This window comes from Stieleria tagensis, assembly GCF_024129865.1.
GTDB lineage: Bacteria > Planctomycetota > Planctomycetia > Pirellulales > Pirellulaceae > Stieleria > Stieleria tagensis.
Genome location: NZ_JAMYFE010000008.1, coordinates 57,672 through 113,987 on the forward strand (window position 1 = coordinate 57,672; position 56,316 = coordinate 113,987).

Annotated in this window: 48 protein-coding genes and 1 tRNA gene (1 of these 49 cut by a window edge); 17 read left to right on the forward strand and 32 right to left on the reverse strand. The window is 57.2% G+C overall.

Annotated features, from left to right (window positions below):
* The 11 genes from rpsQ to rpsJ all read right to left on the reverse strand — a co-directional run.
* Nucleotides 1–152: the start of a 30S ribosomal protein S17 gene (gene rpsQ, locus NHH03_RS00740; protein ID WP_253153719.1), read on the reverse strand. Its footprint begins 175 nt before the window's first position; 152 of the gene's 327 nt are visible here — the first part of the coding sequence; its start codon is at nucleotides 150–152; the stop codon falls past the left edge of the window.
* Nucleotides 153–156: 4 nt separating this feature from the next.
* On the reverse strand, nucleotides 157–375 hold the full coding sequence (gene rpmC, locus NHH03_RS00745; protein WP_253153721.1) for a 50S ribosomal protein L29: 219 nt from the start codon (nucleotides 373–375) through the stop codon (nucleotides 157–159).
* A 39-nt stretch (nucleotides 376–414) separates the two neighbouring features.
* Nucleotides 415–822 carry a 50S ribosomal protein L16 gene (rplP, locus tag NHH03_RS00750; protein ID WP_253153722.1) on the reverse strand — a complete coding sequence of 136 codons (408 nt, stop codon included), beginning with the start codon at nucleotides 820–822 and terminating at the stop codon, nucleotides 415–417.
* Nucleotides 770–1,480, reverse strand: coding sequence for a 30S ribosomal protein S3 (rpsC, locus tag NHH03_RS00755; RefSeq protein ID WP_253153723.1), 711 nt, complete (start codon nucleotides 1,478–1,480; stop codon nucleotides 770–772). The genes rplP and rpsC overlap by 53 nt, the downstream gene beginning before the upstream one ends.
* Before the next feature lie 36 nt (nucleotides 1,481–1,516).
* A complete protein-coding gene (gene rplV / locus NHH03_RS00760; RefSeq protein WP_315861414.1) occupies nucleotides 1,517–1,876 on the reverse strand; it encodes a 50S ribosomal protein L22 in 360 nt (119 codons plus the stop codon).
* Nucleotides 1,877–1,885: 9 nt separating this feature from the next.
* Nucleotides 1,886–2,152, reverse strand: coding sequence for a 30S ribosomal protein S19 (gene rpsS, locus NHH03_RS00765; RefSeq protein ID WP_253153726.1), 267 nt, complete (start codon nucleotides 2,150–2,152; stop codon nucleotides 1,886–1,888).
* A gap of 51 nt (nucleotides 2,153–2,203) precedes the next feature.
* Entirely contained in the window at nucleotides 2,204–3,064 is an 861-nt protein-coding gene (gene rplB / locus NHH03_RS00770; RefSeq protein ID WP_253153728.1) for a 50S ribosomal protein L2, read from the reverse strand.
* A 93-nt stretch (nucleotides 3,065–3,157) separates the two neighbouring features.
* A complete protein-coding gene (gene rplW / locus NHH03_RS00775; RefSeq protein ID WP_253153730.1) occupies nucleotides 3,158–3,481 on the reverse strand; it encodes a 50S ribosomal protein L23 in 324 nt (107 codons plus the stop codon).
* Nucleotides 3,482–3,557: 76 nt separating this feature from the next.
* Complete coding sequence (gene rplD, locus NHH03_RS00780) at nucleotides 3,558–4,202, reverse strand: 50S ribosomal protein L4 (RefSeq protein WP_253153731.1); 645 nt, start codon at nucleotides 4,200–4,202, stop codon at nucleotides 3,558–3,560.
* Nucleotides 4,203–4,207: 5 nt separating this feature from the next.
* Nucleotides 4,208–4,861, reverse strand: a complete 654-nt coding sequence (gene rplC, locus NHH03_RS00785; RefSeq protein WP_253153732.1) for a 50S ribosomal protein L3 — start codon at nucleotides 4,859–4,861, stop codon at nucleotides 4,208–4,210.
* Nucleotides 4,862–5,110: 249 nt separating this feature from the next.
* Complete coding sequence (gene rpsJ / locus NHH03_RS00790; protein ID WP_147871869.1) at nucleotides 5,111–5,437, reverse strand: 30S ribosomal protein S10; 327 nt, start codon at nucleotides 5,435–5,437, stop codon at nucleotides 5,111–5,113.
* A 401-nt stretch (nucleotides 5,438–5,838) separates the two neighbouring features.
* Between rpsJ and NHH03_RS00795 the strand changes: the two genes are divergently transcribed.
* Nucleotides 5,839–6,027 (forward strand): hypothetical protein, encoded by a 189-nt coding sequence (locus NHH03_RS00795; protein ID WP_253153734.1) that lies wholly within the window; start codon nucleotides 5,839–5,841, stop codon nucleotides 6,025–6,027.
* 1,120 nt (nucleotides 6,028–7,147) lie between these two features.
* On the opposite strand, the gene NHH03_RS00800 is transcribed toward NHH03_RS00795, so the two are convergent.
* A tRNA-Gly gene (locus NHH03_RS00800) sits at nucleotides 7,148–7,220 on the reverse strand.
* Nucleotides 7,221–7,499: 279 nt separating this feature from the next.
* On the opposite strand from NHH03_RS00800, the gene tig reads away from it, so the two are divergent.
* The 3 genes from tig to NHH03_RS00815 all read left to right on the forward strand — a co-directional run bounded on the left by tig (nucleotide 7,500) and on the right by NHH03_RS00815 (nucleotide 11,254).
* Nucleotides 7,500–8,987, forward strand: a complete 1,488-nt coding sequence (tig, locus tag NHH03_RS00805; RefSeq protein WP_253153736.1) for a trigger factor — start codon at nucleotides 7,500–7,502, stop codon at nucleotides 8,985–8,987.
* A 183-nt stretch (nucleotides 8,988–9,170) separates the two neighbouring features.
* Nucleotides 9,171–10,988, forward strand: a complete 1,818-nt coding sequence (locus NHH03_RS00810) for a SpoIIE family protein phosphatase (protein WP_253153738.1) — start codon at nucleotides 9,171–9,173, stop codon at nucleotides 10,986–10,988.
* Nucleotides 10,985–11,254 carry an acylphosphatase gene (locus NHH03_RS00815; protein WP_253153739.1) on the forward strand — a complete coding sequence of 90 codons (270 nt, stop codon included), beginning with the start codon at nucleotides 10,985–10,987 and terminating at the stop codon, nucleotides 11,252–11,254. Before NHH03_RS00810 ends, NHH03_RS00815 begins: the two co-directional genes overlap by 4 nt.
* 324 nt (nucleotides 11,255–11,578) lie before the next feature.
* Here the strand turns inward: NHH03_RS00815 and NHH03_RS00820 are convergent, their stop codons facing one another.
* The 3 genes from NHH03_RS00820 to NHH03_RS00830 form a co-directional block, all read right to left on the reverse strand.
* Nucleotides 11,579–12,154 carry a superoxide dismutase family protein gene (locus tag NHH03_RS00820; protein WP_253153740.1) on the reverse strand — a complete coding sequence of 192 codons (576 nt, stop codon included), beginning with the start codon at nucleotides 12,152–12,154 and terminating at the stop codon, nucleotides 11,579–11,581.
* Between the two features lie 211 nt (nucleotides 12,155–12,365).
* Nucleotides 12,366–13,310, reverse strand: a complete 945-nt coding sequence (locus NHH03_RS00825; protein WP_253153742.1) for a DUF1559 domain-containing protein — start codon at nucleotides 13,308–13,310, stop codon at nucleotides 12,366–12,368.
* A gap of 209 nt (nucleotides 13,311–13,519) precedes the next feature.
* Nucleotides 13,520–14,011: a hypothetical protein gene (locus tag NHH03_RS00830; RefSeq protein WP_253153744.1), complete on the reverse strand. Its 492-nt coding sequence runs from the start codon at nucleotides 14,009–14,011 to the stop codon at nucleotides 13,520–13,522.
* 360 nt (nucleotides 14,012–14,371) lie between these two features.
* Here NHH03_RS00830 and NHH03_RS00835 point away from each other — a divergent pair, with 360 nt between their 5' ends.
* The 3 genes from NHH03_RS00835 to NHH03_RS00845 all read left to right on the forward strand — a co-directional run bounded on the left by NHH03_RS00835 (nucleotide 14,372) and on the right by NHH03_RS00845 (nucleotide 17,625).
* Complete coding sequence (locus tag NHH03_RS00835) at nucleotides 14,372–15,271, forward strand: EamA family transporter (protein WP_253153746.1); 900 nt, start codon at nucleotides 14,372–14,374, stop codon at nucleotides 15,269–15,271.
* 112 nt (nucleotides 15,272–15,383) lie between these two features.
* A complete protein-coding gene (locus NHH03_RS00840) occupies nucleotides 15,384–16,427 on the forward strand; it encodes a galactitol-1-phosphate 5-dehydrogenase (protein WP_253153748.1) in 1,044 nt (347 codons plus the stop codon).
* Between the two features lie 49 nt (nucleotides 16,428–16,476).
* A complete protein-coding gene (locus NHH03_RS00845; RefSeq protein WP_253153750.1) occupies nucleotides 16,477–17,625 on the forward strand; it encodes an aldose epimerase family protein in 1,149 nt (382 codons plus the stop codon).
* 304 nt (nucleotides 17,626–17,929) lie between these two features.
* Here the strand turns inward: NHH03_RS00845 and NHH03_RS00850 are convergent, their stop codons facing one another.
* The 5 genes from NHH03_RS00850 to NHH03_RS00870 form a co-directional block, all read right to left on the reverse strand.
* Nucleotides 17,930–18,217, reverse strand: a complete 288-nt coding sequence (locus NHH03_RS00850) for a membrane or secreted protein (protein ID WP_253153752.1) — start codon at nucleotides 18,215–18,217, stop codon at nucleotides 17,930–17,932.
* 100 nt (nucleotides 18,218–18,317) lie between these two features.
* A complete protein-coding gene (locus NHH03_RS00855) occupies nucleotides 18,318–19,949 on the reverse strand; it encodes a serine/threonine protein kinase (protein WP_253153753.1) in 1,632 nt (543 codons plus the stop codon).
* Between the two features lie 200 nt (nucleotides 19,950–20,149).
* On the reverse strand, nucleotides 20,150–22,078 hold the full coding sequence (locus NHH03_RS00860) for a c-type cytochrome (RefSeq protein WP_253153755.1): 1,929 nt from the start codon (nucleotides 22,076–22,078) through the stop codon (nucleotides 20,150–20,152).
* Between the two features lie 165 nt (nucleotides 22,079–22,243).
* On the reverse strand, nucleotides 22,244–24,925 hold the full coding sequence (locus NHH03_RS00865; RefSeq protein WP_253153757.1) for a PVC-type heme-binding CxxCH protein: 2,682 nt from the start codon (nucleotides 24,923–24,925) through the stop codon (nucleotides 22,244–22,246).
* Between the two features lie 355 nt (nucleotides 24,926–25,280).
* Nucleotides 25,281–25,457 carry a hypothetical protein gene (locus NHH03_RS00870; RefSeq protein WP_253153760.1) on the reverse strand — a complete coding sequence of 59 codons (177 nt, stop codon included), beginning with the start codon at nucleotides 25,455–25,457 and terminating at the stop codon, nucleotides 25,281–25,283.
* Between the two features lie 343 nt (nucleotides 25,458–25,800).
* Here NHH03_RS00870 and NHH03_RS00875 point away from each other — a divergent pair, with 343 nt between their 5' ends.
* Nucleotides 25,801–27,030 carry a DUF1559 domain-containing protein gene (locus tag NHH03_RS00875; RefSeq protein WP_253153793.1) on the forward strand — a complete coding sequence of 410 codons (1,230 nt, stop codon included), beginning with the start codon at nucleotides 25,801–25,803 and terminating at the stop codon, nucleotides 27,028–27,030.
* A 1,466-nt stretch (nucleotides 27,031–28,496) separates the two neighbouring features.
* Nucleotides 28,497–28,934: an SMI1/KNR4 family protein gene (locus tag NHH03_RS00880; protein ID WP_253153762.1), complete on the forward strand. Its 438-nt coding sequence runs from the start codon at nucleotides 28,497–28,499 to the stop codon at nucleotides 28,932–28,934.
* A gap of 287 nt (nucleotides 28,935–29,221) precedes the next feature.
* Here NHH03_RS00880 and NHH03_RS00885 read toward each other — a convergent pair whose 3' ends face one another.
* Genes NHH03_RS00885 through NHH03_RS00895 form a run of 3 tightly spaced genes read right to left on the reverse strand, consistent with a single transcriptional unit; the run spans nucleotide 29,222 to nucleotide 34,100 of the window.
* Complete coding sequence (locus NHH03_RS00885; RefSeq protein WP_253153764.1) at nucleotides 29,222–31,561, reverse strand: transglutaminase-like domain-containing protein; 2,340 nt, start codon at nucleotides 31,559–31,561, stop codon at nucleotides 29,222–29,224.
* Entirely contained in the window at nucleotides 31,558–33,018 is a 1,461-nt protein-coding gene (locus tag NHH03_RS28075) for a DUF58 domain-containing protein (RefSeq protein ID WP_253153766.1), read from the reverse strand. The genes NHH03_RS00885 and NHH03_RS28075 overlap by 4 nt, the downstream gene beginning before the upstream one ends.
* Nucleotides 33,019–33,026: 8 nt before the next feature.
* Nucleotides 33,027–34,100 carry an AAA family ATPase gene (locus NHH03_RS00895; RefSeq protein ID WP_253153768.1) on the reverse strand — a complete coding sequence of 358 codons (1,074 nt, stop codon included), beginning with the start codon at nucleotides 34,098–34,100 and terminating at the stop codon, nucleotides 33,027–33,029.
* Between NHH03_RS00895 and NHH03_RS00900 the strand changes: the two genes are divergently transcribed.
* The gene (locus tag NHH03_RS00900) at nucleotides 34,099–34,236 is read left to right on the forward strand and encodes a hypothetical protein (protein ID WP_253153770.1); all 138 of its coding nucleotides are present in this window, start codon (nucleotides 34,099–34,101) and stop codon (nucleotides 34,234–34,236) included. The two genes, NHH03_RS00895 and NHH03_RS00900, sit on opposite strands and share 2 nt — an antisense overlap.
* Here the strand turns inward: NHH03_RS00900 and NHH03_RS00905 are convergent.
* Genes NHH03_RS00905 through hisE form a run of 3 tightly spaced genes read right to left on the reverse strand, consistent with a single transcriptional unit; the run spans nucleotide 34,233 to nucleotide 35,819 of the window.
* Nucleotides 34,233–34,571 (reverse strand): rhodanese-like domain-containing protein, encoded by a 339-nt coding sequence (locus NHH03_RS00905; protein WP_253153771.1) that lies wholly within the window; start codon nucleotides 34,569–34,571, stop codon nucleotides 34,233–34,235. The genes NHH03_RS00900 and NHH03_RS00905 overlap by 4 nt on opposite strands.
* Before the next feature lie 7 nt (nucleotides 34,572–34,578).
* Nucleotides 34,579–35,442 (reverse strand): ATP phosphoribosyltransferase, encoded by an 864-nt coding sequence (gene hisG, locus NHH03_RS00910; protein WP_253153772.1) that lies wholly within the window; start codon nucleotides 35,440–35,442, stop codon nucleotides 34,579–34,581.
* A 26-nt stretch (nucleotides 35,443–35,468) separates the two neighbouring features.
* Nucleotides 35,469–35,819 carry a phosphoribosyl-ATP diphosphatase gene (hisE, locus tag NHH03_RS00915; RefSeq protein WP_253153773.1) on the reverse strand — a complete coding sequence of 117 codons (351 nt, stop codon included), beginning with the start codon at nucleotides 35,817–35,819 and terminating at the stop codon, nucleotides 35,469–35,471.
* Between the two features lie 268 nt (nucleotides 35,820–36,087).
* On the opposite strand from hisE, the gene hisH reads away from it, so the two are divergent.
* The 4 genes from hisH to NHH03_RS00935 all read left to right on the forward strand — a co-directional run bounded on the left by hisH (nucleotide 36,088) and on the right by NHH03_RS00935 (nucleotide 43,076).
* Nucleotides 36,088–36,711: an imidazole glycerol phosphate synthase subunit HisH gene (gene hisH, locus NHH03_RS00920; RefSeq protein WP_253153774.1), complete on the forward strand. Its 624-nt coding sequence runs from the start codon at nucleotides 36,088–36,090 to the stop codon at nucleotides 36,709–36,711.
* A 49-nt stretch (nucleotides 36,712–36,760) separates the two neighbouring features.
* The gene (locus NHH03_RS00925) at nucleotides 36,761–37,228 is read left to right on the forward strand and encodes a hypothetical protein (RefSeq protein ID WP_253153775.1); all 468 of its coding nucleotides are present in this window, start codon (nucleotides 36,761–36,763) and stop codon (nucleotides 37,226–37,228) included.
* 337 nt (nucleotides 37,229–37,565) lie between these two features.
* Nucleotides 37,566–41,303: a protein kinase domain-containing protein gene (locus NHH03_RS00930; protein ID WP_253153776.1), complete on the forward strand. Its 3,738-nt coding sequence runs from the start codon at nucleotides 37,566–37,568 to the stop codon at nucleotides 41,301–41,303.
* A 510-nt stretch (nucleotides 41,304–41,813) separates the two neighbouring features.
* Entirely contained in the window at nucleotides 41,814–43,076 is a 1,263-nt protein-coding gene (locus NHH03_RS00935) for a DEAD/DEAH box helicase (RefSeq protein WP_253153777.1), read from the forward strand.
* Here NHH03_RS00935 and araD read toward each other — a convergent pair.
* Both araD and NHH03_RS00945 read right to left on the reverse strand, forming a co-directional pair.
* Nucleotides 43,073–44,806, reverse strand: a complete 1,734-nt coding sequence (gene araD, locus NHH03_RS00940; RefSeq protein WP_253153778.1) for an L-arabinonate dehydratase — start codon at nucleotides 44,804–44,806, stop codon at nucleotides 43,073–43,075. The two genes, NHH03_RS00935 and araD, sit on opposite strands and share 4 nt — an antisense overlap.
* A 215-nt stretch (nucleotides 44,807–45,021) precedes the next feature.
* Nucleotides 45,022–48,090: a [protein-PII] uridylyltransferase family protein gene (locus NHH03_RS00945; protein WP_253153779.1), complete on the reverse strand. Its 3,069-nt coding sequence runs from the start codon at nucleotides 48,088–48,090 to the stop codon at nucleotides 45,022–45,024.
* A gap of 425 nt (nucleotides 48,091–48,515) precedes the next feature.
* Between NHH03_RS00945 and NHH03_RS00950 the strand changes: the two genes are divergently transcribed.
* Nucleotides 48,516–50,153 (forward strand): RNA polymerase sigma factor RpoD/SigA, encoded by a 1,638-nt coding sequence (locus NHH03_RS00950; RefSeq protein ID WP_390895476.1) that lies wholly within the window; start codon nucleotides 48,516–48,518, stop codon nucleotides 50,151–50,153.
* Between the two features lie 221 nt (nucleotides 50,154–50,374).
* On the opposite strand, the gene NHH03_RS00955 is transcribed toward NHH03_RS00950, so the two are convergent.
* The 3 genes from NHH03_RS00955 to NHH03_RS00965 all read right to left on the reverse strand — a co-directional run bounded on the left by NHH03_RS00955 (nucleotide 50,375) and on the right by NHH03_RS00965 (nucleotide 52,643).
* On the reverse strand, nucleotides 50,375–50,725 hold the full coding sequence (locus tag NHH03_RS00955) for a hypothetical protein (RefSeq protein ID WP_253153781.1): 351 nt from the start codon (nucleotides 50,723–50,725) through the stop codon (nucleotides 50,375–50,377).
* Nucleotides 50,725–52,350, reverse strand: a complete 1,626-nt coding sequence (locus NHH03_RS00960; protein ID WP_253153795.1) for a permease — start codon at nucleotides 52,348–52,350, stop codon at nucleotides 50,725–50,727. The genes NHH03_RS00955 and NHH03_RS00960 overlap by 1 nt, the downstream gene beginning before the upstream one ends.
* A gap of 80 nt (nucleotides 52,351–52,430) precedes the next feature.
* On the reverse strand, nucleotides 52,431–52,643 hold the full coding sequence (locus NHH03_RS00965) for a hypothetical protein (RefSeq protein ID WP_253153783.1): 213 nt from the start codon (nucleotides 52,641–52,643) through the stop codon (nucleotides 52,431–52,433).
* 68 nt (nucleotides 52,644–52,711) lie between these two features.
* On the opposite strand from NHH03_RS00965, the gene NHH03_RS00970 reads away from it, so the two are divergent.
* Together NHH03_RS00970 and NHH03_RS00975 are read left to right on the forward strand one after the other, a co-directional pair.
* Nucleotides 52,712–53,392, forward strand: a complete 681-nt coding sequence (locus NHH03_RS00970; protein WP_253153785.1) for an RNA polymerase sigma factor — start codon at nucleotides 52,712–52,714, stop codon at nucleotides 53,390–53,392.
* A 185-nt stretch (nucleotides 53,393–53,577) separates the two neighbouring features.
* The gene (locus NHH03_RS00975) at nucleotides 53,578–54,633 is read left to right on the forward strand and encodes a hypothetical protein (protein ID WP_253153786.1); all 1,056 of its coding nucleotides are present in this window, start codon (nucleotides 53,578–53,580) and stop codon (nucleotides 54,631–54,633) included.
* Nucleotides 54,634–54,646: 13 nt separating this feature from the next.
* On the opposite strand, the gene NHH03_RS00980 is transcribed toward NHH03_RS00975, so the two are convergent.
* Nucleotides 54,647–56,131 carry a hypothetical protein gene (locus tag NHH03_RS00980; RefSeq protein ID WP_253153787.1) on the reverse strand — a complete coding sequence of 495 codons (1,485 nt, stop codon included), beginning with the start codon at nucleotides 56,129–56,131 and terminating at the stop codon, nucleotides 54,647–54,649.
* Nucleotides 56,132–56,316 lie beyond the last annotated feature (185 nt).

The window sequence follows — 56,316 nt, forward strand, 5'->3', positions numbered from 1 at the left end:
GACTCGTTGGTTTCATCGTGGACGTGGCAAACGGTGCGACGGCTGATGTATTTTTTGTACTTGGGATGCTTCACCGAACGATTGATCTCGACGCGGCGCGTCTTGTCCATTTTATCGCTGGTGACGATGCCCGAAACAACGCGTTTTGGCATGTTGCTACGCTTCGGCTGGGGTATTATTGGCTGCTTTGATTCGCTCGCTTTGGATCGTTTTGACCCGAGCGATCAAACGTCGGTTTTTGCGAATATCGCTGGGCGTATTCAAACGCTCTGACTGAGATTGGAATCGCAGTCGGAACAACGCTGTAGCCGCCTCGTTGGCGGTTGCAACGAGCTGTTCGTCGCTCATCTCTCTCAGTTCACTAGTGCTGGTCATGACCAGGCCTATTAATCAATATCAATGTGTTGGGTTAAATTAGAACGTTCGTCGTTCGACGAAGCGTACTTTCACCGGCAGCTTGCTCGCCAAACGGGCGAAACAAACCTTGGCTTGTTGTTCAGTCACACCGCCAAGCTCGTACATAATCGTGCCAGGTTTGACGACCGCGGCCCAGAAATCCGGTTCACCCTTACCTTTACCCATCCGAGTTTCCAGCGGGGTGCTGGTCACAGACTTGTCGGGAAAAATTCGAATGTACAGTTTTCCTTCACCACGAACGTACTGCTGTGCTGCAATCCGTCCAGCTTCGATAGTTGTCGCTTTGATCCAACCGGGTTCCAATGATTGAATCCCGTAGTCACCAAAGACGACCGTGTTGCCACGAGTCGCACTACCTTTTATGCGCCCTCTTTGGCTTTTTCGATGCTTGACCCGTTTGGGCATCAACGCCATCGCTGTCGTCTCCGTAAGTACCTTGGTTAATCCAAACCTGAATACCGATGTGCCCCTGTGGCGTCATCGCTTCAGTCGTTCCGTAATCAATCTTCGCCTGCAATGTGCTCAATGGAATTGAGCCCATGCTTTGTTTTTCGCGGCGTGCCATTTCGGCTCCGCCCAATCGACCGGCCAACTGGATCTTGATCCCTTTGGCTCCTGCGTCCATCGTTTGCTCCAGCGATCGTTTCATCGTGCGACGAAAACTCGATCGTTTTTGCAACTGTTGTGCAATGTCTTCGGCAACCAACTGAGCCATCAGCTCAGGGCGACCGACCTCTTCCACTTTCAAGTTGATCCGACGGCCGATCAGGTTCTGCAACTCTGCCTGCAGAATCTCAATCTCTTGGCCTTTCTTGCCGATGATCAAACCCGGCCGAGCGACGAACATCATGACCCGCACTTCATCACGGGTGCGTTCGATCTCGATGCGGTCGATGCCGGCGTTCTTGTATTGTGTTTTCTTGGGGTGGTTGGTGATGAACTTCCGCAATTTGCGGTCTTCCAACAACAAGTCTGCGAAATCTTGCTTCGATGCGTACCAACGGCTTGCCCAGCCGCGGGTGACTCCGGTACGAAACGCGATCGGGTTGACTTTTTGTCCCATCGTTACGACTCTTTCTGTGTGGTTTCCGAGGGGGCCTTAGATTTCGTCGATCGGCGTCACTTTGACGCTGATGTGACTGCTTCGTTTTTTGATAATGTGAGCACTTCCACGGGCACGCGGACGCATCCGTCGGAACATCGAACCGCCGTCGACACGCACGTCGGTCAACACGAGCTCCTCGATCCGGTGCGGATGACCGCTGGTCTGATCTGGGTCCAGTGCGTTGGCGACGGCACTGCGAATCACTTTCTCAAGCATTCGGGCACCACGCTGCGGCTGGAACTTCAACGTATCCAAAGCTTCGTCGGCATATTGACCACGCACCAAATCGGCCACCAGACGCACCTTTTGGGCACTGATGCGAGCGTTGCGATGGCTTGCTGTAAATGTTGACATCATGTGACCTTATTTCTTCTTGCCGCCGTGACCTTTGAAAGTCCGAGTCGGTGCAAATTCGCCCAACTTGTGACCCACCATGTCTTCGCTCACTAGGACCGGGACATGCTTGCGGCCGTCATGGACCATAAACGTCAGATTGATGAACTCAGGAACAATCGTGCATGCACGTGCCCAAGTCTTGATCGGCGTTTTCTTACCCTCTTCGGCCTGCTTCTGCACCTTGAAGTACAGCTTGGGGTCGACGAAGGGACCTTTTTTGCTACTGCGGCTCATCGTTCTTCAGCTACCTGCTTGGGTTGCTTCCTGGTGTCCGTTATCTGTCGCTTACTTATGCAGCTTCAATTGACCGTACCGCTTACTCTTGCGGCGACGAACGATCGAGCTGTTACTTGGTTTACGTTTCTGGCGAGTTGCACCACCCTTGGCACTCTTGCCCTGCGGGCTGACCGGGTGACGACCGCCCTTGGTCCGACCTTCACCACCACCGTGCGGGTGATCGACCGGGTTCATCGCGGTTCCACGCACGTGTGGTCGGCGGCCGAGCCAACGAGCTCGACCGGCTTTACCCAACACGACGTTCATGTGTTCGCTGTTTCCGACGCGACCGATCGTGGCCCGGCATCGACTAGGAATCCGTCGCACTTCGCCGCTAGGCAATTGCAACTGAGCCCAATCGGCTTCACGAGCCATCAACGTCGCCCCGGTTCCTGCCGATCGGCAAAGCACCGCACCGCCACCGATTCGCATCTCCACACAGCACACCGTGGTGCCCAAGGGAATGTCTTTCAGTGGCAAACAGTTACCGAGCGTCGGAGGTGCCTCGGCACCATTCAAAATCGTCGCGCCAGCCTTCAACCCGGACGGGGCGATGACATAACGTTTTTCGCCGTCGGCATACTTCAGCAATGCGATCCGAGCCGAACGGTTCGGGTCGTATTGAACCGAGTCAACGGTCGCGGCAACACCGTCTTTCACCCGGCGAAAGTCGATCACGCGATACATCTGCTTGTGGCCACCGCCACGGTGACGCGCGGTGATCTTGCCCTGGTTGTTCCGACCACCGGTCTTTCGTTTCGGTTTCAGCAGAGCCTTCTCGACCGAGTAGCCGGGCGTCAGTTCAGCAAAATCGCTGACCGATGCGTTACGGCGACCAGGGCTGGTCGGCTTGTAGATGCGAATTCCCATCGCTGCGTTCTATCTGGCTGGTAGGAAATAAAGGATTCTGTTTTACCGCCGTCTCGACGGATTCTTCTAGCAAGTCACTGCAATTGCAGCGGCCTAGAAGAAGTCAATTTTGTGATCGGGGTGCAAGTGCACGATGGCTCGACGCCAATCAGACGTCCGCCCCAAACCGTTCTTGGTCCGCCGAGTCTTGCCTTTACGCGTTTGCGTGTTGACCTTGTCGACTTTGACTTCGAACAGCTTTTCAACGGCGGCCCTGATTTCAGGCTTTGTCGCTTGCTGATGAACCTCAAACGCATACTCGTTGTGTCGAGTCGCGCGGTGAACACCTTTTTCGGTTACGAGCGGTCGCAACAGGATCTGGTGCGGCTCGAGTTTGATTTTCGTTTCCGGCTTGGCCGGCGGTTGAATTCTTGCCATTGCTCAAATTCTTCTGTTTTGATGTGTAAAAGCGGTCGGGCTGCAGCGCCAGGCTGACGATCAGCACGGGCCGATATTAGACAGCCTGCCCATCGGCAAACGAGCCATCTTTGATCTTGTCCAACGCCGCCTTAGTAACCAGCATTCGCTTCGGCTTGAGCACCGTCAGTGCATTCAACTGACGCACCGGCTGAATCACAACACCGGGAATGTTCCGCCCGCTCTTATAAACCGGCACATCCATCTCCGCGGTCGCAACCAACGTCGTCGTCGCCTCCAAGCCCAACGCCTTCAATACAGAAGCCATCCGACTTGTCTTGGGCGAATCAAACGCCAACTGATCGATCACCAGCAACTCGCCATCATCAATCTTGCTGCGAATCGCCATCCGAGTGGCTCGACGCAATGCCTTTTTGGGCAGACGATAGCTATAGTCACGCGGCTTAATCGTGCGAGCCACGCCACCACCACGACGAACATTGGTTCGCTTGCTACCGGCACGTGCGTGACCGGTACCTTTCTGGCGGTACATCTTCTTGTTCGTTCCGCTAACCTGACCACGCGTACGGGTGTTGTGCGAACCTTGGCGAGCATTCGCCTCGTACATCACCACCGCGTCGTGAAGCAGCTGCTTACTAATCCGATCCGCGACAGCCTCGGAATCGATTTCGTATTTACCGACTTCTTCGCCGGACTCGTTATAGACAGAGAGCGTTGCCATCTGGACTAACCCACCTTGTTCGTTTTGCGGATCACAACCAGGCCACCATTGGGCCCAGGAACTGCACCGCGAATCAGCATCAAATTGTCTTCGGGAACCACACGAACCAAAGCCAGGTTCCGGGTCGTCACCTTAACATTGCCGTATTGGCCCGCCATGCGAATCCCCTTGAACAGGCGACTCGGCGAAGCACTGCAACCAGTACCCCCGGCGTGACGGTGAACTTTCTTGACACCGTGAGATGCACGCTGCCCAGAGAAGTTATGCCGCTTCATTACACCGGAGAAACCACGACCTTTGCTCGTGCCGGTCACATCGACACTGCCAACACCTTCAAAGGCGTCCACGGTCACAGTTGCACCGACAGAAAGATCGCTTTCGCCACGAAATTCGCGAATAAAACGCTGCGGCTCGCAACCGGCCTTCTCAACCAGCTCAACGCCGGCTTCGGCACGCTTCTTACTTCGCTTACTCTCGAGCTTGGCAACATGACCACGCTCGGCGCGACTCGCAAGCCGACGCGGCTTGTCTTCAAAACCCAACTGGACAGCCGAATAGCCGTCACGATCGACCGAACGAATCTGGAGCACATTACAGGGACCAGCCTGAATCACGGTCACGGGAACGACAGTGCCGTCCTCTTCGTAGACCTGAGTCATGCCGATTTTTCGACCAAGTATTGATGGTGACATAGCTCTAGCATCACGACTCTCGCCGCAACGTCTCATCGCTCGTATCTGGGTTTTGAACTTAACGCCCCGAACCGCAAACCAGGCACACCGGCTTGGGTTATCGGAAGCGATATCCGTTCATACGGAATACCGAACCTAAAAACTTTGAAACTTCAGCTGGCACCGACAAAACCGGGCCAACATAGACGGACCGTCGCAAACGACGACAATCCGCACCTATCGAGCCGAAGCCTTGATTTTGATATCAACCCCGGCGGGCAGACTCAGCTTGTTCAATGCCTCGATCGTCTTGGCAGTCGCTTGAACGATATCGATCAACCGCTTGTGAGTGCGAATCTCGTACTGCTGACGAGCCTTCTTGTTCACAAAAGGACTGGACAATACAGTGTAACGCTCAACGCGAGTCGGCAACGGGATCGGCCCGTGCACTTCGCTGTGCGTACGCTTGACGGTATCCACAATCTCCTGGGCGCTCTGATCAAGCACGGAGTGATCGTATGCTTCCATACGAATCCGAATAACTTCGTTGGCTCCGGCTGACACAGTATCTATCCAAGCAAAGAGAGGGATGGCGGCAAAGAACACAATTGCCACGCGGCCAACTGCCGCAAGACAACTTCCCGAGTGACGCTTGCCACGTGGGAGGGCGAGAATGTAGGGTTGCTCCCGTCGAGCGTCAACGGCTCTTCGCAAAAACGTCAGAAAAGATTCTCGAAAATCCCGAACCCTACGACCGCGAACTCGCCGAACGGGCTTCGCACCGCAAAAAAGCCGTAAAACGACGTGGTTGCACGATCGCCAGCAAAGGCAGACGATCACAGCAGATCAAAGAAAAGCCACTCACACCCAAGCGACGTGGGCGCAGAACTTGCTGTCAAGCGACCACAAAGCCACCTCCCCTCAAGACCCAACAGCCTGAATTCCCAGGCGGAGCAACCAAACTCGTGAACCAGCTCGGCGGACTCTGGCGTGACACTTGGTGGGTCTGGGCTATTTTCCTAGCACTGTCGCTCGCCCTCGGCATCGTCATCGGCTGGTTTTTCTACCTGCTGATCCTGTGCCTGCCCGTACCGTTCGCCTATTTTGCCTTCAATCGCTACGACGCCCAAGGCAACGAAAAGGCAGACCTTTAGGATTGCCGTAGCTGGACCGGCCACGGTTCAGATGTCCCCCGCAGCCCTGACCCGCCTGAACCCTGGCGGGATCAGCTACGAAGAGCACCAGGCCGTAGCTGGACCGGCCACGGTTCAGACTTCTCCCCGGGGCCCAAACCCGCCTGAACCCTGGCGGGATCAGCTACGAAGAGCACCAAGCCGTAGCTGGACCGGCCACGGTTCAGATGCCCCCCGGAGCCCAGACCCGACTGAACCCTGGCGGGATCAGCTACGAAGAGCACCAAGCCGTAGCTGGACCGGCCACGGTTCAGACTCCTCCCCGGGGCCCTGACCCGACTAAACCCTGGCGAGATCAGCTACGAAGAGCACCAGGCCGTAGCTGGACCGGCCACGGTTCAGATGCCCCCGGGCCCAAACCCGTCTGACCCCTGGCGGGATCAGCTACGAAGAGCACCAAGCCGTAGCTGGACCGGCCACGGTTCAGATTCCTCCCCCGGGCCCCTGACCCGACTGAACCCTGGCGGGATCAGCTACGAAGAGCACCAAGCCGTAGCTGGACCGGCCACGGTTCAGATTTCTCCCCCGAGCCCTAGACCCGACTGAACCCTGGCGGGATCAGCTACGAAGAGCACCAAGCCGTAGCCGGACCGGCCACGGTTCAGATGTCCCCCGGAACCCTGACCCGTCTGAACCCTGGCGGGATCAGCTACGAAGAGCACCAGGCCGTAGCTGGACCGGCCACGGTTCAGACTTCTCCCGGGGCCCAGACCCGACTGAACCCTGGCGGGATCAGCTACGAAGAGCACCAAGCCGTAGCTGGACCGGCCACGGTTCAGATGTCTCCCGGGGCCCAAACCCGTCTGAACCCTGGCGGGATCAGCTACGAAGAGCACCAGGCCGTAGCTGGACCGGCCACGGTTCAGATGCCCCCGGGCCCAAACCCGTCTGACCCCTGGCGGGATCAGCTACGAAGAGCACCAAGCCGTAGCTGGACCGGCCACGGTTCAGATTCCTCCCCCGGAGCCCTGACCCGACTGAACCCTGGCGGGATCAGCTACGAAGAGAGAGAGAGCCGCTACGACCGCAGGCCAACAAAAAAGCCCGCCTGGCGGTCTGCCAAGTGGGCTTTTAAAGAAAGAGCGGCTGATGGGATTCGAACCCACGACAATCACGTTGGCAACGTGATGCTCTGCCAACTGAGCTACAGCCGCGTTGCACTTTCGAGATGGGGATTATGCGTAGAAGTCTGGAATCGGCAAGCCCTGAGCCAAACTTGAGGCCGATTGTTTTCCAAAATTGCCGAATTTCCGCAGCGAAAAAAATCTTGCCGCGCAAAATCTCCGCCCAGACTTGCCGATTTTCCCTCGTCGGCGATAGATTACGGGCTTCGCAATTGTGAAGCATGATCCTGCAAACGAAAATTTCTCGCTGCAGGCAAGCCAATATTTGTATGTCAGTCCACTCCGTCCCCGTGCAAGGTGCGTCACAGGATGTCCACGTCCATCGATTCCCCAGAAACCGCAGAAGAAACAACGCCGCTCCAATTGGACGTCCAGGTCAGCTCACCCCAGGCCTGTGTCCGTGACGTCGTTGTTACCGTCCCCGAATCCGAAGTCCAACGCTATCTAAAAGATGCTTATGACGAACTGGTACCCGAGGCCCAAGTCCCGGGTTTCCGCAGTGGTCGTGCCCCGCGCCGACTGGTGGAAAAGCAGTTCAAAGATCGCGTTGTCGAACAGGTCAAAGGCAAGCTGTTAATGGACAGCCTGGCTCAAGTCACCGACAACCAAGAGTTCTCGGCGATCAGCGAACCGGACTTCGATTACAACTCGATCCCTGAACCCGGTGACGGTCCGTTTTCGTTCCAATTTTCGATCGAAGTTCGCCCCGAATTCGAAACACCGCAGTGGAAAGGCCTGGCATTGACCAAGCCGGTCGAAAAGGTTGATGACGAAGCGGTCACCCAGGCGCTTGATCGCGTTTTGAAAGACCGCGCAACATTCGAAGCCACCGACGAACCGTCTGAGATCGGCGACCGTTTGTTGGTCACGATCACTTTCAAAGAAGGCGACGCAGTGCTGTCGACCTTGGAAGAAGAGAGCATCACGTTGGCAGACGCCCTGTCGCTGGCCGACGGTGTTTGCGAACAGTTCGGCAAAGACGTTGCCGGCAAAAAGGAAGGCGACACGGTCAGCACGCCTGTCAAATTGGGCCAAACCGACGACGAGTCCGATGCCGATCGCAAGATCGTTGCCGAAGTCAAAATCGAAGAGGTGCAGAAGCTCGAAAGCATCGAAATCGACAGCGAACTGCTGGAAGAACTCGGTGACTTTGAATCGGAAACGGAACTCCGCGAATTCATCAAAGAATCGCTGACGCGCCAAGCCGAATACCGCACTCAACAAGCGGTCCGCAAAACCGTCACCGACCTATTGGCCGAGTCGGTCAATTTCGAATTGCCGGCCGACCTGGTTCGTCGCCAAACCAATCGCGAACTGCAACGTCGCGTGTTGGAAATGCGCCGCAACGGATTCGATGAAACCACGATCCGTGGAATCGTCAACGCCTTGCAACAAAACGCCAAAGCCTCGACCGAATCCGCGCTGCGAGAGCACTTTGTGCTGGAGCAAATCGCCGAAGAAGAATCGCTTGATGCCGAACCACAAGAGTTCGAACAGGAGGTCATGCTGATCGCCCAACAGTCCGGCGAAAGCGAGCGAAAGGTGCGTGCCCGATTGGAAAAAACCGGGCAAATGGATGCCCTGCGAAACCAAATCGTCGAGCGGAAAGTCGTTGAACTGGTTGTCGAAAACGCCAAGGTGACCGAGGAAGAAGTTGCTTCCGATGCCCAGGACGAAGCAAACAAATCGTTCCCGGTTTCTCACAGCGTGTTGGCCAAGAAAGACCATTCGGCGATTCCGGAAGCCAAGTACGAAGACAACTCGGTGACTGAAAAGACCGAGCAGGCCAAAGACTAGTATTCCGACGCAGCTTGGTTTTCGGGTAGTGGACGAGGCGACGAGTCCCAATGAGTCTGTGGAAAGCACAGGACTCGTTGCCTCGTCCACTACGCCGAACCGAAAAAGAAGTCGAGACGGAATATGACGCTGTAGTAAACTCAAGCGATTGACTGGAACTACCGATGGGAGCCGAATGATTCGATGGCATTTTTGTCAACCAGTCCCAACAGCAGTGCACTTGCCGGCCATGCCGATGCGGCCGCCGGCGCACTCAACAGTGGTCCACAACGCTTTGAATTAACCGAACAGGAAACGTCTATCGGACGGCACCCGGATTGTCACGTCGTTGTCGACGCCGGGGCCGTCAGCCGTTTCCATGCCAAAGTCGTTCGCGAGAAGAACGACCAGTTTCGCGTCGTCGATCTAGGCAGTCGTAACGGTACGTTTCTAAACGGCGGCAAACTGTCCGGCGACCAGGTCTTGCGGGAAGGCGATCGGATTCGCATCAGCGATATCGAATTGGTCTTTCATGCCGACGCGGTGCCAGAGTTCGCCGCTCGCGGTGCCGAGGTCTCGTTCAGTGGCACCAATTTCGGCATTGTCATGGTGGACGATGAACCGGATTCATCGTCTCGCGTGGTTGCCCCCCAGGTCGAGTTCGAAAAGTCCGGTGACGGACTGAAAATGCGGGCCACCCCGGAAGCCAAACTCGAAGCCCTGCTGAAGATCAATCGCAACCTCAGCAACACGCTGTCGTTGGACGAAGTGCTGCCGAAAATTTTGGACAGCCTGTTCGCGATCTTCCCGTCGGCCGACCGTGGGTTCATCGTGATGGAAGCCGCCGACGGCCAATTGCGGACACGCTGGGTCAAAACCCGACAGTCGCGCGACGAAACCGAAACAGTGCGGATCAGCCGTACCATTATTCGCCGTGTGATCTCGACCGGCGAAGCGATTCTATCGTTCGACGCGATGGAGGACGCGCGTTTCAATAGCAGCGAATCGATCGCCGATTTCTCGATCAAAAGCATGATTTGCGCCCCGCTGGGAGACGGCGATGGCAAGATGTTTGGTGCCATCCAAATCGATTCGACGCAGGGACGCGGACAATTCGCCGAGGAAGACATCGACCTGTTGTCCGGCGTCGCCGCCCAGGCAGGGATCCTCATCAGCAACGCGCAGATGCACGAACAAGCACTGCAACAGCGCGAAGTCCAACAAGACCTGAAACTGGCCATCGAAGTTCAAAAAGCGTTCCTGCCCCAGGCGCCCTTGGACTGGCCGGGCTATCAAGTCGATAGCTTCTATAAAGCTGCCAACCACATCGGCGGCGACTATTTTGACTACATCCGATTGCCCGATGGGCGGGTCGGAATCGTGGTCGCTGATGTCGTCGGACACGGGGTTGCCGCAGCCATGTTCATGGCCAAACTGTCGGCCGAGACACGGTTCTGCCTGGCCGGCCAACCCGATGTCGCGCTGGCGATCGAAAAACTAAACGATCGCATGAGCGTGCTGGAGGTGGAGCGTTTCATCACGTTCTTGCTGGTGGTGATTGATCCGGCCAGCGACTCGGTGACGATTGTCAACGCCGGCCACATGCCACCGATCGTGCGCAGTGCCAGCACAGGCGAAATCAGCGAACCCGGGGCCGAAGAATCCGGTCTGCCGATCGCGATCGACACGGGCATGGATTACGAAGCCGTCACGTGCAAGATCGACGCCGGCGACATCCTGGTGCTGTACACCGACGGCATCAACGAGGCGATGGATGCCAAGGACAATGAGTTTGGAATCGAAGCGATTCGCAAAATCGTGGCGGAATACAAAGACAGCGGCGAGATCAAAGACCAGATCGTCAAAGCGGTGCTAGAACACGTCGGTGATGCACCGCCGTTTGACGACATGTGCTTGGTGGTCGTGCATCGCACCCAACCCGCCGGCGTCCAACAGTCCCCGGAAACGATTGCGGTGGCGGAGACGGTCGATCAAAATCCGATGGAAACCTCGCCGTCATGAATGCCCGTCTGATCGCCCGCTTCCGCGGTCGGGTTCAAGGCGTCGGCTTTCGCGCCACCGTCTTGCACCACGCCCGTGGATTGAACGTCAACGGATTCGTCCGAAACGAAATCGACGGCGACGTGCTATTGGATGCCGACGGCCCCAAATCGGATCTGAAAGAATTGCTCGATCGCATCCAATCTCGCCCCGCCGGAACGATCGAAGACAGCATCATCACCTGGACAGATTCCCTCGATCGCAGCAGCGGCTTCGGCATCCGCTAAGACTCGCCAGAGAGGCAACCGGCGGCCGAATGGGTGCCGACTCTAGTTGGGGTCTTTTTACGCCAACGGCGGGAAACAACTTAGCCTAGTGTCAGGTCTTGCGAGTACCGGCAGCGTGTTTGTTGACGTTGGTTTTTATCACAACCCGACGCGTGAGCGAGGGATTTTGGGTGTTGACGGGATCCCTCGCTGACGCGTCGGGTTGCCAAAAACCAATGCTCCCCATGCGAAAGCGCTGGCTTCAAAAACCACGCTCTGCCCCCCCCGCGATTCGGCGACCGGCGACCTGAGACGGTCACCGGCCTGGACACGATTGCTGCTGACTCACTTGGCTTCGGTGTTGGCAACCCCGATCACGCCAACGCCCACACGCGGACCGGCGGCACCGGAAGGCTGGCTTTTCAAGTCATCTTTGCCACCGTGTACGACGATCGATCGCCCCAGAACCAGGTGCAACTTGAGATCCTCGGCCTTGATATCGACCGTCGCCACACCATCGTCATTGGCGGTGATGTTTCCCAGGTCACCGGCATGGCTCTGCTTCCCCGGTGCGCCGTGATCATGGCCAGCCGGTGCATAGTGACCGCCTGCCGACGTCCCGTCTGCCTTGGTCAGGTCACCAAATTCGTGGATGTGAAATCCATGCTCCCCGGGCGTCAGTCCAATCACTTTGCCGTGAACACGAACAAAGCCCTCCATCTGATCGAGCATCAGCACGCCTTTGACGTCGCTGTCGCTGGTCGAGGCCAACACGGCCACCGCATGCTTGGGCAGTTTAGCGTCGTGCATCGCCTGGTGATCGTCGGCATGTTGCTCTTGGGCTTGCAACACGTTTGGTGTGGCAACCAGAACAGCGGCGGACAAGACGGCGGTGATCGCAGCGTGAGAATACAATTTCATCTCGGTTTTCCTCTGTGAAGCTTGAATTGAAGGGGGATTCACTTGATCCCCCCTCTAAATCCCTGCAACCAGCGGACCGAGACCGATTCTGGCCGTTGTCGTGATGGAGAGACGCACCGGTAGCGCCCGTCGTGGCGGCTGATCCACCAGCCTGATCGACGACCGCCCGACTGCCATTCCAACTGATCAATGGCGAGTCAGCCGTCGCCGGTTAAAAGTCGTCGGCTTGCACGACCTCTTTTTTGGCGCGTGTTGTCAACGCGTGGTAGATTTTCAGGTCGACAAATTTTGTGATGAATTTGACCGAACCATCCGAGAGTACGAATTGGGCCCCGTCGGCATGGTAGCTGCCGAAATCTTCGAAGTGCCCGACAGGATCATTGGGCACATGGTCGGCCGCCCCGATCACCCGCGCGGCCGGCTGATTGGCATCGTGAATCACACCGTGCCAAATCGATCCGCCCAATCGACTGCTACGCTCACCGACCATCAGGGTCTGGCTGAGACCATCCAGGATGTCGCGGAAGCGGTGACGGCTGTTGCCATAAAACAGTCCGTCGCCCCGATACAAGTCCTCGTGAATGTCTGTCGTGCCGTAGACCCCGACGTAGTTGCTCTTGGCGATCTGGAACAGGGAATGGTCGACCAAATCAACGTGCGCGCTTCCCCCGTGGTCATGGTCGTCGTCGTCATCATCATCGTCGTGATGACCATGATCGTGATCATCCCCGTGGTCGTCTCCTTCGCCGATCGCAAACAACGGCTCTAAAATATCAGAGGGGCAAATGAACGCCTCGATCGATGTCTGCCGCACGTCTTCATGCGCGTCCTCTTCGATCGCCAGTGAAAAATTGATGTCCTGATAGGCTGCCGAGGCCTCGATCTGAGGCAAAATGGCGGCCGCCCAGCCCCATCCCGGTTCGTGATGGTCATCGTCGTCAGCGATCCAGCCACTGGGCAGTTGTTTGAACGCACTGTGATAATTGTGTAGCGCGACACCGATTTGGTGCATGTTGTTTTGGCACGAGGCACGCCGCGCGGCTTCGCGGGCTGCCTGCACGGCCGGCAGTAACAGACCGACCAGGATGCCAATGATCGCAATCACGACCAGTAATTCGACCAGCGTGAACGCGGTCCGGTTCTTGTAGGATTTCATTTCAGTTGATTGGTGGAGCAGGGGGGGGAGATTCCCCAGATCACACCCGCAAACCGATCCAATGTGCCGAATTCTTGTGGCGGCAGGAAAGGTGTTACGACACAGCCACCGTGTAACAACATGGGTTGGCGGCAGTCGCCCGGGGCGATCAGAGAAACTGGTGGAACGAAACGCCGAGTTCACAGCCGAACGCGGCGGGTGGGATTCGTTCAAACCAGTGGCGGGCCACGCAGGAAATGAACCGAGTCGGTAAAGCCGTGACCGGCGACTTGGCAGTCGGCGGGCACACTTTGTATGGGTGCCGCGGTTTGCAAGACGACTGCAGCGATCAGCGGCAACGCTGCATTGCGGTAGTTAAAAAGCAGTTGGCAGATCGCACAATCACCCGAGTCGTGCGCTGGCGGTGCGGGATGCCCAGTCGCTGAATGCCCAGTCGCTGAATGCTTAACCGTTGGGTGTTGATGCGTCGGTGTTTCGCCGGCCACCACCAGATCGCCGCAGTGATGACTGTGGTGGCAGTGGGAATGCGAAACACTGTCGCCAGCGTCCAGAACCTGGTGACTCACGTCCTGGTGGCAGACCAGCCCTGTTCCACAGCATCGATCACTGCTGTGTTGATGCAAGTGAACCCAGCCCGCGACATTGCCACCCAGCAATGCGATGACGGCGAAAATCGATGCGATTTTTTGCCGAGGGTTCATGACGGGGGGTACCAAAGAGGGTGAATGACCAATTCAACGCGGTTGGTTATGCAAAATCGCTACGCGAGACGTCAAGTGATGGTGCGTGAACTTCAGCAAACATTCGTCGAAAACCGCAAAGTTTATCGCCAAACGCTTTCTTAAATCCCTCGCATTGCCAGAAACTGACACAGCGATGATAACGCAGGGGTGCCTTGGAGCGGGCTTTTTTCCAGGAAAAAGCTGGCAAGTCGTCCATGTCAGCTGATTCCTCCGGTGAGCCGCAGTGGATCTTGGCAACGCCCCCATGCGCAGGATCTTTACCGAGATCCACGACCGGAAACCCCAGATCCGCCCGCCCACTCCGCCGCGTCTGCTTTTGTGATCCAGCATTCTTATCACCTGATTTTCCCGCTGCTGGCCAGCCTGCTGTTCGCCTGTGGATTGTTGTTCTTGAAACGAGCGACAACGGCGGGGACGAATCCCTGGACGGTTTCACTGATCGCCAATTGGTGGGCAGCGATTTTGTTTTCCGGTTTTTGGTTGACTGCCGACGGGCCGCTGCCGATCGGGGCGCTGTGGCAACCGGCGCTGGTGGGATTGTTCTATATCAGTGGCCAAATCGGAACCTTTTCGGCAATCAGCCACGGCGACGTCTCGGTCGCGGCGCCGCTGTTCGGAATCAAGGTGCTACTGGTTGCCATCCTGGCGACATTGCTGGGCGGCCAAGTTCTGCCGCTCGCGATCTGGCTGGCGGCCGCACTGGCGACGCTGGGGATCGTGCTGGTCCAGTGGACCGGAACCGGCAAACGACGACGGGTGTGGTACACGATCTTAAGCGTGTTGGGCGCCAGCGTCTCGTTTTCGGTGTTTGACGTTCTGGTTCAAAAATTCTGTACGTCTGAAACCGCGGTTTGGTCATCCGGTCGTTTTTTGCCGCTGATGTTCTGGTGTGTCGCGGTGTATTCGCTGGTCTTTCTGGGCGGATTCCAGCGTGACAAGTTCGCCGACCCCGCCGTCCGCCGCTCGCTATTGATCGGCGGGCTATTGATCGCCCTGCAAGCGGTATGCATTGTGTTCGCGCTGTCGGTTTTCGGCGACGCACCGCGGATCAATGTGGTCTATTCAATGCGCGGCATTTGGGGCGTCCTGTTGGCCTGGGGCGCGGCGCTGATTTGGGGCGGCAGCGAAGCCGACCAAACCCGCAAAACCATGGGGCTACGTCTGGGCGGCGCGATGTTGATCACGGCATCGGTGGTGATCGCGATCCTGTTTGGATAACGCTCGTATTCCGCCCGTGCTGAAACTCATTGCGTCCGACAGATTATGTTTTACGCTTATCCCCAAATGTGTTGACCGTCCCCCCCACTTTTTTCCCCTGAGACCGACCAGCATGAAAGCGATGCTCCTGACCGAATACAAGAAACTGGAAGTCACCGAAGTTGACAATCCGACCATCGGTCCCAAAGACCTGCTGGTGAAGGTCCAGGCATGTGGGATTTGTGGCAGTGACATCCACGGCTATGACGGCAGCAGTGGCCGCCGCATTCCGCCGTTGGTGATGGGACACGAAGCAGCCGGCGTTGTCACCGAAGTCGGCAGCGACGTCGAAGGGTTTGCCGTCGGCGACCACGTGACGTTTGATTCGACCGTTTCCTGCGGCGAGTGTTTTCATTGCCGTCGCGGCGAAATCAATCTGTGTGACAACCGCACGGTGTTGGGAGTTTCCTGTGGCGACTACCGTCGGCACGGTGCGTTTGCGGAATTGGTGTCGGTTCCGCAACACATCTGTTACCAACTGCCCAAAGACATGCCGTTTCAACATGCGGCATTGATTGAAGCGGTTTCGGTGGCCGTGCACGCCGCCAACCGCACCCCCGTGGTATTGGGTGACACCGCCGTTGTCGTCGGCAGCGGCATGATCGGGTTGCTGGCCATCCAAGCCATTCGCTTGGCCGGCTGTGCGAAAGTCATCGCGATCGATTTGGACCAAGACCGTTTGGACGCGGCGATCGCACTCGGCGCCGATGTGGCACTGAAGGCGGACGCAGTCGATGTGGTTGCCGAAGTCAAAAAGTTGACCGCTGGACGTGGCGCCGATGTGGCATTGGAAGTCGTCGGTGCGAGCGCCACGATCGAAACGGCCATCAACTGCGTCCGCAAAGGCGGCTCGGTCACACTGGTCGGCAACTTGGCCCCACGCGTTGAAATGCCGTTGCAAGCGATCGTGACCCGCGAACTAAACGTGCTGGGTACCTGCGCCTCCTGCGGCGAATACCCGGCCTGTATTGAGTTGATGCGAACCGGTGCGATCCAAGTCGAACCGTTGATCACTGCCACCGCAAGTTTGGAAGAAGGCCCCGAGTGGTTCTCGCGGTTATACGCCGGCGAGAAAGGTGCCATGAAAGTGATCTTGCAACCCAACCTGTCCGCCTAGTGTCCCCCCCGCGTTTGCTACGCCATTTTTTCACCGAGAGACCCCTGCCATGATTCGAACGATTGTGCCCGCTGGTTTGACGACCGCGTTGTTTCCCCTGCTGATCGCAGCGTTGCTGACCACCGCGTCCGCTCCACTGACGAACAACTGCTCTGCCGTGGAAGTCACTCCGGCCGACGACATCCAGTTCTACACCTTGAAGAACAAACAGGGGATGACGGTTCGGATCACCAATTATGGTGCCATCATCACCTCCATCATGGTTCCTGACCGCGACGGCAAGTTGGCAGACGTGGCACTCGGATACAACGACATTGCCAGCTACACCAACGCCGTCGACAAACCCTACTTTGGCGCCGTCGTGGGTCGTTACGGCAACCGCATCGCCAAAGGAAAATTCACGATCGACGGTGAAACCTACACGCTGGCAACCAACAACGGCCCCAACAGCTTGCACGGCGGGATCATCGGGTTCGATAAAGTCATCTGGGACGCCAGCGTGGACGACGATGCCAACGCCGTGACGCTCACGTATCTGGCAAAAGACGGCGAGGAAGGCTATCCGGGTAACCTCAAGTGCTCGGTTACCTACCGGCTGACCGATGACAATGCCATCGAAATCCAATACACCGCGACCACCGACAAAGCGACTCCGATCAACCTGACCCAACACACCTATTTCAATCTCAAAGGTGAAGGCCAGGGTACGATTCTGGATCACGAATTGATGCTCAACGCGGATCGCTACACGCCGGTCGACGAAACATTGATCCCCACCGGCAAGACGCCTGCCGTGCAAGGCACCCCCTTTGACTTCACCACCGCCAAACCGATCGGGCGCGACATCGAAGCCGACAATGAACAACTGCGGTTCGGCGGCGGTTTCGACCACAACTGGGTTCTCGACAAAGCCGGACGCACCGGTGACATGACGGTCGCCGCGACCGTGTATGAGCCGACCAGCGGACGGGTGATGGAAGTTTCCACGACCGAACCGGGCATTCAGTTCTACTGCGGCAACTTTCTGGATGGACGGTTGATCGGCAAGTCCGGCAAGCCGTATCTGCACCGAGGCGGGTTCTGCTTGGAAACGCAGCACTATCCCGACAGCCCCAATCAGCCCACTTTCCCGTCGACGATTCTAAAACCCGGCGACCAATACAATACGAAAACGACGTTCAAGTTTTCGACGCGCTGATTCCCACGCGGACTTGTCGCACTGCGCTGTGGGCCTGATTGCGGGAACACAGACCGGCCGGCCTCAAAGAGACCGGCTACAGGACAAGAGGCTGACGTTTTGAAGCCAGCGCTCGGGGGAGAGGGGAGCCAGATTTTGAAGTTGCGCTTTTATGGTAACCCGAAGCGTGAGCGAGGGATTTAGGGTGTTTGCGGGATCCCTCGCTGACGCGTCGGGTTACCAAAAACCAATGCCTGACGCGAATGCGCTGGCTTCACATCGCTGTCATTGCGTGCTGTATAGCTGGCTACGAGGTGAAATGTTTCTAGGGTCCCAACCAGGGCGCGACTTGCGTTTTGGTTTGGTTTCGCACCGGCAATGACAGTGGGTTTTGGTAGTCCGGCGGGCGCATGGAATGGTCATTCGGACCGAGGTCGGCCTGGGGGAACGGGTCGTGGACGACCGCATTGGCCTGTTGGTAATTCATTGGTCCCGGTGGCGAAATGCAGCCGCCACCATTGCACAGACAGTTGCATCCGCCGGCGGCCAGCACCAATGGCACCCACAAACAAGCCTGTTTTACAGCGTGCGTGGGATTGAATCGAGCGTTCATGGTTACACCGGGGTACGACGAAAAACGTCTGCTGCAACTCACAACGTACGTTTGGCGATTCCCACACTAGCCAAAATCGGCCCTGCGGCGGTAGATCGATTTAGGCCGTCCGCGCCGACCGCCGATAGTGCTGGCTGATCGCCAGAATCGACAACAGATAGGTCGTGCCGAACAACAGCGGCGCGATTGCTGGGAACCAGGCGGTCAACGGCGCAATCAAGAAAAATGCGATTCCTGCCAATGCAGAACCGCCCCAGATGTGACCGGACATCGCGACAAATGCAAACCCACTGAGCGCCGATGCCAACGGAAACAGTGCCGATTGGTTGATCCCACCGATCACCAACAGCACGTTGATCACGGCCAGCGAACACAGATAGCCCAGCCAGATGGACCAGACCGGACGTTCGGCGATGCTGCGCGGTGAGAGCGAGCCGTCGCGGGCATGGTGGATGGTGCCGATGATCAATACAAACATCGTCAATCGTGGAATCCAATAGGCGATCGACGCCGGAAACCCCATCTGCAACAACACAAAAATAGAACAGTGCGTGACAAAGATAATCAGGCCAAGAAATAACAGTGTGCCATGCCAGCGCTGGAAATGATCCTGGTGTTGATCGCGACCGATTTCGCGCGCCACGCGTTCGATCAATCCGCTGCCGGCCGCTTGGACTGTCTCACCGGCTATAAATCGATCCAGATCATCTGCCAGCGAATCGGCACTCTCATATCGACAATCAGGCTCGTAACGAATGGCTTTCAAACAGACGTTTTCGAGTTCCCGCGAAATATCGGGACGATAGCTGCGCGGTGGACAGGGTTCGTCCTGCAACACACTGCGCAATACTTCCGCTGGGCTGTCGCCGCTATGGGGCGGAACACCAGTCAGCAATGCATACAGAATCGCGCCCATCGCATACACGTCACTGGTGGTGCCGGTGTCGGTGCGTCCGGCGGCTTGCTCGGGGCTCATGTAGTTGGGTGTCCCCAACACCTGGCCCGTACGAGTCAACATCTTGCCTTCACGATGCCATTTCGCCAATCCGAAATCAGCGACCAGCGGTCGACCGGCCGCGTTGATCAGTATGTTTTCCGGTTTCAGATCACGGTGAACGATCCCCGCACGATGCGCATAGGCGACCGCCTGAGCCACGTCGCGGACCAGTGCGGCGATCTGAGCATCTGTCAACGACAGGTCGTCGACATGTTTTTGCAGCGTCGGTCCCTCGACCAAGGTCATTGAAAAATATTCATGACCGTTCCAGGATCCGATTTCGTGAATCGAAATGATCCCCGGATGATCCAACTGAGCCGCCGACTCAGCCTCCCGGCGAAAACGCTTTCGCTCCTCTTCGCTCGCCAACACACCATTGCTGATCAGCTTGATCGCAACTGGACGCTGTAAACCAGATTGGCGTGCGCGATAGACGACGCCCATTCCACCTCGCGCGATTTCACTTTCAATTTTGTACGAACCGATCTCTTGCCCGCACAGTGAACCCAACGTCGGTGCCGGTTCTTCGCCCATCCAGTGATGGTTTCGAAAGAAACTTCGCAGTTCACTGTCGAACTGCGGATAAGCATGGAGATAAATCGCCGGATCCGGCGTCTGGCCGGATTCAGACTGCTGCAAGTAATCCGCCAAGATCTGATCGAGTTCCGGATCAGAGCAACTGGACGAATCATTCGTTTGATTTTCCGGGGTGGACATACCGCAACTATACCCCATCAAGTTCGTCTGTTTGAAAGCTGCGTTTTCGCGGGGGGCATTGTCTTTTGGTAACCCGACGCGTTAGCGAGGGATCTCGTTTACACCCTAAATCCCTCGCTGACGCTTCGGGTTACCATAGAAACGCACTTCAACACTCACGCGTCGCGTTTGAGATCAGAACGCAACTTCCTACGGCGTCAGCCGGCGTTTCAGCCGGTCTACTGTTTCGCTGCGTTATCCGAGCCGGCGTTTTCTGAAACGGCGCGTAGATACGACATCAATTCCAACACTTCGTCTTTGGTGTATTGGTCCATCAATGCTTTGGGCATCATCGACGTCGCGCTCCGTTTCATGACTTCGATGTCGTCCTGCGCAATCACCACCGGCTCCTTGGCTTCGGGGTTGGTCAATAACGTCACGGTGTCATCGTTTTCATCGATGACGATTCCGGAATGCGTTTTCCCCTCGACGGTTAAGATCGTTTGCATCGCGAACTTGCTATCGATCGTATGTGACGGCTCCAAAATTTCACGCAAGATCACCGAATGATCTGACTTCCATTTGGAATAGGTTTGGGTCAGATCCGGCCCGACGGAACCGCCGACGCCATTGATTTTATGGCAGCCCACACAGGAAGCTTCGTTAAAAATCTTTTCGCCGATCTCAGGCGACCGACCACGCAGGTCCGTTGCAAACGCATCCTTGAAATCGTCCATCGTCCAGGCTTGGACAAAGCTGCGATTGCTACCGACCGGGTTGGCCGGCTCGACCGGGTTCTGGTTCCAGGCATCCAAATCTTCGACGACCACCATCACCCCGTACATCCGATACCAGTGCTGGGGGAACGTACAAACATACGGGTACTCGCCGGGCTGGGTCGGGGCCGTCAATGTGATCCGTGTCGTCTGGTCGGGCTGCACCATTTCGCTTGCAGCGATCACGTTGGGAGAATCCGGAACGTAGGGCAACCCGCCGGTGCCTTCGGGTCCGGCTGCCAATCCACCCATCGCCACACCCTTGAGCGCGCCCGGCTGGGTGATCACCAAATTGTGGGGCATCAGGTCATGGTTTTCCAACAAGATCTGCAACGGGCGACCGGCTTCGACGGCAAAGTACGCGACGTCGTATCGCATTTCTTCCTCGACCGTTCCGATCTTGACCACTCGCACCGTGATCTCTCGCAACCGACCACGCAGGTCTTTTGCCTTCTTGGCTGGGACCTCCTTCAACAATCGATCGACCAATTGCATGGCGTCGACAAAGGAATCGCTGGTTCGATCGGCGGCGTCGGTTGCTTCGGCAAAATCGACCAGTGATTCCGCCGCGGCCAAACAGGCTGCGGGTTGGTAAACATTTTGCGGCAGACGCAACAGGCCACGGCAGGCGGCAATTCTCAATTCGGGTTCATTGATAAAGCCGATCAGTGTGGCAAAGGTCTCGGCACGGTCAGCGGGGATCCGTGACAGCGCGTCGATTGCCGCGAGTTTGAGCGCGGAATCAGTCGTGCGATCCAAATTCTCGGTGACATAGGCGCGCTGCGCCGACTTCAATGCTTTGTCTTGCAATTTTTGGATGGCGCCCAGCATCGCGATCCGCCCGTCGACATCCTGTTCGGCGATCGATCGCGCTTGGTCGACATCTCCGGCGGTCAGCAACGCCGCAAATCCGATCGAACGCAACCAATCATCCGGCTGCTGAGCGGTTTCGATCAGCTCGGATTTGATTTGAACCAGTTCGTCGACCGGACGTTTCAACAGCAACCGGGTCAACAGGTCGATCAATCGCTGCGAGTCGGCGTCGGTCGGTTTGGCCGCTGAAACCGTGCCCAAAATCTCGATCGCTATCGATGTCTGTTTCAGTTTGGCCAGCGCCGCAAATGCCTCCTCACGAACTCCGGCAGCCATCGCGGGACGCGCCGCAATCGCTTCGTAAACAGGGATGTATTTGGGGTCATCGGTCGAGCGTGGAACCAATAGCAAGCGTTCGTCGTCCAGCCGTTTCAATTGATAGGCAACGATCCGCGGCGATTTGTCCAGAAACACTTTCGGCGGCGCCGGGTCTTTTGCACAGCAGGTTGTCACCGTACCGGAGAAGTTGCCGGAGAGAATCAGGAGCGTGGGAACGACAACGGTTGCAAGGAAACGCATAAAGTTATTGATTGGCTAGAGTCTCAAACGTGAGACCCGGGTGATAAAAGAAATGGTTTGCCAATTGACCGGTCTCCCCGGATCGCGGCGCCCACGAGGACGCAGCGATCCGGGTACTCAGTCACTTGGGATGGATCCACAATACACAGCAGCGGGCGGATCCGCCTACTGTTCCAATTGACGCATGGTTTCGTCGAGCGTGTATTGCAGGTAGTCGTCCATGTCATGCTCCAACACACCGAGCGCCATTTCAATGGCTTCGTCACCGCTCATGAAACTGACCGCGCGAACGGCCTCGAGACGGACCGTCGGATTGTCATCATGAATCGCCGTTTGGATTCGCTCGGCGTGGTCAGGAATCGCGTGCATCATTTGTGACACCAAACGAACCGATGCGGCGCGTGCCCGGTGGTTCTTTGACGCCAGCATTTGGTCCAACAACTCGGTGGGAACTTGGTTGTGGGTTTGATACATCCACAACGCTTCCATCCGTTGATGTTCGACGTTCGGATCGGAGGTGTCCAATCCCGCCAGCCAACGGTCCAATTCCGCGATCACCTGGCTGCTATCACGCTGTGCCAACTCACGTCGACTGCGATAGCGCGTGCGGTCTTCGGGTGACTTTAGCAATTCCAACAGTTCGCCGATTTCGGCGCCATCGATTTTGGCCGGCTCCAGCAATGGACGGTCTTTGTGAGTGACGCGCCAAATCCGACCATGGGAATGGTCACGACTGGGGTCACGCAAATTGTGTTGCAAGTGACCGATCAATGCGTTGTGCCAATCGACGATGTACAGTGATCCGTCGGGAGCGAACTGCAGATCGACGGGACGGAAATTGCCGTCACGACAGGACAACAACATCTCCTGTTCTTCCCCTACAAACCCGCTGCCCGTTTCAGACTCGCTGACTTTGTGATTCAGAATGGCTCGCTCGCCGATCACATTGGTGACCAGGAAATTGCCTTGCATCTGATCGGGGAAGTGTCGACTGGAAACAATCGCACAACCGGCCAAGGGGCGAATTCGCTTGGGGTAGAACGTCGGGAACTTGTACTTCGGATCACCACCGCTCATCTCCGCAACACGTCGATGCTGGCTGCCGCCTGGGTGCTTGTTGGGAAATTCAATGTGCCCGGTGATCGGCGCGGCCCAGTAAGCGTTGCCCGGCGAAGCATCACCGATGAAGTCCTGGCCCCATTTGTCGTAACAGTAACCCCATGGGTTAGCAAACGCGAACGAGCAATGCACATTCAATCGCTCGGTGCGAGGGTTGTATTTCCAGACACCGCCCTCGGCCAATCGGCGGACACCATAGGGCGATTCGACGGCTGAAAATTTGAATGTGCCCTCTTGGAAATACAAGTTGCCACCGGGGCCCCATTCAAACGCCGCAATGCCGTGGTGCGAGTCCGCCGAATCGAATCCGATCAGGTGCCGGTTGACGATGTCGGCTTTGTCGTCACCGTCAGTGTCCTTCATGAACCAGATGTCGGGCTGTCGCGAGACATAGGCGCCGCCGTGACCGAGTTCGAATCCGGTCGGTTGGTGCAGATTTTCCGCAAACACTTTGCAGACATCAGCGGCATAATCACCATCGTTGTCTTCGAAAATCAACAGTTTGTCGTTCATCGGCGACTTGGGTTTCCAGTGCGGATACGACTTCATCGTCGCGACCCACAATCGTCCCTTGCTGTCGAAATTAAGCGCCACCGGATTCGACAGCTCGGGGAATTGTTCCTCCGACGCGATCAATTGGATCTGATAACCCTCTGCCAAATCAAACAATTTGATCTGTTCGGCAGCTGGCAAATAATTCAGCGTCCCCAGCTTGCCGGCTTTGGCGTTTTTGTCGCCTGGTGTTCCAACATTGGTCTTGGGTGTAATGAACGGCAGTGTGTTCGAATCATCAACCACCTTGGGAACCGGCCGACCGGCGGCAACCGCCCAAACGCGTGCATCACGGTTGGCAGTCATCTCATCCAAGATCGCTCGCTCGCGTTCCATCACATCGGTGTTGTTGTACGTGCCGTCGCTGCCTGCTTTGCCGCGATCACCGTAGATCGAAAATCCGTTGACAGCTCGATAGCGGTGAAACCAGTGAAAGTTCTTGCGATCGATTTCGGCTTTCAGATCTGGATTCACCGGCTTGGTCAATTTGTCACCAAACAAACTCGTGTCGAGTACCGGTGCCAGTTTGGCGTAGCCATCGTGATTGAGGTGAAACCCATTCAACGTCAATCGTTCATCCGTCGAATCGAACAACGCTTGAGTCGGCTGGAACAGATCCACAAAGACCACGTCGTTTTCCTTCGCGACCGAGGAGATCGCTTCGGTGTACAACGCCAAGTTCTCGTTTTGTTTTTTGCCGTCAGACAAATTCGGATCGTCCGAACCTTCGAATGCGATCGGCGAAACCAGCACCACTTGCGGGTTGCCTTTGCCATAGTCGTTGGCGAGTGTTTCTTTGACCAATTTGCTCAGCTGGGCTTTGAACTGGTCCACTCCCTGGGCGCCGGCAAACGATTCGTTGTAGCCAAAGAAATACATCACGACCGATGCCTGGCTGTGTGTCAGATGGCTATCGGGGCTGCCAAAATTCTTGCTGCGAATGCGCGTGTAGGGCTCGTCACCGGGGAAACACAGATTTCGCACCACCAATTCGAGCTCGGGAAATCGAGTTTGCAGCAGCGTTTCCCACTCGTTTTGGACCTGCATTCGCTCACCGAGCGCATTGCCGACCAAACAGATGTGATCTCCCTTTTGCAGTTTCAAATCAGCGGCGGGGGAGGACGAACAGTACGAAACGAATAAGCCAGCGAAGATGGCAAACGCGGTGTACCGCATAACTGAAGAACGTGGTTTCATCATTTGCGGATGGGAGTGTCAAAAGCGAGGGAGGCAGAAAGCGTCACGCCCCCCCCTGCAGAGAGAGAAATTGACAGAGAGGGCGAGCGCGCGTCGAACAATTTGATTGGGGCTTATTATGCACCGCAATCAGACCGGACGGTAGCGCCGAATCGACATTCGCCGTCGTCGGAACGAGATTCCGAACAGGTTTAAGAGACAATCCGCCTCCTTTTGTCACTGCCGCGCCCTGACAGCTGGACGCCCCCCGCGGGCGACGCAATTGCGCCACGCATCCAATTGCCAATCGCCCCCTGCGGTCGACCACGACACGACAGTGCTACTCTCAGCGCTGTTACTGGCTCTCCCCTCCGCTGGCGGCCAACTCCTCGGCCTCCGCCAACATGCGGTTGTACTCGTCAATATCCTGCTGGTTAGCGCCGTCGCGGACGTTTGTCACCTCACCCGAGGACCCACAACCGACGAGCGCCACACTCAAAAACAAACACAAAACACTGAAAATACGAAGCATCTTTCACGACCGTTGGGGTTAGGGAACTCAGAGCAGACCGGTTGGCCAGCCGGTTTTCTGGGGGTGGCACAAAGCCGCCACCGGGTAGCCAAGACAACGTAGATTACAAGTTTCTGGGTCTTCGTGCTAATCGGTATTTCGAAAATCCGTCCCCTAAACGTGGTTTTATGACTAATACTCGACCAAGACAAAAGGTTACCGTATAGACTACGCGCGCTTCGAATGATTACATCCGTTCACCGTGATTGATTCGTACAGATTTTTAACAGTCGCCAATTTGGTCCGACTCACTTTTTAGATTCCGTTTAGACAGATTCAAAACAGGAGATTCCTTTTGAGCACGATTACGTTATCGCGACGTCGCACCGGTTTTACGCTGGTCGAACTGCTCGTTGTCATCGCCATTATTGGCATTCTAGTGGGCCTGTTGCTGCCCGCCGTTCAGGCGGCTCGAGAAGCGGCGCGGCGAATGAGCTGCAGTAATAATTTCAAACAGATCGGATTGGCGCTGCACAACTATCACAGCGCCTACAAGATGATGCCGATCCATGGCGCCGGCACTCACCCGCCACAGCCTCGCGACATCTGGAACAACCGCGACGAAAGCTCCAATCGACGATTGAGCATGCTGGTCGGGCTGACCCCGTTCATGGAACAGCAGGGCCTATGGGACATGATTTCCAATCCCAATGATGCTGACGGCGATGGTACCATCGATTACCAGTCGATGGGGCCGACACCGGACGAGATCAACTACGACCCATGGGTCTCGCAGATCCCGATGTTGCGCTGCCCCAGTGACCCGGGTGTCGGATTGCCCGCACTCGGCCGGACCAACTATGCCGCTTGCACGGGCGATTCGATGTGGAAGGTGCGCGACGGACCTCTGTTTGTGCGTGTCGCAGCCAACACGCTGCCCTATCCCGAACGCCAAACCGAAGCCATTCGAGCGAATGCGGCGTCACGTGGATTCTTTGTTGCGCACAAACAAATGCGATTCCGCGACATCCTGGACGGGTTGTCCAACACCATCGCCGCTGGCGAATTGGCGACCGATCTGGGTGACAAAGATGTTCGCACCAGCGGAACCTCTGGCAGTTTCAGCACCAACAACAACGAAGGCGTGTTGCGAGACAATCCGTCGTGGTGCAAGGACCAGAGCCCGAGCATTATCGATCCTGAACGCCCCAGGTTCTGGGCACCGGCGGCAACCATCTTGAATGCCACCGAAGGACGCGGATTCCGCTGGGCTGATTACCTGCCAAACTTCGGCATGGTGCTCACGGTGTTGCCACCCAACAGCGAACTCTGCTCGATGGGCAGTGCCACGCGCAGCAACCTGGTTGGCGTTTCGAGCCGACACCAAGGCGGCGCGCACGTGCTGATGGGCGACGGTGCTGTGATCTTCATGACAGACTCGATCGAAGCGGGCAACTCGCGCAACCCAATGGTCTGGGAGAATGGAACGGCGGCCAACAAGAACCAAGTGGGCGCCAAAAGCCCGTTCGGTTTGTGGGGCTCCCTGGGAACCCGAGCTTCGGGAGAAGTGATTCAAGAGCAACTCAACCAGTAGCTCCGTCACAGCGGGATAGAAACCAACGATTCCCGTTGCATCGATTCCAAAAGGCCACAGCACGTCTTTCCGTGTTGTGGCCTTTTTTCATTGAGTCTCTCTCTCACCCATCAGTCGGCATCGGCGCCGGCATCAGGCCCTGGTAGCGGGCGGCGGCAAAACTGCGGTACCAAGCCGCCTCGCTTTGGTCGCACTTCCCGTCTTTTCGGGACCAAATTGGTGTCACAGCGGTAGAGGATTGTTACACCGCTCATTCGGTACCGTTTAGCCCGCCCTCGTAGCCCGCAACTTGCCCCCCTTTCGATGTGCGCTGCAGCGATGACTGGATGACTGGGGACAGAGCTCATTGGCGAGCAGCTGTCGTTCCCCACTCGGAGAATGATGGCCCGGCAGACTTGATTCCCGCGACGTTTTCACTTGATTTCGCCCGAGATGGTCTGGCTGGAGACACCGACCGGATTCGACAGAGCGGCAGGACGAGCGGGAGGAGTGACAGAAAATTAGCCGACAGAAAAATTTCAGTGCTGGGAAGACAGACTTCGCAATTTTTCTGCCCTCAATTTTTCTGTCAATAAAACTCCGCACTGTCTACGCACTGCACGTGAGGAAGCTTCCATCGGAGACAGAGCATCACGAGCGGCACGGAAAACAAAAGCTAGCATTGCCGACGTGCCTACCCGTCGGCCAAAGTGCTCTGTCCCCCAACACCCCAACACCGAATCGGAGTTGATAGCCTGGAGGCGTCAGTCCAATACCTTGACTGTTATCGCCATCTCGAGGCCGGAGGCCGACACATTCTCTGCCGTGGTCGTCAGGCCACGGATCAAGAACACCATCTCTCAAAGCCCGGCGGGCGACACAGCAACGCGAATTTAAATCCCCAACGCGTTTGGGAAATCACTGGTGCGATGACTGGGGACAGAGCCCATTGGCGAGCAGTTGTCGTTCCCCACTCGGAGAATGATGGTCCGGCAGACTTGATTCCCGCGACGTTTTCACCTGATTTCGCCCGAGATCGTCTGGCTGGAGACACCGACCGGATTCGACAGAGCGGCAGTGCGATGACTGGGGACAGAGCTCATTGGCGAGCAGTTGTCGTTCCCCACTCGGAGAATGATGGTCCGGCAGACTTGATTCCCGCGACGTTTTCACCTGATTTCGCCCGAGATCGTCTGGCTGGAGACACCGACCGGATTTGACAGAGCGGCAGGACGAGCGGGAGGAGTGACAGAAAAATAGCCGACAGAAAAATTTCAGTGCGGGGAAGACAGACTTCGCAATTTTTCTGTCCTCAATTTTTCTGTCAATAAAACTCCGCACTGTCTACGCAATGCACGTGAGGAAGCTTCCATCGGAGACAGAGCATCACGAGCGGCACGGAAAACGAAAGCTAGCATTGCCGACGTGCCTACCCGTCGGCCAAAGTGCTCTGTCCCCCAACACCCCGCAAAGCGAGGCATCGAGCTATGAAGATTGAGTTGTTAGCGGCTCTGGATCAGCTATTTTCAGAATCGCCAGCCATGCGAGCAGATGACCTGCCTACAGAAGATGAAATTGATGTGGCTTCCCAAAAACTGAACGTTCCATTTCCGCAAGACTATCGCGAGTTTCTCAAACGATATGGTGGCGCAATGGTAGGTCCATACCCAGTCTTCGGACTTCGTCCGGTCGAAGTAATGGAAAAGGAACGATGGTCAGTCGTTAAAATCACGGAAGCGATTCGCTACGAACTTGCAAACAACTTACGTTGGGTCATTTTCTCGGAAGATCACTCCGGTAATCCAATTGGATTCGATGCTACCGGTAGCGTGCTCATCTTCGATCATGATTTCGGCGGAGAAACGAAGATCGCAGACAGTTTTGAGAGCTACATTCGCTTGCAGTGTCTCAAGCTGAAACATTGAGCTCGTCAGCAGAATCGGTGGGTTTGATCTGGTTCATGCAGCAGTTCCCGGTGTCGTTGAAAACACCGTGTTTTGCGGGATCGGCGTTTGTTCTCTCGCGGTTCCGGACGCCCCGGTCGGTCTCCAACGATGGCACATGCGTCTCGAATTTGCGCCGCCGACGCCATGCGTCGCTGGCATCCACGGTGAATCCATCCACCTTTTTCTCGTCAACGATCCCGTTGCATCGATTCCAAAAGGCCACAGCACGTCTTTCCGTGTTGTGGCCTTTTTTCATTGAGTCTCTCTCACCCATCAGTCGGCATCGGCGCCGGCATCAGGCCCTGGTAGCGGGCGGCGGCAAAACTGCGGTACCAAGCCGCCGAACGCGTCAGAAAAGCAGCACTCTCGGGCTGGTTGGCAGCGGATAGTTGCACACGATCGGCGAATTGATGCAGCGTTTCTTGCGGTGCACGAACGAGCGCGTGTTTGCGTAGTTTTCGATCCACCCGCTGCAACATTTGACGGCTTTGATATTCCATCGGATCACCACCGAGACGCAGTCGTTGTCGATGCCGCAACCAGAGCAGGGCGATCAATAAACAGAACAACGGCAACTGCGCAATGCGGAACAGAAACGTCAATGAGTCGGTCGCGCGAAAGGAGAACAGCCAGCCGAGTGTCCGACTAATGATCGAGATGTCATCTTCGGAATCCACCAATCCGTTGTCTGAACCGCCTGCCAGAGTGCCTTGTTGGGCGAGTGACTGCAACGTGCGATAGGTCCGACCGACGGTCGCTTCCACCGGAAACCATTGCTCATTGATATCGTCATAGGCTTCGACCCAGGCATGGGCGTCACGATTGCGCGCCAACCAGTACTTGTATTCCTCACTTTTTTCCATCACCACGTACCCGGTGACATAGCGGGTCGGTACGCCCACCGACCGCAGCATCAACGCCGCCGCGCTGGCAAAAAATTCACAGTGCGCGGGATGCTGGGTCTGTAGAAAATGCACGACCGGATCGACATCATTGGGAGTTGTGACGCCGCGCAGCGAATAGTTGTAGTTCGCTTGAAAGTACTCCTCGATGGCGCGTGCCTTGGCCCGTGGGGTCAACCGTCCCTCACACACCCGCCGAGTGATCGGCTGAACTTTCTCTCGCAAGCTTCGCGTCAGTTGCAACATCAGATTGCGGCGCAGTCCCCTCAGCGACTCCCGCGGCATTGGAGTGCTGATGCCCAACACGTACGGCTCTTGGGTATCAACGCCTTTGATGACCATTCCTTGGTGTGAGAGCTCCACACCAAAATTCACTGCTTCGATCCAATCGGTCGACATCGACGAGAACACGAGCTGGCCTTTTAACGGAACGTTGTGCACCTCGATGGTGCCGATGGTCGATCCGCCCGGGTTGTCGCGCAGCGTGACCCGTTGCAGCGGCGCCGAAGAAGGGCCCTGTAACTCCGTGGTCGCCAGCGCCTCGGATTCGATGGTCCGGGGCTGCAATTCGCTGACTTCCGCAGACAACGAATAAGAATGTTCGGACGCGGCAGACCAAGAACCATTTCGATAGGTATCGAAAACCGTCCCTCGCAAGTAGCCGGGCGGGGCACTGGCAAACGCTCGCAATGCCGGTTCACCGGGTTCGCCGAGCATGTGTCGCCGCACCGAACCGAGTCGACTGCCGCGGACATAGCGAGAACCGCCGATAATGCTGTTGGCCGTGACGGCTTCCAACGATTGCGACAACCGATCAAACAATTCGAACTGCAACCCGGGGACGGCGACCGACGCCAAGTGCCCCAGCGCCGTCGTGGACATCAACAACACCGATAGCGCCAGCACTGAAAAAAACAGCGGGCTGCGTCCGGCTTCATGCGAACCGGTGACCGTTGATGGGGGCAGTCGCTGTCGATCCGCACGCGCCCAGCGATTTCGAAATCGGCCTGCACGCCCTCGATCATGTCGTTCATTCCAGTGAGCGTCGCGGTGCGATTGCCAGCGACCGAGGATATGTTTGCCCCCCAATGCGATGCCGATGACCGTCGCCGAGGCGGCCACCAACTGGCCGTTGATGCTGTGGCTGACACCACCGGCGGTGACCGTCGCCAGCACCAAAATCAGCCCACATCCCAACATCGCCGGATGGCCACGACGCGGATAAAACATCCACAGAACCAATGAAATCCAAAATGCCGAATGAGCCACCGAATCAACGATCATGGCAACAAAGTTCAGATTGCCTGCGACGTGGTAGCCGACTCGCCAAGTCACCCCGATGACGGCAACCACCAGCACCACGGGTACGATCGACAAAGAACGCCAAAACACGAATCGCCTCGCGAATTGATTGCCCTCGGCAAAGGTTTGCGACCCAGTCTTGTTGCCGCCGACAGGCCGCCTGGCTCCACGAATCTCCAATGCGTCGGTCGGCGTTGAAGGCAGAAACTGGGTGACCATGATGACCACCAAGACGGCGGCGACAAACACGGCCAACGTCGTCGTCAGCGTATTGAACGTCGACCCCAGAAAAAAGGCTTCGACGAATAACAGTCCAGGCAAAATCCAGGCCTGCCAAGACGGCCATTGAAGACGATCCTGGTTCAAGATCGACCGCTGCTGCAAACCGGTTTGCTCGCTCATTGCACCGCCTCGGCACCTGTCAAATGCCCCCGGGAATGTGCCGAACCGGATTTCACGCGACCCGAGATCCCGGGGCCGGACGCCGGTGGCGCAGTCGGTTGGCGGCGTTCCAGCGACAGATAGGAAACATTGGGCGGCAGGTGCCCCGCCAACCCGGATCGCTGTTCGCTCGCCAATTCGAACAGTGAGAACACCAGCACCGGTTGAGATCGACTTTCATCAATGGTTTCGCGGATCCGCTTTTCTGCCAATGCGGGATCCATCGGTTGGGCGGCGGCCAAACGCACCAACATCAATTCGCTGCTTTCGCCAAACGAGTTGGAGTGCTGTACGGCGGAATGGTCCAGCGGTGACTCGCTGGTGAGGAACAATTTCAATTGAACGCGGCGGCTGGTCAGATCGCTGATGGCGGTTGCAGTGATCGACATCAGCCGTTCGAAATCGACTTGCAACTCGCGCTGACGGGCGCGCGAACTGGCGGCCGGATCGGCCAACCACTGTGACGTGTCGACGACCAACGTCACCGCTTGGATCGATGGCGACTGGTATTCCCGCACGATCGGGCGGCCCAATCGAGCCCAGGATGCGAAATCCCAGCGGCGGACCGGCACACCGACTTGGTATTCGCGATTGCCGACATACTCCACCGGGGCACCGGCGACCAACTGCTTGGACCAATCACCGATCGCGGCCAGCATGACGCGTGTCATTGGATCGTCATCATCACTGGCAGGCGCCGGCGTGATCGCGATCTTGGTCTTGGTCTCCAGCGGCAGGCGGATATGAAACAAATGAAAGGGAAACGTCGACGCAACCTGAAACGGCGGCAGATCATGAATCCCCCGCTCGTTGAACAGCATCGATCCATGCCAGTACATTTGGTCGCCCGAACGCAAAATCGACACTGAAACCGGCGGCGATGCATCCCAATCGGTCTCGTGATGACCAAGGCGGATCTCGCGAACACCCTCGCGATGCCAACCGACACGCAAGTCCAACGCAGGAAAGTAACTGGGATTGGCCAAGCGGACATTTGCCGAAAACGGTTGGCCGGCGATCGCCGATCGGGGCAACGAAACACTCAACTTCAGCCGCGGCCGCATCAGACGATTGATCGCAAACCCGACCATTAACATCGCCAAACAGCCGCCCATCATGCCGCTCCAAGGAAACCCCCAAATCACATTCAGAGTCATCACCGAGGCCAACAAAATGGACACCGATGCCGCTGTCAGGCTGCGTCGCAGCGACAGATAGGCCAACAGAGGTGCCTTGACCAGCCACCACAGCCATCGCGACAGGCCGAACAGGGCTTGCATCAAGATCGCTGCCGCCTTGGCGGGCGCGGCCTGCGGAGAATCTTCGGCGGCAACCGCTGGCGGTTCGAAGCGTGTGTCCTGTCGACGTGATGGAATCTCAGACGGGTCAGAATTCGCCGCCACAGGACCGCGCGACACGTCTAGACTCACACCACCACCTCAGTTTGCTGGATGATTTCGTCGATGATCACTGCGGCATCATCCCAAGAACTGGACACCGAACGCATCGAAACCCGGTGCGACAACACCGCCACCGCAACGGCTTGGATGTCGTCTGGCAACACATAGTCACGGGTGTCCAAAACCGCACGAGCCTGGGCGGCGCGGAGCAACATTTTCGAACCACGCGGGCTGCAACCGATCCGCAAACGACTGTCCACGCGGGTGGCGTTGACCAAGTCCACCAGATAGCGAACCACCTTGCGATCCACCGTGACCTGCCGCACAAAACTTTGCAACATTGCCAGTTCATCGCGGTGCATCACCGGAACCAACTTGGACGACGGATCACTTGCGGCTTGGTCGAGCAACAATTCGATCTCACTGTCCGCGTCCGGATAGTTCATCGACAATCGAAACAAAAACCGATCGAGCTGTGATTCCGGCAGCGGATACGTCCCTTCAAAACCCGTCGGGTTTTGGGTGGCGATCACGATAAACGGTTGCTGCAATTGGTATTGGGTGGAATCGATCGTCACCTGTGATTCGGCCATCGCTTCCAGCAGTGCACTTTGCGTCCGCGGCGAGGCCCGATTGATTTCATCGGCAATCAACAGGTTGCAAAAAATCGGACCGCGTCGAAAGTGAAACTCACCCGAATTGGGTTGAAAAATCGCGCTGCCCAGGATGTCCGAGGGCAACAGATCGGGGGTGCATTGGATGCGTTGGAAATCCAGATCAATCAGCGCCGCGATGGATTTGGCCAAGGTCGTTTTGCCGACCCCCGGAACGTCTTCTAGCAACACAGATCCTTCGGCCAGGATCGACGTCAACACCGAATCGATCACGTCGGCTTTGCCACGGATCACGCCCTGCAGACTGGTCCGCACGGCTTCGATCTTTCCCAGCAGCGAATCTGTCTTTTTCGAACCTAGCTCGGCAGGTTTGACAGCATCTCGCGGTGGATCGGCGTGATCCGAATGCGACGAAGGGTGAACTGGATCCGCAGGCAACGTGACATCGTCCCGGGTTTGTGGCGACTCATTTCCGTGGGTAAACATGCGTTTCTCCGGAGGCGACCAAATTCAGCGGCAGCTGCGTCTGGCAATGAACCAATGTACCAATCACCCGGCGTCTCTGCCGGACAAGGCGTCACAGGCAGCGGAAATCCGCAGCAACTTCATCGAAATCGCCTAATATCGCGGGATGTCACCGTTGATCTGCAGGCTCCAATCGTCGATCCCACCGGCCATGTTCTGAGCCTTGTCAAACCCGCGTGATCGCAGGGCTTCGGTGACCTGCATGCTGCGACCGCCGTGATGGCAATGCACAACGATTCGCTGGTCTTGGTAGGGTGCCAATTCTTCGATCCGCTCCAGCAGTTCGCCCATCGGAATCAGCGTGCTGCCGGCGATTTTTGCCGTCGCGTTTTCTTCCGGTTGACGGACGTCCAACAACAGGAACGATTCCTCGGAATCCTGGAGGGCTTTGACCGCGTGGACGTCAATTTCGATTGGGTATTGATTGGACATCGTGAATTTACAGACGGCAATTGGAAATGGTGGTTTGGAAAATCGCCGAAGCACCAAGTCGCTCGAGCTTCTCCATCACATCGATGACTTCATCGCTGCGAACCATCACGCGGACACTGCGCCACTGGGCGTCTTCGAGAGTGCCGATCGTGGGCGAATTGAACCCGGGGGTGATCCCTTCGGCATCCTGCAACTTGTCCGCCGGAATGTTGTACTCCAGCAACGAGTAGTCTCGGGCGATGACAACCCCTTCGAGTCGGCGGACCACTCGGTCGGCGGTCTCGGAATCACGGCAGCGATCATTTTGAATCAGAACCGTTTCATAGGATCCGATCTCATCCATGATTCGCAGCCGATTGGCGGCCAGCGTGCTGCCGGTTTCGACCAAGTCGACGATGGCATCGGCCACACCGAGTTGAATCATGACTTCGACGCTGCCCGAGAGCGAAACTAAATGTGCCAGTGCGTTGTGCTGACCCAAGTAGGCTTTGGTGATGTTGGGGAAACTCGTTGCGATGCGTTTGCCGTCCAAATCCATGGCTGATTTGATCGGGCTGTCATCGGGAATACAGATCGCCAATCGACAGCGACCGACGCCCAACCGCATCCGTGTGTTGACGTTGGCGTTGGCTTCTTCGACCAGGTCGCTGCCGGTGAATCCCATGTCGATCGCGCCTTCGGCGACCAGGGTGGGAATGTCATCGGTGCGCAGAAAGATCAGATCGATCGGCAGCCCTTTGACTTTGGCAAACAGGCCTCGGTTTTGGCGGCGAAAATTCAAACCGGCCTGCGACAGCAGTTCCCCGGAAAGCTCGCTCAATCGCCCTTTACTCGGCAGCCCGATTCGCAAATTGTTATTCAGTTGTCCCATTGGGTGTGCACTCGGCGTCTGTACTTCTATTCGTCGTTTTCTGTCGTCTGGCGATTGGCTTTTTCGACCAAGCCGGAGGTGCCCTCGCGGCGTGCCAATTCCGCGGCCACTTCGTTCAAATCCACACCCCGATAGGCCAGCATGACCAGCGTGTGATAAATCAAATCTCCGGCTTCGTAAACAAAGTGTTCGCGTCCGGAATCACCGGGTTCGTCCGCAGCCTCGATCAACTCCCGCGCCTCCTCCAAAATCTTGTCGCCAATTTTCGCCGGCCCGGCCTGCATCAATTTGGTCGTGTAAGACCCAGGCGGGCGTGTTCGGGCGCGCTCGGCCAGAGTTGACATCAACCGCTGCAGCGGGAGGAGCGAATCAGACATCGGCCGGGCAGGGTGACAGTGATTGGGATGACAACGGAAGATCGGGTAATACGTGCCAGGATCGTAGATGAGAGGTCTGTCGGCGTCCACTGTGCGTGTATTGACTGGGCGTGAATTGAGTGGGCCAAATCCATCCCGATCACCGGGACAGAGGACATCCGGGGCCTTTTCGAGTGAACCTGTTTGCGAGTAACGTGTCGACAACCTGTCGCCCCCCGGTGCCGTGTTTTTGAAACCTGCCACAGCCCTTCGCTATGATCCCTGCGCAATGATCACGATCGTCGACTACCAAATGGGTAACCTTCGTAGCGTTCAAAAAGCGGTACAGCGAATCGGCGGCGACGCGGTGATCAGTTCCGATCCGCAGCAGATTGCCACTGCGGAACGATTGATTTTGCCGGGCGTGGGCGCCTTTGGCGATGCGATGTCGGAAATCAATCGCCGTGATTTGGCCGCACCGATACGCGATTTCGTAGCCACCGGACGCCCCTTCCTGGGAATTTGCCTGGGCCTGCAACTGTTGTTCGACGAAGGGTTCGAGCACGGCACCCATCGCGGGCTGGGAATCCTGCCCGGTGAAGTGGTCCACTTCGAATTGCCGCCGTCGTACAAAGTCCCCCACATGGGATGGAACACAGTCCGCAAGACCGCGGAATCGGCCTTGTTGGATGATGTCGCCGATGACACCCACTTTTACTTCGTGCACTCCTATTACGTCCGCCCCAGCGACCCCGGATTGATGTCGTTGTCGTGTCACTACGGCCAGGATTTTTGTGCCATGGTGAGCCGCGACAATTTGTTTGCGACGCAGTTCCACCCCGAAAAAAGTCAAGCCAACGGACTGAATTTGCTGCGAACCTTCAACAGCCTGCCGCAAACCGAATCCGTCTAGCGGGCTGGTCCGCCGGCCAAACCCTCCACATTCCGCGAGCCCGCCTGAAGTGTCTGTCGTCACCAAACCGATCACCCTGAATCATCCGCACGGAAAGGGCGCAGTGCATTTTGTCTGGACCGGCGATCGTTTCGAACACCGCATCGAACTGGGTGAAAACCATGCGGCCTGCAAAGACGAGGCGGCCGACCAAACCTGGCCCGATTCGCCACCGATTCAACAGCTGTCGATTGAATCGATCGACGGCCGCGACGTCGCGTTAGCGGTGGGGTGTGCTGGCACCAGCCACTGGAGTCTGAGTGTCGAACCGACGGCGGAGGGGTTTTGTTTTGATTGGGCCTGTCGCGCCAAACAGACCCCGGCCCAATTGGGGACGAAATACGAATCGCCGGCCGGGATGCGATTTGAATGCATCGACGGTGCAACGATCACCGCTGGCATGGATGAAACAGCGATTCGCCCGAGCGAATCGCTGGATGCGGCCGGGACGTATCGCTGGTGCTACCAAGTCAGCTAGCCATGTAACTCGGCCACCCGCAGTGGCCCCTTGGCGCACCGTGAACCAATTGCCCAGCCGTGCGCAGCGGTACTGACCGGGCTGGATTCGGGCTGCGGCCCTTGGTTTTCTATCCTCTGGCTGCGACAAGTCGTCTATACTGCACGCCCGACCGACCGAGAAAGGTGTCGGACTGGCGCGATGTAACTGAGCAAAGGACACTTGACCCCAGCATGCAGTGAGCCCCCCAGCGATGGATGCACCTCCAGAGAAACCGCCAACGGACCCCTCCGAGGAAACTCATCGTCGGTCCGTAAAAAATAACGAAACGCATCTTTCGAACGCTCTTGAAGCGGACATGCAGCCTCCCCTGGAACCGGGGATGCGCTTTGGCGACTTCCGCATCGGCACCTTGCTCGGCCGTGGCAAAGCCGGCTTTGTTTACTCCGCTGACGACCTGATTGCCCACCGCCGCTGTGCACTGAAAGTGCTGTGTCGGATGTCGTCGCACGATCTGTATCGCAACAAACTGGGCTTCCGGCGGATGTCGCCGTTTCGGCACCCCTGCCTACTGCGAACCGATCGAATCGAGATCGTCGATGACTACACAGTCCTGACGATGGAGGAGATTGAAGGGCAGACGCTGTATTCGGCGGCGCTCGGTTTGAAGGACCTGCCGCGGGCCGAGGCGTACCGTCAACTGCATTCGTTATTGCATGATTTTGCCGTCGGGCTGGCCATCATGCACTTCGCCGGTTTGGTGCACCGCGACCTAAAACCCACCAACCTGATGGTTCGAACCAATGGGCATGGTGTGATCGTCGATTACGGATTGGTCGCCAATTGCGACCCGGAAACCGACCCCTACGGCATCCGCCCCTACATCGCCGGGACGCCACGCTATTTCTCGCCAGAAGCCTTATGGGAACAGAGCTACACGCCGGCCGGTGACGTGTTTAGTTTGGGCCTGGTGATGCTGGATTGCCTGAACCAGGTTTCCGGCTGTGACGGCTGGCTGCGCGGTGGCGAATTCAACGACTGGGTGCGTGACGAAGACGAACAAACCATTGCCGCTGCCGTTTCAGAAATGCACGAGGACATTCCCCCGGTGTTGCGAATGGCGGTCGCCGGCATGCTGAATGCCGATCGCACCAAACGGCCCTCGTCGTTGGACATCGTGACGATGACCAAGACGGACGACAATCCGATTCGTGTGATCACGACGCATCACTTGTTCGGCCGACAACGGGAATTGGACCAGTGCACCGATTGGCTGCGTGAGATCTATCGCGGCCAAACCGGTCGATTGCATCTGTACGGCGAAGCCGGGGCGGGGAAGACACGACTGCTGGACGAAATCGAACGCCTGTTGCGTCAGAACTCGTGGGGCCAAGTCTTTCGCGTCAAATGTCGCTCACGCGAAAACCAAACCCTTCAAGTCTTGGACCAGATCGCCGATCAAATCGCACAACGCTACGCCCGCACCGACCGCGAGCCCTTGCAACTGGATCCGGTCAGCGCCTCCATTCTGGTGCAATCTTTTCCACAGCTCCGCCACGTCATCAACGTTGATTTGGCGGATCACTCCGCATCGTTTGCCGCAGCCCCCGAACGGCTCGATGCACTGGCAGCGGCCGCGCGACTCAGTCGCGAGCTGCGCAAAGTCGGCCCGCTGGTGATCATTATCGATGACGCCCAGTGGTCCGACCACGACAGCGACACGGTCTGGGACGAATTACAACAAGACGGCGATGGCTACTTGGGGATCATCACGTCCTCGCGCCGATCCGAAACCAATCAACGTCAACCGGCCGAGTGTCGCGTGCACATCGGCCCGCTAAGCCCCCCTTCGGCGCTGGCGTTTCTGCAGACCGCTGCGACTCGTTGGAATGCCAACATCAACCAAGCCGGCCTGCAAGAGTTGGTTGAAGTCTCACGTTGCAACGCATTTCGACTGCAAGAACTGGCCGAAGAGTTTCGTCCCGGTGGCATGTTGCATCGTGTCGAACAATCCTGTGACGCATCGATTTCCAACTTGGGTGATGTTGACCGATTTTGGCGTGCCCGGTTCGATCGCCTGAGCGGCGAGGCCAAATCGATCTTGGCATTCATCGTCACCGCGGCGACCCCTGTGTCGATCGCCCAGTTGGCCGATCTGACCGACCTGGGTGACAAAGTCGACGTGTCGGTTTCGGAACTCGTCCATCAACGACTGGTCAACGACGACGCGACGGGCAAAGAATGCATCACCGTCGTCCATGACAAGATCGCCGACGGCTTGATCGAAAACCTGGACCAAATCGAATTGCATCAAGCTCACCTGGCCTGGGCAGCGCTGCTATCCAAACTCAATCGCCCCCGTGATTTTGCCGCCCGTATCGCCGGGCATTACTACGCCGCCGAGCAAGATGGTGCGGCGCTGCCGTTTGCAATCATGGCGGCCGAAAATGCCGACAGTGCGTTTGCCAAATCCGAAGCCGGTAAATGGCATGCCAGAGTCCTGAAGCAAGTCACCGGGGATGCCCGTGACAAACACCTGCGCGACGCGGCACGCTGTTTTCACGAAGCCGACCTGCCCGAACAAGCGTCTCACTACTACCTGGAACTAGCGGAACTCAGCCAAGCCCCTCAAGAGCAACTGCGGTTTGAAACCCTGGCGTTGCAATTGCTCGTCCGCAGCGGCCAAATGGATCGCGCACGACCACTGTTTGCCGAACTCAGCGGCAAACTGGGTATCAAAATCGACGATAGCGTCGACCAGTTGACGCAGGGAAACCGGTTCCAGTTGCCAGAGCTTGCGGCGGAATTGGGCGGTCTGGATTTCACGATTCACAACACGATCGAGCAATCCGCCCGGACGCCATCACCAACGTCGATCGAATCCGACAGCGACACGCCCAATGACTTGATTTTCTGTAGCGAAATCATCCGACCGATGGCGATGCTGGATATGCGCAGCACGACCCGGTTGGTCCTGCACGGCGGTCAACAAGCATTGCAACAGCCGGCGACCACACACCAAGTTCGTTTTGCCGCGTTGACCAACGCCTGGTCTGCCATGCTCGACAGCGGTCAAAGCGACATGATCGACCGCAGCTTGAAAGCGCTGCGTGGCATCCAAGTTCAGATCGCCAACCTTCCGGCGGGCAAACAAACGGCCGATGTGTCAGCGGGGATCGCATTCGCCGAAGCGTTTGCGATGCGCTGGAGCGAAGTCGCCGATGCCGTCAACATCAGTGTGAAAGACTACTTGGCCGACGCCCGAGCCATGCGATTCGATATCGCACACACGCAGTGGTTGTTGTTGTGGGCCGATTGGCATCTGGGGCGCTGGGAACCGATGCGTGCGATGGTTCAAGAGATGGTGGAAGACGCCAATCGCCGTCATGATTCGTATCAACAATTGCTGGCCACAACAGGCTACGGCGGAAATGCGTTCCTGTTTTCTAATAATGTTGATCAACTGCACCAACTGTGTTCGCAAAACAACCGTATCGTCACCGATTCCAGCGATGTCGAACTGGTGGATTTCTTCCAATGGATGCAGCACGTGCAGCAGGCTGTGTATGTAGCGGACGATCGCAACGCCGCACGGTTAGTGATGCGAATGCGTGAGCGAATTGGTAACTCACTGATCCGCCACATCCCCTTGATTCAGGTCACCTTGGACCACTTCACGACCTTGGTCGCCCTGCATCTACGACAGCACCAAACCTTGCAACCGGGCACAAGACGCGGCAGTGACGAAGCCGAATTGATGGATTCGACCATCGTCGACGAAGCGACCGGGCGACTGAAAAATCAATCCTGTGACTTTGCAAAAATGCTGGCCGCGTTGATGCAAGGAGTCGAAAAACGAATCGCCGGCGAACCGGCCACCGCCGCCGCCGCTTTTCAAAAGGCCGCTGAAATGGCGAGCGATTTGGGGTTGTTCCCATTCCAACTGGCCGCCGAAGATGGCCTGATCAGCTCACGCCAACCGGATGCCGATGCCGATTCGCTGCGTCAATCCATGACCAACCGCCGCATTCACATCCCCGCACAATTGGAACGACTCTACACCGTTGCCCCACCCCAACGGCCCTGTCAGGTCTGAATTCGGGCCGTTCTCTGCAATTCGGCAGAATCCAGCTTGGCGAATGTTTGTCGCGCGTGTACTGTTTGGCAATCGGTGAGACGGACAAGGCGCTCGCCAATATCAGTTCGGCCAGTTTGAAACGAGAAACGTTGCAGACGTTGCCTGGCCAAGTAAACCCATAGGCTGAGTTGGAATCTCAGCGGTTTACCAAGCGAACCACTGTTTTGATTCAGTGTTCGCCCCTTGCTGCCTTCACTCGGCCACGTCGGCCGCTCTTTGAAAGTTGACCGCATCGTTCTCGATGCACCACTGATGGGTCTTTCTTGTTTGACCCTCAGTTCAAGGCTTTTCATGCGATCAAATCCAACGCCGCGGTTGCTGCGTTGCGATCGACATCCAAAGCCCCCTTTCGTCGGTCGAATCGGTCAACGGCGACCAGGTTCGAGGCAAGCTTTGATTTTGCAGTGACTTTCTGTGAAATCGCCCCCCTCTAGATGACAGAGAAGAACGTTGAAATCATTTCAAGAAATGGATTTATTTGAATCGCTACAGAAGCGACTGGCTGAATTGGAATACACCGAGCCAACTCCGATCCAAGCACAAACCATCCCCGCCGCGGTCGATGGCCAAGACATTTTGGGTTGCGCCCAAACCGGTACGGGAAAAACCGCAGCATTTGCATTGCCCATCCTGGATTACCTGGGACACGAAAAACCACGTGCACAACCGGGCCGACCGCTGGTGCTGGTGCTCGCACCGACGCGTGAACTGGCGATTCAGATCGGCCAAAGTTTTCACACCTACGGCAAACACATCCCGTTTCGACAAACGTTGGTCTACGGCGGCGTTGGCCAAGGTCAACAAGTCCGCTCGCTCGAAAAAGGCGCTCACGTGTTGGTGGCCACCCCAGGTCGCTTGATCGATTTGATGGAGCAAGGTCACATCAAACTCTCTGACGTCGAAATCCTGGTGCTGGACGAAGCCGACCGCATGTTGGACATGGGTTTCATGCCCGCGATTCGTAAGATCATCGCCAAACTTCCCAAAGAACGTCAGTCGCTGTTCTTTTCGGCCACCATGCCGCCAAAAATTCGCGAACTGTCCGAGGACCTGCTGTTCAATCCCTTCAGCGTCAACGTCACGCCGAAAACAACCAGCGTCAAACGCATTCAACAAAGTGTGCGTCTGGTCGAACGCGGTGAAAAAGTGGACCAATTGATCAAAGTTCTTTCGGGAGACGACGTGAACCGATCCATCGTGTTCACAAAAACCAAACGAGGCGCAAACGCACTGGCGACGAAGCTAGAAAAACGTGGCATCCCAGCGGTTGCAATTCACGGCAACAAAAGCCAAGCCGCACGTCAAAAAGCTCTGACCGCGTTCCGACAAAATCGGATCTCGGTTCTCGTTGCGACCGATGTGGCCGCCCGTGGGATCGACATCGATGACGTGACACACGTTGTCAACTTTGACATGCCAATGGAACCGGAAAGCTATGTCCACCGCGTCGGTCGAACCGGCCGCGCCGGCGCCGCCGGAATCGCAATCTCGTTCTGCACCGCAGACGAATTTGACAAACTAAGAGACATCGAAAGATTGATCGGCGAAAAACTGCGTCTGCAAAATCCCGACGCCAAACTGTCCGCTGCTAAATCGGCACCTTCGGGCGGCCGACGTGGTGGTTCAGCCGGCAATGGAAATCGCCCGCAACGATCGGGTCGCCCGGCCAACGGCTCCGGCAAGCGACCGAAAAAACGATTCGGCAAACGTCGCGAAACCGCCAGGGCCTAGTGAATCCCTGGCTCTTCGCCAGGAGATCGCCCGACCAAAAAATCGAAATCGCAGCCTTGGTCGGCCTGTGTCACATGCGTGGCATACAGATGCCCGTAACCGCGCGGCGGCACCGGCTTGACCGTCGGGCTCGCAGCGCGGCGGCGCTCGATTTGGTCGTCACTGACATGCCAATGGATCCGTCGATTCGGCACGTCGATTTCGATTTCGTCTCCCGTCTCAACCAGCGCCAGCGGACCGCCGACGGCGCTTTCGGGCGCGATGTGCAAGACACAGGTTCCATAACTGGTGCCACTCATTCGCGCGTCACTGATGCGAACCATATCGCGCACGCCGGCTTGCAATAACTTTTTCGGAATCGGCAACATTCCCCACTCCGGAAACCCAGGCGCTCCCAGCGGACCGGCGTTCCGCAAAATCAAGACGCTGTCCGCGGTCACGTCCAAATCGGGGTCATTCAGAGTCGCCTTCATTTGGGGATAGTCATCGAACACCAGCGCCGGCCCACGATGCGACAACAGTTTCGGATCGGCTGCGATGGATTTGATGACACAACCATTGGGCGCCAGATTACCCGTTAACAAACAAGTCCCTCCGGCCGGCGACACCGGGTTGTCCCGCGTCCGAATGACTTCGTCATCGATCACCTCGGCCGATTCGATTTGTTCGCCCAGCGAGACACCGGCGACGGTCATACACTGCGTGTCCAACAGGTCGCTCAAACGCCCCAACAGCGCGGGCAAGCCGCCGGCATTGTAGAAATCCTCCATCAGGAACCGTCCGCCCGGACGCAAGTCACCCAGTACCGGAGTGCTCCGCGAGAGTTCATCGAATCGTTCCAGGTTCAGCGGAACACCCAGCCGACCGGCGATCGCGATCAAGTGCACGATCGCGTTGGTGCTGCCGCCGATCGCCAGCGAGGTGACCACGGCATTTTCGATCGACTGCCGCGTCAGAATGTCCGACGGTTTTAGGTTCTGCCACGCCATTTGCACCGCACGCCGCCCGGTCTGTGTCGCCAGCCGACTGTGATCGGCAAACACGGCGGGGACACAGGCGGCGCCGCCCAACGACATGCCCATCGCTTCGGTGACGCAGGCCATCGTGCTGGCCGTCCCCATTGTCATGCAGGTGCCGGCCGAGCGCGCGATACAGTTTTCGATTCCGTTCCAATCGCGGTCACACAGGTTTCCGGCAACACGTTCATCCCAATACTTCCAGACGTCGCTGCCGCTGCCCAACGTTTCATTCTTCCAGCGGCCTTTTAACATCGGCCCGGCCGGCAAAAAGATTGAGGGGATATCGGCGCTGATCGCGCCCATCAACATCGCCGGAACCGTTTTGTCGCAACCGCCCATCAGCACGGCGGCGTCGACCGGATGGCAACGCAGCACCTCTTCGACCTCCATCGCCAACAGGTTGCGGTACAACATGGTGGTCGGCTTCATCATCATTTCGCCCAGCGACATCACCGGGACTTCGACCGGGAAACCACCGCTTTGCAAAATTCCCCGCCGGACCTCGTCGGCGCGATCGCGAAAATGCGAGTGACAGGTATTTAATTCGCTCCACGTGTTCAGAATCGCGATCACCGGACGATTCTGGTAATCGATATCATCAAACCCCATTCCTTTCAGTCGCGAACGATGACCGAATGACCGCATGTCATCGGGTCCAAACCAACGATGGGAGCGTAGCTGGGTGGGATCGTGGCTATCGTCGTGGGGCATCAATGGTCTATCGGTTGGCGCGTCGAAATCGGAACGATTGGGATTGTAACAGGCATCGGTTTCGTGAGTGTGTCACGAATCACGACCGCGATTTAGCATCGCAGGAACAACAAGGGGCGAGTTTACCGTAGCTGATCCCGCCAGGGTTCAGTCTTTTACAGTGCAAATCTCAGCCCTGGCGGGATCAGCTACGGCGGTCATTGATCATGCGACGTTTAGGTGGCTGCGTCAAAGATCTCGTCAAAGATTTTTCGGTTACTAGCTCGGGCTTGCTGGACCAGTACGCCGATCATCGTCGGATCGGGCTCGTCCATCAAGAATGCCAAGTCACGCAGGCTCGATTCGTCCTCTGGCAATTCGTGTCGTGCCAAGGTGTTCATCAACCGCAAATTGGCTTCGACACCGCGCAGTGTTCGGTAGTTGTTGATCAACCGCGCCGAATGATCTGACGACATGACCCCGGCTTTGGCGAGTTGCTGCAGCGCCTCGATCGTACCGGTGACAAAAATCTTGGGATGCTCGCCGACGTGACACAGCATCAACATCTGCGTGATGAATTCGACATCCACGGTTCCACCGGCACCACGCTTCAAATTTTCCTCGCTGGCCGTTTCTTGGATCCGCCCGCGTAGATCACGAATTTCACCAGCCATCGCGCTATGCCACTGGGTCATCCGCAATGTGGACACCAGGGCATCACTGGCCTGTCGACGAACATGCCTGGATCCGGAAATCACGCGGGCCTTGCACAACGCCAACCGCTGCCACAACGGCGCCATGTCGCGTTGGAAACGCCGTGTGAATTGGTCGACCGCGACCGCCAACACGCCCTCTTCCCCGGTCGGCCGCAAGCGACCGTCCAATTCATAAAGACGGCCGTGCTCTCCCGCATGGTTGATTCGTTTGACAATTGCCGATGTCAGTTGGTTAAAAAACTGGGCGTTGCTGATCGTTTTCCGCGGGCCACCGACACGGCGCTCGGTTTGGCCATCGGCGGTGTACAAGAACACGACGTCCAAATCGCTGTGGTAGTTCGGCTCGCGACCGCCAAATTTCCCCAGTGCGACCGCCACCAATTCAGCCGGTTCCCCGTTGGCGTCGACCGGGTCACCGAACCGTGCGGCCAACCGTTCCTGCTCGTGTTCGGCAACGCGGCGCACACAGGCTTCGGCGGTATCCGACAGCGATTGATGTGTGGCTTCGACCGGTTCCTTGCCCAAGATGTCGCGCACACCGATCATCAAATGGGCGCTGTTTTTAAATCCGTGCAGCACCAGGTCGATGTCCTCGGCGCGCCGGCACAGATCGATCGATTGCGCGTCCAATCGTTCCGCCGATGGCAATCGATTCATCAGCAACGAATCGATCAGTTCATCGATCATTCCCGGTGTCGCGATCAAAATGTCGCTTAAATAGGGTGTCGCGGCGCATAATCGAATCATCAACTGCATCGTCGCGCGGTTGGTCCCCAACAGTTCCCAGAGACTGGATTTGCCGCCGATCGAATCAGCCACTTCGGCCAACGTCCGCAACGTCCGGTCTGGATCCGGTGTCTTGGCGATCTCCGCCAACAAGTCCGGCGCGATCGAAGCAAAAAAGTGTCGGCAACGACGCCGCGACAGAAAACGAACCGATTCGGTGGCCAACGAGCGAATGTGATCCATCGCGCGAACCGGGTCCTGCAAACCGTGACGGCGCAGTGTCTGGCGAACCAGTTCCGGGTCGGGCGACGGGTCGAGCACCAATTCGGTCTCCATCGCGAACTCGTCCGGCGCATCACCATCATCCCCACGCGGCGCGTCGACCATCAAATGATTGAGCACCTTGCGGTTGAGTTCAAAGGTTTCCTTCAATTGCTCCTGAAATCGCTGCAGGTCGCCGCTGCGTCCATCGGCATCGCGGATCCCCAGGTGCCACGCCAATCGACGACGCATCAAATCGTCGTCCGGCAAACAACTGGTCGAACGCCCAAACATCACCGAAAGTTGATGCTGCAACCGACACAGTCGCGCATACCCTTTGGCCAACAAACTGCCTTCCTGGTGTGTCAAACATCCTTCGCGCTGCAATTGATTGATCGCTTCGGCCGTGGTGCCGACGCGAACCGATTTACTGTCGCCGCCGTGCAATAATTGCAAAAACTGGATCATCAATTCGATGTCCTGCCGACCACCGGGCGCCTTGGCAATGTCATCGCCACTGGCCGACCCGGACACGAACCGACGTTTCAGTTTGCGGCGCAGCGAGCGGATGTCGGCAAAATCCTGGCGGCTCATAAACCGACGATAGATCCATGGCTGTAGCCGCTGTAGAAAACCACGTCCCAGTTCATCGTCACCGGCGACCACGCGAGCCCGAGTCAGCGCGACGCGCTGCCACGTGCGGCCGTCGGATTCCAATCGCCGCGCATTCAATTCACTGCTACCGATCAGAACCTTCTCACCGAGCGGCCGGAAGGAGGTATCGATTGAAATATTCAGTGCCGATGAATCATCCGCCCCGATCAACGTCACGAGATCTTCGACCACTTGATTGACGAAATCGCGATGGGTTTGGTTCTTTTCTTCAATCGCGTCATACAAGAACAACAATTCCAACGGGCATCCATATCCCATTTCTTTGCCGCCCAGATGCCCCAAACCGATCACTGAAAATCGTACCGGTTGGCCATCGATGCGATGCGGCACACCGTGTTGATCGGCCAGTCGACGGACCACAAACTGCAACGAGGCTTCCAGGACTGCGTCGGCCACAAACGCCAATTGTTGCCCGACATGCTCGGGGCTGAGATCACGAACAAATTCGCCATAGGCAATGCGGACAATTTCGCGGCTGGTGAACTTGCGAATCGCCAGCGCCGCGCGGTTGGGGCTGTCCAGTTTTTCTAACTCGGCGACCATTTCATCGACCAGGAACTTTCGCTCTGCCGGTTGGCCGTCACTGGCCCGCATTAGATCAAAACTTTCCGGATCGGCGATCAACCGGTTGGCCAGCGTTTGGCTGGTTGCAAACACTTGCAACAACGCCGACAAAGCCGCTTCGTCACGCTCAAATAACGACAGCAGTGACGTCGGCGATCGACTGGCGGCGATAAACCGATCCAGGTTCGAAATCGTTGCGTCCAGATCATCCAGTTCGGCAAAATGCTGCTGCAAGCGGCCACGCAAAGTGGTGAGCAACTCCTGCGGCGCGCCGCATTTCCAGATCGATGACAGATGTGCGTGGGCAACCGACCAATTGCCCAGTCTGGACGAGTCGACCCAATCAAACGTTTCGTCGATCATTGCGGCGGGTTTCGGCGTGACAGGGTTGGAGGACGACGAAGGCTGCGGTTGCACGGAGTTTTCATCCAGGACGAGGAATTGAAAGGGAACTCTGTCAAACCTCGCCTAGTCTAAATTCCCAAGGGTTTTCCGGTAAGTCCGTGTCCAGTGACCTACGTTTCACTGCCGCCGGGTCGACCTGCAACACAGACCGACAGGGGGCGACTGACAAGCGATCCAGCCTAGCGCATCGTTCGGACCGCCGCCAATCATTGTTCGATCGCGGGGCGCCATGTCGCCTCTGAGGTTGAATTTTTGCAACATCGACCTGTGGTTTTTTTGCCACACCCCCGATGTCGCCGGCTGCGGACCACTAAACGCAAACCCTTACCCTGAAAAGACTTGCATGCATTCCGAACGCTCGAAATCAGCGGTCGGCATCATTGATGCTGTTCCCTTGCTGGACCAAACCAAACATTCCAAGCGGGGATCTTAAGGAGATGTTGATGGGTAACAGGATGAGCGGACGCAGTCTTCAGGATGATGCATTTGCCGCCGAAGAATCAGTGGATCGACGCAACCGAGTGATGGGCGATGAATTCGTCAACGATCACTTGGAAGAGCTACCGGTCGACCCCCGCGCCGCCAGCGAAGGAATCGAAGCCGAATCGGATCCCACCGAAGATCCCGTGCGGATGTACCTGATGCAGATGGGGCAGATCCCCCTACTGACTCGCGATCAAGAGGTTTCCGCGGCCGTCCAGATCGAAACGACGCGGGATCGCTATCGCCACTGCATGCTGGCCACCGATTTCATGCTGCAGGGATCGCTGAAACTGTTGCAGCAGGTCCGCGATAAACAATTGCGGCTCGACCGCACCATCGAAGTCAGCGTGACCAACGCGGTGGAAAAGAAAGCCATCATGCAGCGGATCATTCCCAATGTCCGCACCCTCGAACACCTGTTGAGTCAGAACCGGGCCGACTACTTCACGGCAATCAACAAACGGCTGCCGATTCGTCAGCGCCGCGCGGCGTGGAAAAACCTGGTCGTCCGTCGCAACAAGGCGGTTCGGTTGGTCGAAGAAATGAACTTGCGTACCGGCAAGCTGCAACCGATCTTTGAAAAACTGACCAAAGCATCGCGCCGGATGAACGAAGTCCGCCATCAATTGCGGAACGGTTCGCCCACCGAACTGCCGGGGATGCCCGACGATCAACAACTGCGCAGCGAGCTCAGCTACCTGATGAAGCTGACCTTTGAATCACCCAAAACACTCGACCGCCGAGTGAATTCGTGCGAGCAACTGCGGGAAGATTACGAAGCGGCCAAGCGAGTGCTATCGGCCGGTAACCTGCGACTGGTTGTTTCGATCGCCAAAAAGTATCGCAACCGCGGGCTGTCATTCCTGGATTTGATCCAAGAGGGCAACACCGGCCTGATGCGCGCGGTGGATAAATTTGAACACGCCCGCGGCTATAAATTCAGCACCTATGCGACCTGGTGGATTCGCCAAGCCATCACACGCGCGATCGCTGACCAAAGCCGCACCATTCGCGTGCCGGTCCACATGATCGACACCATGAATAAGATCCGCCAAATCACCCGCGACTTGGTTCAGGAAAATGGTCGCGAACCGACCGCCGAAGAAGTCTGTGATCGCAGCGGGCTGAGTCTGGAAGACACCCGCGTGATCCTGAAAATGAGTCGCCAACCGTTGTCACTGGACCAACCGGTCGGCGATCATGACGACAGTGTGTTCGGTGAATTCCTGCAAGACCACCGCACCGACGATCCGTTGCTAGAAACCAATCGTCAAGCGCTCAAGGCGCAGATCGGATTGGCGATGGAAACACTGAACTATCGCGAACGCGAAATCCTGCGACTGCGCTACGGCCTGGCCGATGGCTACACCTACACGCTGGAAGAAGTCGGCCGGATCTTTCAAGTCACCCGCGAACGCGTTCGTCAAATCGAAAGTAAAGCGGTCCGCAAACTGCAGCAACCCTATCGCTCCCGATCGCTCGCCAGCTTCCTAGACGGCGTCGATGTGTCGCTGCTTGAGGGTAGCGAATCACTGTAGCAAATCGTCACCGCAGCGCCTGCGATCCCAAACTCCAGCGCACCTATCTAGAGGTTTCATTCTGGTAGGAACCCGGGTGCGTGAGTTTTGAAGTTGCGCTTTGATGGTAGACGCGAAGCGTCAGCGAGGGACTTAGGGTGGCACCGGGATCCCTCGCTGACGCTTCGGGTTACCAAGAACCAATGCCCCGCGCGACGATCGGAAACCGCAGCTGGGTTGCGTTAACGCCTGCGAAAGGATCGAGCCAACGCCGACAGGGTGATTAACCCGCCGACGATCGGAATCGCTGGCAGGATCAATCGTGGCTGAGCTGCGATGACGATTAAAGCGATGACACCGATCACCGGCGCGCTGGCGGGCAACCATTTTGCCGGGCGTTTGAGCGAGGGCCAGGCCAGCCACAGCGCGGCCATCACGATCCCAATCCGCCCACAGGCGGCCGCCGCGAACTGGCCGCTACTGCCGCTCATGAACCACCACGCCGCCAACGAGAGCAACAACATGGTGATCGAGAGCAGCAACGCCATCAGCCGGCGGATATCAGAAACATTGAACGGATCGCTTCCTGACATCAGGGCTCAGTGGTGCAACGGGGGGTAGAAACAGCGGAATCGTGCGGGCAAGCGTCTGTGCTGACGTCTGAGTGCACCCCCACAGGCAACCAGCGGCGCCAAATCAGCAGCATCACTCCCACCACAGCATAACCGACGGCAAACTCGAACACTTTGGAACGGTACTGATCACTCAACACGATCTCTCCCCAGTGGCTTGGGCCGAACGGTAGGAATAACCGATTGCCATCCAGCGGGGAATGCATCAAACCAACCAGTGTGAACAGGCTGCATACAAAAAACACCGTTCCCGCCACTCGCAGATTGCGATCGATCGATGCCGCCAGCCCCCATGCCCACAACAAACTGGTCAGGATGAAACCGCTGCCCAGCATTGTGATCGCCAAGTACTGTTCTTGAAACACGGCGTCCAACTGGTCCAGCGTGATCCCGCTTTCACGCAATGCACTGTCGCTCAAGATGCGGCCGGCAACATTCAGCACCAGCGCGGCCAGCGCCGGCAAACAGGCCAGACCGATCGCCGCATAGTGGCGTTTCGGAGTCGCAGAAAAACTTTGCGCTGTGATTTCCAATCCGATGAACACCAGAATCGGCAACACCGCAGGTTTGGGGATAATGTCGTTGAGCAACGTGAAGTAGCCAACCAATCCGGCCGAACCGATCACCAATGCGGTGCCCAATGTGTAACCGGCGCGGCCACCCATCGCTTTGTAAGCCGGATGTCCAATGTAGGGTGTGGTTTGAATCACACCGCCGGATAACCCTGCGATCAACGTCGCAATCGCTTCCACACCGATGACGGTCGGCGTGTCATACACATCGCCGGCCGCGGCAGCGCTTTCGGTACAGTCGATCCCACCCACGACCGTGGCAATTGCAAACGGCAACGCGATTGGCAGGTAGGGCAGGGCGTCCGGCCAAGCCGACAACCAACCGCCGCTCCAAGTCTGCATCCAGCGCGTTGGAAACCAGTCGATCGGACTCATCTGAGGAAAGTGATAGCCATCGATCCCCAGACCGCACAACAAGTAATACAGGCACCCGGCGACGATCAGGGCAGCGAGGGTTCCCGGGACGCGACCAGGAAACGGCACCCGAGCGATCAAAGTCGTCAACACAATCGCCAGCGCTACCAAACCTGGAAGCGGATGGCCCAGGATTTCCGAGAGCGGCAAGAAACTGATCAGCACCAACGCGATCGCAGCCAACGAACCAAGCAATCCGGCGCGGGGAACGACACGGCGAACCCAATTGGTCGCCGGCGCCATCAGCAATTTCACAATCCCGCTCATCACAATGCACCAGATGCCAATGGACCACGTCCGATAGGCAGCCGCGTCAACGGTCAAACCAAGCCCATCGACGCCCTGGCGAAAGGACGGACCCAAAATGAACAGCGTGATCCCGAACACGCTGGGTGTGTCCAAGCCCAGCGGCATCGCGGTGACATCGTTGCGGCCGGTCTGCTTGGCGAGCCGAAAGGCAAAGTAAACGAACGCCAGATCACCCACCAAAACGCCCAACGCGGTTCCGGGAACCAATGCCGAAATGGCAAAGTCCGTGGGGAAACCAAACCCCGCCAACAGAATCACCAACAAAAACAATCCGGTTAGATTATCCAGCATCAGCCCGAAGAACGCATTCAAATCGCCGGGCGTGATCCATTGATAGCGATGGCCGTCTGCCGCCGAATCGTTTTCTGCGTTCACTGGAAATCCTGATCAGAACGTTGCATCGCCGCGCCGACCAATGGACGCGCCGGAAGTGGTTTTAACTGTCCATTCGGCAAATTAATGGCGGTTTCAGCGGCGACGGAGACGAATTCATTAAAAAACGCTTTGACGACCGAGCCATTTGGCGAGATAATGCGTAGCAACACACACGGCATAGTGCCTGACGCTGCGGAACCAGAAAACACCTAAACCCGCTCCGTAGGGCAATGACGCCTCCACTAACGATCCAACTGTTCGTCCAGGTCCCGCACCGATGCCCGCTCCAACAGCCCCGGCCCGAAACGCTTCGGTCGCCCAGAGTCCCGAGCCGCTGCGCGGCGAACGGGATGCATCGATCGACGAGGCGACGGACGAATCACTGCTCGCCGACTATCTGAAGACCGGCGATCGCCTGCTGTTCAATCAACTGATCGCGCGGTACCAGCGCGAGATCTACAGCTACTTGCGACGCTATATCGGCAGCGTCGAACTCGCCGAGGACGCGTTTCAAGGCACGTTTCTGCAGGTCCACCTGAAGTGCAGCCAATTCGATAGCTCGCGGCGTTTCCGCCCTTGGCTGTACGCGATCGCAACCAATCAAGCCATCGACGTCCAGCGTCGCAATAAACGCCATCGGATGGTCAGCCTAGACCGAACGCCGAACGATACCGAACAGCGCAACGCCAGCTGGGCTGAAAAATTGGTCGGTGGCGCCCCGGACCCGTTGGTTGCTGCGTCAAAGCAGGAAAACGGGGCTTGGATGCAGCGATCGATCAAAACGTTGGGCCAACCGCTGCAGCAAGTCATTCAACTGGTTTACTACCAAGGCCTGAAGTACCGCGAAGCGGCCGACGTGCTGGGAATCCCTGTCGGCACCGTCAAGAGTCGTCTGCACGCTGCCGTCCAACGACTCGGTGTGATGTGGGACGAATCGCATGAACCAACGGCTGAATGAATTGGGCGGTTGAAACTTTGCACCGAACCGGCCGGGCACCTTGCCCGTAAACTGGATCAGACCCCTGATTGTGATTGGCCGTAAACCGCACTGACTGATACCCACCGCCTTTTAGCCCGCCGCACTTCCTGTCGATGCACGAAGACCTGCTCGGATATCTGCTTGGATCACTTGAACCAGACGAGATGCAACGCATTTCGGACTGGCTACGTGACAATCCAGAGGGACAGGCTCAGTTAGCGGAAATCGAGCGCAATTTGCGGCCTCTCGAGGAAGGCTTTGAGGCGATCGAAGCGCCCAGCGAAGACCTTTTGGCGCGGACAATGGCCGGCATCCCAGCGGGTTTGCCGCCCCAGGCCGACGAGTCATCGGACCGCCGCGATGCGCCGCAGGTCAGCTTGTCCGAAGTCGACTTGATGCGTGAGTCCGGCGCCCGCAGCAGTCGCTGGAATCGGTTCGACTCGATCGGCGGCCTGCTGTCAGTCGCGGTGCTATTGGCGTTGCTGTTGCCGACCATCGCGGCGGGACGATTCGAATCCAGAAAGGTGGCTTGCCAAGACCAACTGCGTGAACTCGGGTTGGCACTGATGCAATATGTCGGCCGCGACCATCAAGGCCGGTTGCCACAGGTTGCCCAGTCGGGACCGGAAGCATTTGCCGGTGTCTATCTGATCCGATTGGCTGATGCGGGATTATTGAACACAACCGACCCACGCTGGTGCCCCTCAGCTGGCAAGCCCCGTTTTGAACCCTCGCCAACACTGCAACCTTCGGACTTCTATCCGCCCCATTCGAACTCGACACTGTCGACGGGAACGCTGGCAACGCGGACTCTGCCGAGTGCAGCACAGTTGCACCATCTGCCCGTCAATCAATTGCAACGGACCCAGCAAACTGTAGGCGGCCACTATGCCTACAACCTGGGTGTGATTGGCGACCAGGGGTATTCGTCCCCACGCTACGAAGCACGAACTTCGTTTGCGATCATGTCCGATGCACCGCTGGGCAAAACGATCGCTGCCGATGGAACGATCCAGATGCGATTCAGTCACGGCGACCAAGGATTGAATGTGCTGTACGAGGACGGAGCGGTCCACTTCCTGCGTGGCGACGCCCTGGACGCACTGCCCGACAATCCATTGCTCAATCACAGTGGCACCAACGAAGCCGGCGTGAACATCGACGATGCCAGTCTGGCGCCCAGTTGGCAGCCACCCTTCACCGGATCACCGCAGCGTTAGTGAACGGTCGATTTCACGACGCCTGTTCCTGATCATCCTCGTCGCGTTCGAGCGCCGAAAATTCGATGACCTCGCCCATCGCCAGGGCCAATCGCCCCAGCATTGCGAAGTACATGAACACCACGGCGACCGACAACACCACGCCAATTGCAACGCTGGCGGGGCTGTAGGAACAAGTCAGAAAGTAAGCAAACAGGGCTGCGAAAAGCATTCCCGATGAAAAGTAAAATGCGCCCCAATCGTCTTGGCATTGAGTGATACTCTTGCCAACGTCCGTCGAAAACGGCGACGTGACACTTTGCTCATCCAACATCGACAACAAGATGATCGGGAACGCCACGTAGACCGAGAACATCACAAATCCGATCGCCACCACCGGCGGTGCACCGAACAGTTTGGTGATCACATAAGCCGGTCCGACCGCGATCGCCGTCGCGGTGATCACCAACCACATCGATTCCATCCAACCGGTCGGATCGACCGTGGGCCAGTCTTCGATGCGTTCATGCTGGTTCGCAACGCCGAACAGGATTGCAAACCCACAGGCAACCGAGACCGCGATGCCGATCATGGCCAACGGGATCGCGCCGATCGCAAACACGGGAAACGCAAACGTTAACGCGGCCGGGATCGCCAATAGCAACGACACTCCGACGAAGTGAATGATCACGCCGGTGTCCAAGAAAATCCCAAACACAGATTTGAACCAACCAATCGTGCTGGGGACATCCGTTTTCGGCTTGTACTCTTTGTCCGGCTCCGCTTCGGCCGCCTTCATCAATTCCTGGGCGTTCTTTTGAAACGGATCCGCTGGACGGCCCGGGCCGCTGGTCTCGGCCAGATCAAACATCGCGGATTGTGCTTGCGGCTTGGGCGGCGCGGCTTTCTTTGGCGGCGGCGGCACACGAATTTCACTGTAACAGTCGCTGCATTTGATCGTCTTGCCAGCCTGCTTGGCTTTGGCGTACAGCACGCTTCCACAAATCGAGCACTTCACGCGAAAGGTGTCTTCGTCACCCAATTCACGCGCCGCTGCGGGTTGGGATCCGGCACCCGATTCCGCTCCGGATGATTGCCCCGAGGCGGGCATCATCGAATCCAATGACGGCAGCCCCGCGAACAGGTCGTCCGGATCCGAATCGCCGAATCCCGAGGCACCAAATCCCGCTGAATCCGCATCGGTTTCGTCGATCAATTCCACATCCAATCCTTCGTCATCGTCATCCAGGAACGGATCTTCGTCGCTCGGCGATGCGTCGGCCGCAGTGCTGGTCGGCTGATCGGCCGCGACGGGCCGCTGCGGGGTGGCGGGCGACGCGGTGTCCGGGTCCGCCAGCGAAAGCCAATCCTCGTCTTCGGCGCTCGAACCGGCACCGCTCAATGAGGCGGGCGCCAGAAACTGTTTCAAGCAACTGGGGCACTGCACCCGCTGGCCGGCTTGCCCCGCTTGGACGGAGACGGCGGAATGGCATTTGGGGCAATGGACGATTTCAGGCATGGATCATCAGACTAGAAGGGCTCAACAGCTTCGCCAAACGAACCGCGGCGAAACACTTCAGTCGATTTTATCCGCTGGGGACAGAGAACTTCTAGCCGACGATCCAAGTTTGAAGTTGCGTGTTTGCGTAAGACATTGAATTTTGGCAACTCGTCGCGTGAGTATTGAAGTTGCGCTAAACAGTC

Coding starts and splice junctions, on each gene's coding strand:
- rpmC (WP_253153721.1), bottom strand. CDS start 375: ATGACCAGCACTAGTGAACTGAGAGAGATGAGCGACGAACAGCTCGTT.
- rplP (WP_253153722.1), bottom strand. CDS start 822: ATGCCCAAACGGGTCAAGCATCGAAAAAGCCAAAGAGGGCGCATAAAA.
- rpsC (WP_253153723.1), bottom strand. CDS start 1,480: ATGGGACAAAAAGTCAACCCGATCGCGTTTCGTACCGGAGTCACCCGC.
- rplV (WP_315861414.1), bottom strand. CDS start 1,876: ATGTCAACATTTACAGCAAGCCATCGCAACGCTCGCATCAGTGCCCAA.
- rpsS (WP_253153726.1), bottom strand. CDS start 2,152: ATGAGCCGCAGTAGCAAAAAAGGTCCCTTCGTCGACCCCAAGCTGTAC.
- rplB (WP_253153728.1), bottom strand. CDS start 3,064: ATGGGAATTCGCATCTACAAGCCGACCAGCCCTGGTCGCCGTAACGCA.
- rplW (WP_253153730.1), bottom strand. CDS start 3,481: ATGGCAAGAATTCAACCGCCGGCCAAGCCGGAAACGAAAATCAAACTC.
- rplD (WP_253153731.1), bottom strand. CDS start 4,202: ATGGCAACGCTCTCTGTCTATAACGAGTCCGGCGAAGAAGTCGGTAAA.
- rplC (WP_253153732.1), bottom strand. CDS start 4,861: ATGACTCAGGTCTACGAAGAGGACGGCACTGTCGTTCCCGTGACCGTG.
- tig (WP_253153736.1), top strand. CDS start 7,500: ATGTCCACGTCCATCGATTCCCCAGAAACCGCAGAAGAAACAACGCCG.
- NHH03_RS00810 (WP_253153738.1), top strand. CDS start 9,171: ATGGCATTTTTGTCAACCAGTCCCAACAGCAGTGCACTTGCCGGCCAT.
- NHH03_RS00815 (WP_253153739.1), top strand. CDS start 10,985: ATGAATGCCCGTCTGATCGCCCGCTTCCGCGGTCGGGTTCAAGGCGTC.
- NHH03_RS00820 (WP_253153740.1), bottom strand. CDS start 12,154: ATGAAATTGTATTCTCACGCTGCGATCACCGCCGTCTTGTCCGCCGCT.
- NHH03_RS00825 (WP_253153742.1), bottom strand. CDS start 13,310: ATGAAATCCTACAAGAACCGGACCGCGTTCACGCTGGTCGAATTACTG.
- NHH03_RS00830 (WP_253153744.1), bottom strand. CDS start 14,011: ATGAACCCTCGGCAAAAAATCGCATCGATTTTCGCCGTCATCGCATTG.
- NHH03_RS00840 (WP_253153748.1), top strand. CDS start 15,384: ATGAAAGCGATGCTCCTGACCGAATACAAGAAACTGGAAGTCACCGAA.
- NHH03_RS00845 (WP_253153750.1), top strand. CDS start 16,477: ATGATTCGAACGATTGTGCCCGCTGGTTTGACGACCGCGTTGTTTCCC.
- NHH03_RS00850 (WP_253153752.1), bottom strand. CDS start 18,217: ATGAACGCTCGATTCAATCCCACGCACGCTGTAAAACAGGCTTGTTTG.
- NHH03_RS00855 (WP_253153753.1), bottom strand. CDS start 19,949: ATGGGGTATAGTTGCGGTATGTCCACCCCGGAAAATCAAACGAATGAT.
- NHH03_RS00860 (WP_253153755.1), bottom strand. CDS start 22,078: ATGCGTTTCCTTGCAACCGTTGTCGTTCCCACGCTCCTGATTCTCTCC.
- NHH03_RS00865 (WP_253153757.1), bottom strand. CDS start 24,925: ATGCGGTACACCGCGTTTGCCATCTTCGCTGGCTTATTCGTTTCGTAC.
- NHH03_RS00870 (WP_253153760.1), bottom strand. CDS start 25,457: ATGCTTCGTATTTTCAGTGTTTTGTGTTTGTTTTTGAGTGTGGCGCTC.
- NHH03_RS00880 (WP_253153762.1), top strand. CDS start 28,497: ATGAAGATTGAGTTGTTAGCGGCTCTGGATCAGCTATTTTCAGAATCG.
- NHH03_RS00885 (WP_253153764.1), bottom strand. CDS start 31,561: ATGAGCGAGCAAACCGGTTTGCAGCAGCGGTCGATCTTGAACCAGGAT.
- NHH03_RS00900 (WP_253153770.1), top strand. CDS start 34,099: ATGCGTTTCTCCGGAGGCGACCAAATTCAGCGGCAGCTGCGTCTGGCA.
- NHH03_RS00895 (WP_253153768.1), bottom strand. CDS start 34,100: ATGTTTACCCACGGAAATGAGTCGCCACAAACCCGGGACGATGTCACG.
- NHH03_RS00905 (WP_253153771.1), bottom strand. CDS start 34,571: ATGTCCAATCAATACCCAATCGAAATTGACGTCCACGCGGTCAAAGCC.
- hisG (WP_253153772.1), bottom strand. CDS start 35,442: ATGGGACAACTGAATAACAATTTGCGAATCGGGCTGCCGAGTAAAGGG.
- hisE (WP_253153773.1), bottom strand. CDS start 35,819: ATGTCTGATTCGCTCCTCCCGCTGCAGCGGTTGATGTCAACTCTGGCC.
- hisH (WP_253153774.1), top strand. CDS start 36,088: ATGATCACGATCGTCGACTACCAAATGGGTAACCTTCGTAGCGTTCAA.
- NHH03_RS00930 (WP_253153776.1), top strand. CDS start 37,566: ATGCAGCCTCCCCTGGAACCGGGGATGCGCTTTGGCGACTTCCGCATC.
- NHH03_RS00935 (WP_253153777.1), top strand. CDS start 41,814: ATGGATTTATTTGAATCGCTACAGAAGCGACTGGCTGAATTGGAATAC.
- araD (WP_253153778.1), bottom strand. CDS start 44,806: ATGCCCCACGACGATAGCCACGATCCCACCCAGCTACGCTCCCATCGT.
- NHH03_RS00945 (WP_253153779.1), bottom strand. CDS start 48,090: ATGATCGACGAAACGTTTGATTGGGTCGACTCGTCCAGACTGGGCAAT.
- NHH03_RS00950 (WP_390895476.1), top strand. CDS start 48,516: ATGCTGTTCCCTTGCTGGACCAAACCAAACATTCCAAGCGGGGATCTT.
- NHH03_RS00955 (WP_253153781.1), bottom strand. CDS start 50,725: ATGTCAGGAAGCGATCCGTTCAATGTTTCTGATATCCGCCGGCTGATG.
- NHH03_RS00960 (WP_253153795.1), bottom strand. CDS start 52,350: ATGCTGGATAATCTAACCGGATTGTTTTTGTTGGTGATTCTGTTGGCG.
- NHH03_RS00970 (WP_253153785.1), top strand. CDS start 52,712: ATGCCCGCTCCAACAGCCCCGGCCCGAAACGCTTCGGTCGCCCAGAGT.
- NHH03_RS00975 (WP_253153786.1), top strand. CDS start 53,578: ATGCAACGCATTTCGGACTGGCTACGTGACAATCCAGAGGGACAGGCT.
- NHH03_RS00980 (WP_253153787.1), bottom strand. CDS start 56,131: ATGCCTGAAATCGTCCATTGCCCCAAATGCCATTCCGCCGTCTCCGTC.